Origin of the sequence: Cohnella sp. SGD-V74, from assembly GCF_003001675.1 — a bacterium.
Classification (GTDB): domain Bacteria; phylum Bacillota; class Bacilli; order Paenibacillales; family Paenibacillaceae; genus Cohnella.
Genome location: NZ_PVYW01000003.1, coordinates 461,071 through 517,783 on the forward strand (window position 1 = coordinate 461,071; position 56,713 = coordinate 517,783).

The 56,713-nt window shown below is 56.6% G+C and carries 55 protein-coding genes and 3 riboswitches (1 of these 58 cut by a window edge); of the genes, 8 read left to right on the plus strand and 47 right to left on the minus strand.

Annotated features, from left to right (window positions below):
• From ccsA to B0G52_RS07135, 29 genes are all read right to left on the minus strand, one after another.
• On the minus strand, positions 1-744 hold the 5' portion of the coding sequence (gene ccsA / locus B0G52_RS06995) for a cytochrome c biogenesis protein CcsA (protein WP_094042801.1). The gene continues 519 nt to the left of window position 1, outside the view; the window shows 744 of its 1,263 coding nt (coding positions 1-744); it begins with the start codon at positions 742-744; its stop codon lies beyond the left edge, outside the window.
• Positions 741-2,450: a cytochrome c biogenesis protein ResB gene (resB, locus tag B0G52_RS07000; RefSeq protein ID WP_094042802.1), complete on the minus strand. Its 1,710-nt coding sequence runs from the start codon at positions 2,448-2,450 to the stop codon at positions 741-743. The genes ccsA and resB overlap by 4 nt, the downstream gene beginning before the upstream one ends.
• A gap of 23 nt (positions 2,451-2,473) precedes the next feature.
• Positions 2,474-3,007: a redoxin domain-containing protein gene (locus B0G52_RS07005; RefSeq protein ID WP_094042803.1), complete on the minus strand. Its 534-nt coding sequence runs from the start codon at positions 3,005-3,007 to the stop codon at positions 2,474-2,476.
• A gap of 227 nt (positions 3,008-3,234) precedes the next feature.
• Positions 3,235-3,969, minus strand: coding sequence for a pseudouridine synthase (locus B0G52_RS07010; RefSeq protein WP_094042804.1), 735 nt, complete (start codon positions 3,967-3,969; stop codon positions 3,235-3,237).
• A gap of 19 nt (positions 3,970-3,988) precedes the next feature.
• On the minus strand, positions 3,989-4,528 hold the full coding sequence (locus B0G52_RS07015; RefSeq protein ID WP_094042805.1) for a spore maturation protein: 540 nt from the start codon (positions 4,526-4,528) through the stop codon (positions 3,989-3,991).
• 5 nt (positions 4,529-4,533) lie between these two features.
• Positions 4,534-5,202, minus strand: coding sequence for a nucleoside recognition domain-containing protein (locus B0G52_RS07020; RefSeq protein ID WP_094042806.1), 669 nt, complete (start codon positions 5,200-5,202; stop codon positions 4,534-4,536).
• A gap of 3 nt (positions 5,203-5,205) precedes the next feature.
• Positions 5,206-6,414 carry a D-alanyl-D-alanine carboxypeptidase family protein gene (locus B0G52_RS07025; protein ID WP_094042807.1) on the minus strand — a complete coding sequence of 403 codons (1,209 nt, stop codon included), beginning with the start codon at positions 6,412-6,414 and terminating at the stop codon, positions 5,206-5,208.
• Between the two features lie 481 nt (positions 6,415-6,895).
• Positions 6,896-7,390, minus strand: coding sequence for a GerW family sporulation protein (gene ytfJ, locus B0G52_RS07030; RefSeq protein WP_094042808.1), 495 nt, complete (start codon positions 7,388-7,390; stop codon positions 6,896-6,898).
• Positions 7,391-7,477: 87 nt separating this feature from the next.
• Positions 7,478-8,170, minus strand: coding sequence for a DUF2953 domain-containing protein (locus tag B0G52_RS07035; protein ID WP_158223614.1), 693 nt, complete (start codon positions 8,168-8,170; stop codon positions 7,478-7,480).
• A 65-nt stretch (positions 8,171-8,235) separates the two neighbouring features.
• Positions 8,236-8,853, minus strand: coding sequence for an SMC-Scp complex subunit ScpB (gene scpB / locus B0G52_RS07040; RefSeq protein WP_094042810.1), 618 nt, complete (start codon positions 8,851-8,853; stop codon positions 8,236-8,238).
• A complete protein-coding gene (locus B0G52_RS07045; RefSeq protein WP_094042811.1) occupies positions 8,822-9,613 on the minus strand; it encodes a segregation and condensation protein A in 792 nt (263 codons plus the stop codon). Before B0G52_RS07045 ends, scpB begins: the two co-directional genes overlap by 32 nt.
• Before the next feature lie 58 nt (positions 9,614-9,671).
• Positions 9,672-10,142: a 6,7-dimethyl-8-ribityllumazine synthase gene (gene ribH, locus B0G52_RS07050; protein ID WP_094042812.1), complete on the minus strand. Its 471-nt coding sequence runs from the start codon at positions 10,140-10,142 to the stop codon at positions 9,672-9,674.
• Between the two features lie 14 nt (positions 10,143-10,156).
• A complete protein-coding gene (locus tag B0G52_RS07055) occupies positions 10,157-11,386 on the minus strand; it encodes a bifunctional 3,4-dihydroxy-2-butanone-4-phosphate synthase/GTP cyclohydrolase II (RefSeq protein ID WP_094042813.1) in 1,230 nt (409 codons plus the stop codon).
• Positions 11,387-11,400: 14 nt separating this feature from the next.
• The gene (ribE, locus tag B0G52_RS07060; RefSeq protein ID WP_094042814.1) at positions 11,401-12,069 is read right to left on the minus strand and encodes a riboflavin synthase; all 669 of its coding nucleotides are present in this window, start codon (positions 12,067-12,069) and stop codon (positions 11,401-11,403) included.
• A 2-nt stretch (positions 12,070-12,071) separates the two neighbouring features.
• Positions 12,072-13,220, minus strand: a complete 1,149-nt coding sequence (ribD, locus tag B0G52_RS07065) for a bifunctional diaminohydroxyphosphoribosylaminopyrimidine deaminase/5-amino-6-(5-phosphoribosylamino)uracil reductase RibD (protein ID WP_094042815.1) — start codon at positions 13,218-13,220, stop codon at positions 12,072-12,074.
• A 269-nt stretch (positions 13,221-13,489) separates the two neighbouring features.
• Positions 13,490-13,688, minus strand: a riboswitch (FMN riboswitch).
• A 65-nt stretch (positions 13,689-13,753) separates the two neighbouring features.
• Positions 13,754-14,179, minus strand: coding sequence for a peptidylprolyl isomerase (locus B0G52_RS07070; protein WP_094042816.1), 426 nt, complete (start codon positions 14,177-14,179; stop codon positions 13,754-13,756).
• Positions 14,180-14,369: 190 nt separating this feature from the next.
• Entirely contained in the window at positions 14,370-15,701 is a 1,332-nt protein-coding gene (gene lysA / locus B0G52_RS07075; RefSeq protein WP_094042817.1) for a diaminopimelate decarboxylase, read from the minus strand.
• A gap of 234 nt (positions 15,702-15,935) precedes the next feature.
• The gene (locus tag B0G52_RS07080) at positions 15,936-17,711 is read right to left on the minus strand and encodes a spore germination protein (RefSeq protein ID WP_483296160.1); all 1,776 of its coding nucleotides are present in this window, start codon (positions 17,709-17,711) and stop codon (positions 15,936-15,938) included.
• Positions 17,712-17,725: 14 nt separating this feature from the next.
• Complete coding sequence (locus tag B0G52_RS07085; protein ID WP_094042818.1) at positions 17,726-18,154, minus strand: stage V sporulation protein AB; 429 nt, start codon at positions 18,152-18,154, stop codon at positions 17,726-17,728.
• Positions 18,144-18,794 carry a stage V sporulation protein AA gene (locus B0G52_RS07090; RefSeq protein WP_094042819.1) on the minus strand — a complete coding sequence of 217 codons (651 nt, stop codon included), beginning with the start codon at positions 18,792-18,794 and terminating at the stop codon, positions 18,144-18,146. The genes B0G52_RS07085 and B0G52_RS07090 overlap by 11 nt, the downstream gene beginning before the upstream one ends.
• A 139-nt stretch (positions 18,795-18,933) precedes the next feature.
• The gene (sigF, locus tag B0G52_RS07095; RefSeq protein WP_094042820.1) at positions 18,934-19,692 is read right to left on the minus strand and encodes an RNA polymerase sporulation sigma factor SigF; all 759 of its coding nucleotides are present in this window, start codon (positions 19,690-19,692) and stop codon (positions 18,934-18,936) included.
• 25 nt (positions 19,693-19,717) lie between these two features.
• Positions 19,718-20,164 carry an anti-sigma F factor gene (gene spoIIAB, locus B0G52_RS07100; RefSeq protein ID WP_094042821.1) on the minus strand — a complete coding sequence of 149 codons (447 nt, stop codon included), beginning with the start codon at positions 20,162-20,164 and terminating at the stop codon, positions 19,718-19,720.
• Positions 20,161-20,514, minus strand: coding sequence for an anti-sigma F factor antagonist (gene spoIIAA, locus B0G52_RS07105; RefSeq protein WP_094042887.1), 354 nt, complete (start codon positions 20,512-20,514; stop codon positions 20,161-20,163). Before spoIIAA ends, spoIIAB begins: the two co-directional genes overlap by 4 nt.
• Before the next feature lie 161 nt (positions 20,515-20,675).
• A complete protein-coding gene (locus B0G52_RS07110; RefSeq protein ID WP_369827020.1) occupies positions 20,676-21,893 on the minus strand; it encodes a D-alanyl-D-alanine carboxypeptidase family protein in 1,218 nt (405 codons plus the stop codon).
• 151 nt (positions 21,894-22,044) lie between these two features.
• Positions 22,045-23,157 carry a glycosyl hydrolase family 18 protein gene (locus B0G52_RS07115; RefSeq protein WP_094042823.1) on the minus strand — a complete coding sequence of 371 codons (1,113 nt, stop codon included), beginning with the start codon at positions 23,155-23,157 and terminating at the stop codon, positions 22,045-22,047.
• Positions 23,158-23,185: 28 nt separating this feature from the next.
• On the minus strand, positions 23,186-24,922 hold the full coding sequence (locus B0G52_RS07120) for a polysaccharide deacetylase family protein (protein WP_094042824.1): 1,737 nt from the start codon (positions 24,920-24,922) through the stop codon (positions 23,186-23,188).
• 38 nt (positions 24,923-24,960) lie between these two features.
• Positions 24,961-26,829, minus strand: a complete 1,869-nt coding sequence (locus B0G52_RS07125; protein WP_233162440.1) for a glycosyltransferase family 2 protein — start codon at positions 26,827-26,829, stop codon at positions 24,961-24,963.
• Between the two features lie 30 nt (positions 26,830-26,859).
• On the minus strand, positions 26,860-28,179 hold the full coding sequence (locus B0G52_RS07130; RefSeq protein WP_094042888.1) for a nucleotide sugar dehydrogenase: 1,320 nt from the start codon (positions 28,177-28,179) through the stop codon (positions 26,860-26,862).
• 22 nt (positions 28,180-28,201) lie between these two features.
• Positions 28,202-29,629, minus strand: coding sequence for a polysaccharide deacetylase family protein (locus B0G52_RS07135; protein ID WP_369827021.1), 1,428 nt, complete (start codon positions 29,627-29,629; stop codon positions 28,202-28,204).
• A gap of 262 nt (positions 29,630-29,891) precedes the next feature.
• On the opposite strand from B0G52_RS07135, the gene B0G52_RS07140 reads away from it, so the two are divergent.
• Positions 29,892-30,584 (plus strand): class D sortase, encoded by a 693-nt coding sequence (locus B0G52_RS07140; RefSeq protein WP_094042827.1) that lies wholly within the window; start codon positions 29,892-29,894, stop codon positions 30,582-30,584.
• An 87-nt stretch (positions 30,585-30,671) separates the two neighbouring features.
• Here B0G52_RS07140 and B0G52_RS07145 read toward each other — a convergent pair whose 3' ends face one another.
• Both B0G52_RS07145 and B0G52_RS07150 read right to left on the minus strand, forming a co-directional pair.
• Complete coding sequence (locus B0G52_RS07145; protein WP_094042828.1) at positions 30,672-31,487, minus strand: transglutaminase-like domain-containing protein; 816 nt, start codon at positions 31,485-31,487, stop codon at positions 30,672-30,674.
• A 14-nt stretch (positions 31,488-31,501) separates the two neighbouring features.
• Positions 31,502-31,587: riboswitch (cyclic di-GMP riboswitch) on the minus strand.
• A 34-nt stretch (positions 31,588-31,621) separates the two neighbouring features.
• Positions 31,622-31,709, minus strand: a riboswitch (cyclic di-GMP riboswitch).
• Between the two features lie 96 nt (positions 31,710-31,805).
• Positions 31,806-36,344: a SpaA isopeptide-forming pilin-related protein gene (locus tag B0G52_RS07150; RefSeq protein WP_094042829.1), complete on the minus strand. Its 4,539-nt coding sequence runs from the start codon at positions 36,342-36,344 to the stop codon at positions 31,806-31,808.
• A 236-nt stretch (positions 36,345-36,580) separates the two neighbouring features.
• Between B0G52_RS07150 and B0G52_RS07155 the strand changes: the two genes are divergently transcribed.
• Entirely contained in the window at positions 36,581-36,964 is a 384-nt protein-coding gene (locus B0G52_RS07155; RefSeq protein ID WP_094042830.1) for a hypothetical protein, read from the plus strand.
• 61 nt (positions 36,965-37,025) lie between these two features.
• On the opposite strand, the gene B0G52_RS07160 is transcribed toward B0G52_RS07155, so the two are convergent.
• From B0G52_RS07160 to ald, 5 genes are all read right to left on the minus strand, one after another.
• Complete coding sequence (locus B0G52_RS07160) at positions 37,026-37,850, minus strand: purine-nucleoside phosphorylase (protein WP_094042831.1); 825 nt, start codon at positions 37,848-37,850, stop codon at positions 37,026-37,028.
• 29 nt (positions 37,851-37,879) lie between these two features.
• On the minus strand, positions 37,880-39,055 hold the full coding sequence (locus B0G52_RS07165) for a phosphopentomutase (RefSeq protein WP_094042832.1): 1,176 nt from the start codon (positions 39,053-39,055) through the stop codon (positions 37,880-37,882).
• A gap of 35 nt (positions 39,056-39,090) precedes the next feature.
• Positions 39,091-39,999 (minus strand): tyrosine recombinase, encoded by a 909-nt coding sequence (locus tag B0G52_RS07170; protein ID WP_158223615.1) that lies wholly within the window; start codon positions 39,997-39,999, stop codon positions 39,091-39,093.
• A 90-nt stretch (positions 40,000-40,089) separates the two neighbouring features.
• Positions 40,090-40,323, minus strand: coding sequence for a DUF4227 family protein (locus B0G52_RS07175; protein ID WP_094042834.1), 234 nt, complete (start codon positions 40,321-40,323; stop codon positions 40,090-40,092).
• 67 nt (positions 40,324-40,390) lie between these two features.
• The gene (ald, locus tag B0G52_RS07180; RefSeq protein WP_094042835.1) at positions 40,391-41,506 is read right to left on the minus strand and encodes an alanine dehydrogenase; all 1,116 of its coding nucleotides are present in this window, start codon (positions 41,504-41,506) and stop codon (positions 40,391-40,393) included.
• Positions 41,507-41,672: 166 nt separating this feature from the next.
• Here ald and B0G52_RS07185 point away from each other — a divergent pair, with 166 nt between their 5' ends.
• Together B0G52_RS07185 and B0G52_RS07190 are read left to right on the plus strand one after the other, a co-directional pair.
• Positions 41,673-42,791: a S8 family peptidase gene (locus tag B0G52_RS07185; protein WP_094042836.1), complete on the plus strand. Its 1,119-nt coding sequence runs from the start codon at positions 41,673-41,675 to the stop codon at positions 42,789-42,791.
• 107 nt (positions 42,792-42,898) lie between these two features.
• Positions 42,899-44,011 carry a response regulator gene (locus B0G52_RS07190; protein ID WP_094042837.1) on the plus strand — a complete coding sequence of 371 codons (1,113 nt, stop codon included), beginning with the start codon at positions 42,899-42,901 and terminating at the stop codon, positions 44,009-44,011.
• 70 nt (positions 44,012-44,081) lie between these two features.
• Here B0G52_RS07190 and B0G52_RS07195 read toward each other — a convergent pair whose 3' ends face one another.
• A complete protein-coding gene (locus tag B0G52_RS07195) occupies positions 44,082-44,537 on the minus strand; it encodes a MarR family winged helix-turn-helix transcriptional regulator (RefSeq protein WP_094042838.1) in 456 nt (151 codons plus the stop codon).
• Positions 44,538-44,654: 117 nt separating this feature from the next.
• On the opposite strand from B0G52_RS07195, the gene B0G52_RS07200 reads away from it, so the two are divergent.
• Positions 44,655-45,131: a glutathione peroxidase gene (locus B0G52_RS07200; RefSeq protein WP_094042839.1), complete on the plus strand. Its 477-nt coding sequence runs from the start codon at positions 44,655-44,657 to the stop codon at positions 45,129-45,131.
• Positions 45,132-45,205: 74 nt separating this feature from the next.
• Here the strand turns inward: B0G52_RS07200 and fur are convergent, their stop codons facing one another.
• From fur to B0G52_RS07220, 4 genes are all read right to left on the minus strand, one after another.
• Entirely contained in the window at positions 45,206-45,661 is a 456-nt protein-coding gene (fur, locus tag B0G52_RS07205; protein WP_094042840.1) for a ferric iron uptake transcriptional regulator, read from the minus strand.
• Positions 45,662-45,733: 72 nt separating this feature from the next.
• Positions 45,734-46,393, minus strand: a complete 660-nt coding sequence (gene spoIIM / locus B0G52_RS07210) for a stage II sporulation protein M (protein ID WP_094042841.1) — start codon at positions 46,391-46,393, stop codon at positions 45,734-45,736.
• Positions 46,394-46,462: 69 nt separating this feature from the next.
• On the minus strand, positions 46,463-47,677 hold the full coding sequence (locus tag B0G52_RS07215) for an endonuclease Q family protein (RefSeq protein ID WP_094042842.1): 1,215 nt from the start codon (positions 47,675-47,677) through the stop codon (positions 46,463-46,465).
• Positions 47,678-47,680: 3 nt separating this feature from the next.
• Positions 47,681-48,250 (minus strand): NUDIX hydrolase, encoded by a 570-nt coding sequence (locus B0G52_RS07220; protein ID WP_094042843.1) that lies wholly within the window; start codon positions 48,248-48,250, stop codon positions 47,681-47,683.
• A gap of 107 nt (positions 48,251-48,357) precedes the next feature.
• Here B0G52_RS07220 and mciZ point away from each other — a divergent pair, with 107 nt between their 5' ends.
• A complete protein-coding gene (gene mciZ / locus B0G52_RS07225) occupies positions 48,358-48,513 on the plus strand; it encodes a Z-ring formation inhibitor MciZ (protein ID WP_094042844.1) in 156 nt (51 codons plus the stop codon).
• A gap of 88 nt (positions 48,514-48,601) precedes the next feature.
• Here the strand turns inward: mciZ and B0G52_RS07230 are convergent, their stop codons facing one another.
• Entirely contained in the window at positions 48,602-49,732 is a 1,131-nt protein-coding gene (locus B0G52_RS07230) for a M20/M25/M40 family metallo-hydrolase (protein WP_094042845.1), read from the minus strand.
• A gap of 76 nt (positions 49,733-49,808) precedes the next feature.
• Between B0G52_RS07230 and prli42 the strand changes: the two genes are divergently transcribed.
• Entirely contained in the window at positions 49,809-49,901 is a 93-nt protein-coding gene (gene prli42, locus B0G52_RS36585; RefSeq protein ID WP_106359396.1) for a stressosome-associated protein Prli42, read from the plus strand.
• Here the strand turns inward: prli42 and lipB are convergent.
• The 5 genes from lipB to lpdA form a co-directional block, all read right to left on the minus strand.
• Positions 49,864-50,565, minus strand: coding sequence for a lipoyl(octanoyl) transferase LipB (lipB, locus tag B0G52_RS07240; RefSeq protein ID WP_094042846.1), 702 nt, complete (start codon positions 50,563-50,565; stop codon positions 49,864-49,866). The genes prli42 and lipB overlap by 38 nt on opposite strands.
• A gap of 197 nt (positions 50,566-50,762) precedes the next feature.
• The gene (locus B0G52_RS07245; RefSeq protein WP_094042847.1) at positions 50,763-52,145 is read right to left on the minus strand and encodes a dihydrolipoamide acetyltransferase family protein; all 1,383 of its coding nucleotides are present in this window, start codon (positions 52,143-52,145) and stop codon (positions 50,763-50,765) included.
• 36 nt (positions 52,146-52,181) lie between these two features.
• On the minus strand, positions 52,182-53,168 hold the full coding sequence (locus tag B0G52_RS07250; RefSeq protein ID WP_094042848.1) for an alpha-ketoacid dehydrogenase subunit beta: 987 nt from the start codon (positions 53,166-53,168) through the stop codon (positions 52,182-52,184).
• Positions 53,159-54,196, minus strand: a complete 1,038-nt coding sequence (locus B0G52_RS07255) for a thiamine pyrophosphate-dependent dehydrogenase E1 component subunit alpha (protein WP_094042849.1) — start codon at positions 54,194-54,196, stop codon at positions 53,159-53,161. The genes B0G52_RS07250 and B0G52_RS07255 overlap by 10 nt, the downstream gene beginning before the upstream one ends.
• Before the next feature lie 193 nt (positions 54,197-54,389).
• The gene (gene lpdA, locus B0G52_RS07260) at positions 54,390-55,823 is read right to left on the minus strand and encodes a dihydrolipoyl dehydrogenase (protein ID WP_094042850.1); all 1,434 of its coding nucleotides are present in this window, start codon (positions 55,821-55,823) and stop codon (positions 54,390-54,392) included.
• A gap of 450 nt (positions 55,824-56,273) precedes the next feature.
• Between lpdA and B0G52_RS07265 the strand changes: the two genes are divergently transcribed.
• Positions 56,274-56,713 (plus strand): transposase (locus tag B0G52_RS07265; RefSeq protein ID WP_143762531.1); only part of this gene is annotated, 440 nt, incomplete at its 3' end.

Genomic DNA, 56,713 nt, shown 5'->3' on the forward strand with positions numbered 1-56,713 from the left:
GTTATAAGGCGCAACAAGCGGAGGCAAGGTGTATTTCACTTCGCCGACGCTGGTAAGCGCATTGCCGGCATCGTCGATCGTAACCGTCTCTTGCGTGAACTTCGCTTCATAACCTGCGCCGCGGAATGCGAACACCGCCACGATAAAGCCGACGAGCACGATGATGACGTACAAGGAAAACTCCGTCCAGAACTGCGCCCGGCGGCCCGCCTTGTCCGTCCGCGTAAAGTCGACGACGCGGATCAGCTGCACGAGCGCCGCCGCGAAGCCGATCGCGAAGAACGCTTCCCCTGCCGCGGCCATCGTGACGTGAATTTTCAGCCAGATGCTCTGCAGCGGCGGAATGAGCGGCTGCACCTCGGACGGGAACACCGACGCGTAAGCGATAATGATGATGACGAGCGGCAGCGTGAACGCGCCAAGCATCATGTTGCGGTAGATCGCGTAGATGACGATGAACGCGAACATGATGGCCATGCCGAGGAACGTCATGAACTCGTACATGTTGCTGGTCGGAATGTGGCCGCCGCCATACCAGCGGGTAAAGAAGAACGTCAGATGGGCCAGCCAGCCGATCGCCGCGAGCACGAAGGCGATTTTGCCCCAGCGCGCCGCGTGTTCCGCCGGCTTGCGATTGCTCCATTTCTTCCCGCCTACCGCGATCGCGTAGCTGATGAAGGACGCGCAGTACAGAAAAAAGGCTACGATAAATGCGTCACTGCTGAAATCCAACCACCACTTCAACGTTCATTCCTCCTGTTATCGAGCGTCTTAGGGTCCACTTCGATCCTGGTTTTGCCCAGCGCTCCGGCAACGTCGGCCCTTAAGCCGTAAGTATTTTTATTCGTATGTCCTCCGAGCGCCAGCTTGTCGCCGTCGATCCGGATCCAAATCCGCCTGTGCTGCCAGTAGAAGCCCATGATCAGGCCGATCATGGAGATAGCCGCGCCGACCCAGACGTACGGCATCGCTCTGTCCATGCGAATGTTCAAATACGTCGTGAAGGCGGAATATTCGATATTGTTCATCTGGCCGTCGACGATCGGATTGTCCACTTGAATGGAGAAGCGTCCGGAGTTGTCCCCGCGCTGCTTGAAGCTCTCGTTCAGAATCGTCTCGTAATACTTGCTCTTCTCGCTCGGCATTGGGAAGTAGACGTACACTTCTCCCCGGTCCTGAATGCCGGGGCCGGCAATCCGGAAGACGAACGCCGGATTGTTCGGATCGCGCGACTTGGTCATCGGCCTCGTCTGCTCGTCCAAGCCGAAATCCGGGTAATAGTCGATCAGCCTGAGCGTGTACTCCCCGAGCTTGTACTCCTCCTCCGGCTGGTTCATCTTCAAGTCGAAGCTGCCGATATCGGTTCCGTTAACCTTGTCTTTCAGCGTTGCATGCACGGATATAAAACGGACTTTCTCCTGGAAGCTGTTCTGATAGACTTTCAGTCCCTTGTAGGCAAGGGCGCTGTTCACGCGAATGTCGTGCTGCTTGACCTCGGTCAGAACGGGCTCGCGGGTCGGATCGTCGCAGGCGTCCGTGCATTCGTACAGGCGCGCTTTCGTCTCGTACAGCTTAACAACCTTCGTTCCCTTCTGATTGCTGGCCAGCTCTTCGTCCGAATAGTAGTCGAGCGTGAATTTGTCGTTCTTCAAATAATAATTCGTTCCCGGAATTTGCCGCGTCTCTCCCTCGTAGAGAGTCAGGTACTGGTCCATGTGCCAGGCGGGAATGCTCCGTCCGAGCACCGCCAGCAAGAAGACGATGAGACCGATATGGTTGATGTACGGTCCCCAGCGGCTGAACCGGTTCTTCTCCGCCAGCAGCGCCCCGTCCTCCCTCCAGACGCGGTAGCGCTTGCGTTTCAGCTCCTTCGCGAAGCGATCGAGCCATTCCTGCTTGTCCTGCGTCAGCTCGCCCGAGTAGACGACGTGCTGGCGGTTGATGAACTGCAGATGCTTGCGAATCTGCTGCTTGGAGAGCGCCCGGTAGAGCGGCAGCACCCGATCGAGACTGCAGACGACGAGCGACGTGCCGATCATGACGAGAAGTCCGATAAACCACCACGATTCGTACGTTCTCGACAGTCCGAGCGCATGATAAATGACGCCGAACGTGCCGTGCTGCTCCTTGTAGTAAGCGGCGAATTCGGAACGCTCCGTCAGGTTGATGATCGTGCTCTCCTGCTGAAGAATCGTTCCGAAAGCGGCTCCAATCAGCGTAATGACGATTAAGTATACCGCGATTTTGACCGAAGAGAAGAAGTTCCATATCCGGTCGACGAAATGTGGATTCGCTTTCTGCGATCTGCGCGCCACGCCGTCGTACCTCATCTCCAGCAGCGCGTTCTCGTCCTTGAGCAGCGCTTCGTCGAGAGGTTTGCCGCAGGACTCGCACAACACCGTTCCTACGGGATTTTGATGGCCGCACTCGCACTTGGTGTTCTGAAACAACGGTTAATCCTCCCTGACTGACGTCACGACTTCGTCTGAATGAGCCGTTCGATCCTCTTGTCGATCTCTTCTTCCGTCAGCACCCCGCCGATGACGACCTCCTGGATTTCTCCGGTGGGGGCGATGAAGAACGTCGTCGGGTACTGCTTAAGCCCGTATTTCCTTTCCGTCTTCTTGTCCTTGTCCAGCAAAATCGGGAAATCGACGCCGATCTGGCGAATGAAGCTCTCCGCCGTCAGCTTGTCCTCGCTCAGGTTGATGCCGATCAGCTCCAGCCCCTGGCCCTTCCACTTGTCGTACTGATGCTGCAAGGCCGGCATCTCGTTGCGGCACGGCGGACAGAAGGTCCCCCAGAAATTGATGATGAGCGGCTTGCCCTCGTAGTCTTCCATATCGTGAACCACGTTGTTAAGATCGGCCAGACGGAAGCCCGGCGGCTTGTCGCCCTTCGTAAGCACGACGCTTTTGGAAAACAACGAATTGCCGATCGCGTATCCTCCGATGAGAAGCACGACGGCTAAAATGATATATTGAACCGGTTTCCGATAACGTCCCATAATCGTGTTAACACCACCCGCGCTTCGCTTAGTTCCATTGTATCGAAATGTTGGTCCTGCATCAATCGACCCCTTCCAGTATACGTTGATTTTACGGGCATTTCAGAAATTAGTTTGTCTAAATTAGTACAGTTTCGCGAGGATGTCGGGGTTAAAACAGGAGTCAATATCCAATGAAAATCAAAGAGAAGGCGCCTCTATCGCGCCTTCTCTCTCGTCGTTCCTTTTTATTCTTGGACCGAATCGGCAATCTCGCGAAGCTTCTCCAGCTCTTCCGCAGTCAGCTTCCGATGCTTGCCTCGCTGCAGATTGTTCAGGAACAGCCCTCCGAAAGAAACGCGCTTCAGTCTCGTCACCGGGTGGCGGATCGCCTCGAACATCCGGCGGACTTGCCGATTGCGTCCTTCGTGGATCGTGATGGCGATCGTGGCGTACTTGCCGTCGGGATCGATATCCTGGTATTCGACTTCCGCCGGGGCGGTCATGCCGTCGTCCAGCTTGATTCCCTTCGCCAGCTTCTCCAGCGCGTTGCCGTGCGGCACTCTCTCGACCGTGGCATGATACGTCTTCGGCACGTGATGGCTCGGATGCGTAAGCTTGTGGGCCAAGTCGCCGTCGTTCGTCAGCAGCAGCAACCCTTCCGAATCGTAATCTAGCCGGCCGACCGGATACAGCCGTTCCTTGATCTCTTTCATGTAATCGGTCACGACGCTCCGCCCTTTCGGATCGGATACGCTCGTAATAACGCCCTTGGGCTTATTGAACATCACGTAAATCTTCGCTTCTTTCTTGATCGGCTTGCCGGACACCGTGATCGTGTCCACGGCCGGATCGGCTTTGGCGCCGAGCTCGGTCACGACTTTCCCGTTGACCGTCACCTTGCCCGCCGATATCAGCTCCTCGCACTTGCGTCTGGAAGCGACGCCCGCGTTCGCGAGAACCTTCTGCAATCTTTCCTCCACGACTTTCACCTCTAACCCATCATACCAAGCCGAACAGCAACCAGCAAGCGGCGACGGCGGCGAAAAATCCGACGAGGTCGGAGAACAGCCCGACCTTGAGCGCGTAGCGGGCGTTGCGAATGCCGACGGCTCCGAAGTAGACGGTCAGAACGTACAGTGTCGTATCGGTGCTGCCCTGAATCGTCGACGCCACTCTGGAGGCGAAGGAATCCGGCCCCTGCTCCTTGATCAGATCGGAGACGAACGCGAGCGAGCCGGCCCCGGTAATCGGCCGCAGCAGCGCCAGTGGAAGCACGTCGCTCGGAATGCCGATCAGTTCCAGCGCCGGCCGGATTACGCCGACGAGGGCGTCCATCGCTCCCGAGGCCCGGAACATGCCGATCGCCGTCATCATGCCGACGAGATGCGGAATGATGCCGATCGCGGTCCCGAAGCCGTCCTTGGCCCCGTCCACGAACGTCTCGTAGACGGGCACTTTGCGCAGCGAAGCATATAGAGGAATAAAGGCGATAAGTACGGGAATCGTCCAAGTCGAGACGATCTGAATGATCGAGATCAACGCGATCAGCCTCCTCCGGCGGACGCGGGAGGCGGACTGACGGCGGCGCCCGGATTAACGCTGCCGGCGTTCCTGTTCGCGTTGAAGGCGGGCGGGAGCCTGTTGCGGCGGCGATACCACCTGTCCGCCAGAATGGCCGCGCCGGTCGAGATCAGAGTGGCTAGCAGCGTCGGCGCCACGATGTCCGCGGGATGAACAGCGCCGAAGTTCATCCGGATGGCGATGATCGTCGTAGGCACGAGCGTGATGCTGGCCGTATTGAGCGCCAGCAGCGTACACATCGCCGGCGTGGCGACGGTCGGCTCGGGGTTCAGCTTCTGAAGCTCCTGCATTGCCTTGATGCCCATCGGAGTGGCCGCGTTGCCCAAGCCGAGCAGATTGGCGCTCATATTCGACAGAATGTATCCCATCGCCGGATGGTCTCCGGGTACGTCCGGAAACAGCTTGCGGACGACGGGAGCCATGAGCAGGGACAGCTTGCGGACGAGCCCGGCCTCTTCGGCGATTCTCATCAGCCCCATCCAGAATACGAGGATGCTGATCAGCCCGAGGCAGACGGTGACGCCGGTCTGCGCTCCGCCGAACGCCGCCTCCGCCACCTGCTCCATCTTGCCGTTGGCGGCTCCGTAGATGACGCTGAACACGATCATGCCCATCCATATCCAGTTCACCATAGGCTAATCTCCTCCTTGCAGTAGCAAAGCTCTAAGCGCCGTCTTGAACGCCGTTCCGAACCCGCCTTGCGAGCCGGCCGCAGCAGACGACGGACGGTCGCCGCCCGGCCGCGTCTCCTGGGCGGCCTGTCGTTCCCGTTCGGCGTCGGCGACGAGCGGAACCGTCCCGACCTGGCGGCCGTCCAGCATAAACCTGAGTTCGCCGCGGTAACCGAGACGGTAATGAACCGTCTCCGGCTTAAGCGGGGCGAGTCGGATTTCCAGCCGCTCGCGTTCTCCGTCGGCGAACGGATAAGCGAAGTCGGCCGCCGTCTCGTATGGATAATTCTTGAGCGGCTCTCCGGCCTTCACAACGGAAGCGAGCGGGAAGCCGGCGAAGCCGTAGTCGAGCAGCTTGGCGTGATCGTTCCAATCGTCCCGGTCGTTAAGCGTAACCGCAACGAGCTGCTGCCCGCCCCGGGTCGCGGAGCTGACAAGCGTACGCAGCGCCTGCTTCGTATAGCCCGTCTTGACGCCGTCCGCCCCTTCGTACAACCTCAGCATCTTATTTTTGTTCACCCACTTGTAATCCCAAGAGTCGTTGGGGTTGGGCGCGGTTCGTACCTGCGTGCCGACGATTTTCTTAAACTCCGGGTTGCGAAGCGCGTAGACGGTCAGCTTGGCCAAGTCGTTGGCGGAAGAATAGTGGCCGGGCTCGTCCAGTCCGTGCGGATTCATGAAATGGCTGTTGGCCAGCCCGAGCTCCTCGGCCTTCCGGTTCATCAGGAACGCGAAGCCTTCGACCGAGCCTCCGACGTGTTCGGCGATCGCCGTCGCGGCGTCGTTGCCTGAGCGCAGCATCAGGCCGTACAGCGCGTTGCGCAGCGAGATTTTCTCTCCGACCTTCAAATATAGCGAGGAGCCTTCCTTGCCGGCGGCCCGCTTGCTCACCTTCAAGGCGTCGTCCAGCTTGCCGTGCTCGATCGCGACGATGGCCGTCATGATCTTCGTCAGGCTGGCGATCTTCATCGGCTCGTCCCCGCGCTGGCTGTATAGAATCCTCCCCGACGCGACGTCGGCGAGCGCGGCCGCCCTCGCCTGGTTCGCAGGCGGCCCGGACGGCTTGGCCGCTCCGGCGGCGGCCGCGGCAATCGCCAGCGCGGGCAGAGAGCAGAGCGTCAAGACGATCCCGAGCAGACGAATATTTCTGAAGCAGCGAGCTTTGTTAATCATGCCTGTCCTCCTTGGGCGGTCGGTTCCGAAGACGGGATCGCCCTTCGCGAAAAAGTTCCTGCCACCATTTTATGTATGCGTGTCCCAAAGTATGTGTCTGCCGTAATGGAGTCTCGGTTCCGCTCGACATTGCAGCTCCAACCCGACTCAGCACGGTTACAGCGACTCAACTTGCTCATTCGCAGCTCCAACCCGACCCAACGCGGTTACAGCGACTCAACCTGCTCATTCGCAGCTCCAACCCGACTCTGCGCGGTTACAGCGACTCAACCTGCTCATTCGTAGCTCCAACCCGACTCTGCGCGGTTACAGCGACTCAACTCGCTCATTCGCAGCTCCAACCCGACTCAGCAGAATCACTCGGACTGGAGCTCTGCCAGCCTCCGTTCGCTCGCTCTAAGCCGACGCAGTCAGACAAAAAGAGCCGTCCCAAGTCATCTAACGATGACTTTGGAACGGCCTCTTTGGCGTCCACCCCGGGTTACATAAGCGAGGAATCGGTGGACGTTTTCGTCTCGACCGTGCGGATCGTCTCCGTCGCGTTCGGACTGCGCATGAAGGCGTTCTTCAGCTTGTCGACCCATTCCGGAGCGGCGTCGATCAACCGCTCGAGCAGATGCGTCTGGTTGTCCAGCGGCACGACTTTGACGCCTTGCGAGCCGACGACGAGGAAGGCGATCGGGGTAATCGATACGCCTCCCCCGCTGCCTCCCCCGAACGGAAGCGCGACCGATGCATTATGGCCGTCCTGGCCGTGCGAATGATGATGCCCGGAATCCCCGGACGCGTCGTCCATCGCCGTAAATTCGCTGCCCCCCGCCGCGAAGCCGAAGCCGACTTTCGAGATCGGCATAATGACGCTGCCGTCGGGAGTTTGCACCGGTTCGCCGACGATCGTGTTGACGTCCACCATGTCCTTGATGTTTTCCATGGCGGTTTGCATTAAGCCGTTAATCGGATGCTGATGCTGAGACATCTTCAACTCCTCCTTTCGTGTACCTAATTTGCCCGAATTCCCGCTGCCTTTATGCGTCTCATTCCGGGTCTCTCGTTGGCAGAAAGATCAGCTTAAGCCTTCGCTCGGCGGCGTCAGCCAGCTGCGCCAAGCCCGAATCGCCCGGCCGATGCGAACGGTGCTTATTCCCAGCTTGAAGAACGCCGCGACGGCAGTTCCCAGGCGAATGCGAAAGTCCGCCTCCCAGACGACGGTGAATTCGGGCGACGAATAATTCGGCGTCACTTCCCCGTGCGGCGACGCGCGCAAGGAAATCAGCCGGTCCGCAACGCCCGTCGCGCAGCCGGATACGGCCCACAGCAGTCCCGTCAGCACCGCCGTCGACGCCGCGTCTCCCGTGCCCACGCGAAAATCGAGCCGCCAGCGGGTGCACTCGACCTTTTTCAGCGTCGTTCTCGCCCAACGCTTGAACTGCTTCGTGGACACGAGCACCGTCCGATAAGCCCTTATGTAGCGTCGCACCGTTCTTCTGCCCAGCATCCGCTTCGCCTTCGCATCCTTCTCCTTGCCAGGCAAGCCGCCTTCCCGCTGCTCGCGGTATACGACGTTCCAGCCGCGGATCACGATGGAAGGCAGCAAAATTTGATAGCGAAAAAGGCCGAACAACGCCTGAACGATAACGACCAGCTGATCCAGCTTGCCGCTGCGCGAGTAACGCACTCGCACCTTGATCTGCGAAAACATTGCCGCGACGATTGCCGCCGCTGCGACCGCCAAGGCGATCCAAAGCCAAAAGGCCATACCTCCCCCGCCTTTCCTAGGGGTAGTATGACCTTCTGGCTTCCATTCCATGTTTGCGCCAAAGATTAGTCCGTATCGAGCTCGCGATCCAGATCTTCCAAGGACAGCTGACGTCCTTCGATCCGATCGAACAGCATCTTCGTTCTTTCTTCCAATTCGTCGTCCCCGTCCGCGATCGTCGGCTCCGGCAGGCTCTGAATGCTCGGCAAGCCGAAATAGTCGAGGAACGACTTCGTCGTGCCGTACAGGATCGGCCTGCCGATCGCGTCGGCTCTGCCCTTCTCCTCGATCAGATCCTTGTTCACCAGATGGTGAATCGGACGATCGGCTTTCACGCCGCGAATCTCCTCGATCTCGATCCGGGTAATCGGCTGCCTGTAAGCGATGATCGCGAGCGTCTCCAGCGCGGCTTGCGACAGCGAAGAACGGGAAGGAGAGTACGCCAATTTCTCGAAATAAGGCGCGTGTTCGATGACGGTCGTCAGACGATATCCTCCGGCGACTTCGGCGATGCGGATGCCTCGGTTCTTCTTGACGAATTCCTTCTGAAGATCCTTGAATACGTCCGTGACGACTTCCACGTCCGTCTCCACCACTTCCGCCGCCGTCTTGGCGCTGATTCCTTCGTCTCCGGATACGAACAGCAAGCCTTCAAGTACCGATTTCAATGTCGAGTAATTCATCGTTCTCTTCTCTCCCCGTCCACGACAACACGATTTCATCGAACAGCGCGTTCTGATGGCACGAAACCCATCTTCGCTTCATTAACTCCAGAATCGCCAGGAAGGTGACCACGATCTCCTCGCGATCGTCCGCTTCCCTCAGCAGCTGCGAAAACAACAGCTTCCCTTCGGTCGAACGGTTCTTGAGCGTATGAACGATGTCGCGAATCCGGTCCTTGACCGAAATCTCGTCCTTGCGAATGGAAGATACCCGGTTTCTTCCGGCCAGACGCCTCATCGCTTTCTGAAAAGCGCTCACCAGATCGTTCACGTGCAAGCCTTCGACCGGATTCGTCTTGATCGCCTTCTCGTACGGAGTGAGATCCGCGGGCTCGCGCGTGTACACTTGGCTGCGGTCCCATTCCTTCTCCCGAAGCTGTCCGGCTACCGACTTGAACTTGCGGTACTCGATCAGCTTGCGGATCAGTTCCTCCCGCGGATCGAGCTCATCGTCTTCGTCGACCGTCAGCCACGGCTCTTCCGTTACGGGAGGCTTCGGCAGCAGCTGCCTGCTCTTCATCGAGAGCAGCGTCGCCGCCATAACGAGAAACTCGCTGGTAATGTCAAGCTCGAGCTCCTGCATAGCCGCCAAATATTCCATATATTGATCGGTAATGTCGCTGATCGATATATCCTGAATATCGATTTCCGCCTTGTCGATAAGATGGAGCAGCAAATCGAGCGGACCTTCGAACGTCTCCAGCTTGTACAGCATTGCCACGCGGGTTTCTCCTCCTGCCTCTGCGCACGATCCTGTCTATCCCTAAAATAAGATCTTATCAGCCGGAGATCGCCCGCGTCAAATTCGCCATCTCGATCGCCGTCGCAGCGGCGTCCCAACCTTTGTTGCCCGCTTTCGTTCCCGCGCGTTCCACGGCCTGCTCGATGCTGTCCGTCGTCAGCACGCCGAAGATCGTCGGCACGCCCGTCTTCAGCGAAATCGCGGCAACGCCCTTCGCTACTTCGTTGCAGACGTAGTCGAAATGCGGCGTGGAGCCGCGGATGACCGCGCCGAGCGTAATGACCGCGTCGTATTTGCCGCTCTCGGCCAGCTTCTGGGCGATCAGCGGAATTTCGAACGCTCCCGGAACCCATGCGATCTCGATCTCGTCCTCTTGCGCCCCGTGGCGCTTAAGCGCGTCAAGCGCTCCGCCGAGCAGCTTGGACGAAATAAACTCGTTGAATCTTCCGACGACGACCGCGTATTTTAACCCTTTGGATACTAAGTGACCTTCATATACGATAGACATATTCGTTCATCCTCTCAAATGTTGTAGTCGGGCTCGCCTTGGAACGACAGCAGATGGCCCAGCTTCGCTTTTTTGGTATGCAAATATCCGGTATTGTCTTCGTTCTCCTGCATCTGGATCGCAACGCGCTCGACGACGTTTAAGCCGTACCCTTCCAGACCCTTGATCTTGCGCGGATTGTTCGTCAGCAGCCGAATGTCGCGAATGCCGAGATCTTTCAAAATTTGCGCCCCGATGCCGTAATCGCGCAAGTCGGGCGCGAATCCCAACTTGATATTCGCGTCGACCGTATCCAATCCCTGCTCCTGCAGCTCGTAGGCCCGCAATTTGTTGATCAGGCCGATGCCGCGTCCTTCCTGCCGCATGTAGAGCAGCACGCCGCTGCCCGCTTCGTCGATCTGCCTGAGCGCGGCTTCCAATTGGGGACCGCAATCGCAGCGATGGGAATGGAACACGTCGCCGGTCAAGCACTCGGAATGCACGCGCACGAGCACCGGCCTGGAACCGTCGATCTCTCCCTTAACGAAGGCGACATGCTCCTTGCGGTCGACTTCGTTCGAATAGGCGATCGCCTGGAACGTTCCGAAGTCCGTCGGCAGGCGTACGGCGACTTCCCGCTTGACGAGCTTCTCCTTCTCGTTGCGGTAATGAATCAGATCCTTGATCGTGATCAGCTTCAGTCCGTGCTCCCGGGCGAAAATCTGCAGATCCGGCAATCTCGCCATCGTTCCGTCTTCCTTGATGACTTCGCAGATAACGGCCGCCGGCGCGGAATCGCTCATTCTCGCCAGATCGATCGCCGCTTCCGTATGGCCCGCCCGTCTGAGCACGCCTCCGTTCTTGGCGATCAGCGGGAAAATGTGGCCCGGCCTGCGGAAGTCGCCCGGCCTAGCCTCCGGATCGATCATCGCCTGCACCGTCAGCGAACGCTCGTGAGCGGAAATTCCCGTCGTCGTGGACACGTGATCGACCGAAACGGTAAACGCCGTGCCGTGATAATCCGTATTGTGATTGACCATCGGCGGCAAGTCAAGAGCTTCCGCGCGTTCCTGGGTAATCGGAACGCAGAGCAGCCCGCGGGCCTCCTTGATCATGAAGTTGATCACTTCCGGCGTCGCCTTATCGGCCAGCGCGATCAGATCCCCTTCGTTCTCCCTGTCTTCGTCGTCGACGACGATGATGATCTTCCCTTGCTTCAAATCCTCGATCGCGTCGTCAATCCGGTCAAACTGATGCTCTTCCATGTTGGCCTCTCCTTTCACATAAATCCGTTGTCGCGCAATATCGACTCTGTCAATCCTCCGGCCTTGCGAGCGGAAGGAGCTTGATCCCGCCAGTTCAGCAGATGGTCGACGTATTTGCCGAGAATATCGCATTCGATATTAAGCGTGTCGCCCGGGTGCTTGTGCTGCAGCACCGTTTCGCGAAGCGTGTGGGGAATGATCGATACCGTGAACGCGCCGGCATCCGGGTCGGTCGAGACGACCGTCAAGCTGATTCCGTCCAGCGTAATCGAGCCTTGCTGCACGACGTGGCGCAGCATGGACCGATCGTCGGGCTCGATCGCGAAGACGACGGCGTTGGCTTCGGCCGTTCGACCTCTGATCGTCCCCGTGCCGTCCACATGTCCTTGCACGAGATGTCCGCCGAACCGGGCTCCGGCCTGCATCGCCCGCTCCAGGTTCAGCGGAGCGCCCGGTTTGAGCGCGCTCAGGTTCGTGTGACGGTAAGTTTCCGGCATCACGTCCACCGCGAAGCTCGTTCTATCGAACTCGACGACGGTCAGGCATACTCCGTTGACCGCGATGCTGTCGCCGAGCTTGACGTCCTCCAATACCTTGGAAGCCGCGATGCCGAGGATCATCGCCTCTCCCCTTCGCTGCACCGAGCGCAGCACGCCCATTTCTTCAATAAGTCCCGTAAACATGGTTAGTCTTCCTCCTTGCCTGCACGCTCAAGCGGTTCCGCCCCGGGTGGGGCAAGCCGGTTGTCGGGATACCCGGTCACGCACCAATCGTCTCCGTAGCTTTGCATCGTTACTCTCGCGAGACGAAGCGCCGCGGACATTTCGTTAGGGCCGACATAGGAGAATGCGGACGGAGCCCCTTCTCCTCCGACGATAATCGGAGCGTAGAACAGCATCGCCTTATCGATGAGGCCCGCTTCCAGCATAGCGCCATTGAGCACGCCGCCGCCTTCCAGCAGCACCGAGCTGATCCCTCGTTCCCCCAGCGCCTTCATCGCCGAAGCCAGATCGACGCGCTCGCCGTCTCCGTGACGCAGCACCTCCGCGCCAAGCTCTCTGAGCCGCTCAGCTCTCCCCTCGTCCGCTTGAAGCGTAGTCAGAACGATCGTCGGGGCGGCGTCGTTCAGCACTCTTGCGGTCGAAGGGACGTTCAGCTTGGAATCGACGACGATGCGCGTCGGGTTCAGCGCAGGCACGCCGAGGCGGGTCGTCAGCTCGGGATCGTCGGCCAGCACCGTCTGCACGCCGACCATAATCCCGCTGTGGCGATGCCGCAGCGTGTGAACGGCTTCCCGGGCCGCGGCGCCCGTAATCCAGCGGCTGTGGCCCGTATGCGTGGCGATGCGCCCGTCCAGGCTTAGCGCCGTCTTCAGCGTAACGAAAGGCAGTCCGGTACGAATGAACTTGTTGAACGCCTCGTTCTGAGCAGACGCTTCCGCCTCCAGCACGCCGGTCAGCACCTCGATGCCCGCTTCGCGCAGTCTGGCGATCCCCCGACCGGCGACGAGCGGATTCGGATCGACCGCGGCGACGACGACGCGAGACACGCCTTCTTCGATCAGCCGCTCGCAGCAAGGCGGCGTCTGTCCGTAGTGACTGCAAGGCTCAAGCGTGACATATGCGGTCGCCCCGCGGGCCTGAGCGCCGGCCATATTCAGCGCATGCACTTCCGCATGGCCTTCGCCCCGCTTCAGATGGGCGCCCAAGCCGACGATTCGCCCTTCCTTCACGACGACGCAGCCGACGACGGGATTAACGCCGGTCTGTCCGGAAGCCCCGTCCGCCAAATTAAGCGCCAACCGCATGTAATATTCGTCATTCAGTATGTCCATCTGTCTCCTCCTCTCCTGCCGTCGGTCAGACAAAAAGCCCCCGGGAGCGAATCATCCCGGGGGCGTTAAATGCACAGCGATAAACAGGCCTTCAGGTCGTGTCCCGAAAAGCAAGGGGAAACAGCAGCTTAGAATCGAATCGACAAGCATACTGAAACAACCCGTCGCAACGCAGGTTTGTGAAAAAAGGAACAATCAAGTCCGACACATGCCGGATTCCCCGTTACCCGCGAGTCGACGCTTTCCAATTTGACACGGCATGGCCGCTGTGCTTCCTTCTCCCATCCAGACTGTTACTGTCGGTCCCGGATTCTCACCAGGTCCACCGCAAAGCGTCCGCCGGATCAACCGGAAGAAGCGATGACGGGTCACGGACTGACGGCGGCGAAATCGGCTTCGATGCGATCGATGGCCGAAGTGCTGCCGATCACCGTCGGTGGGGAATTGCGCCCCGCCCCGAAGGATAAGCAACTATTGTATGTCAGTGTATCACTCCGCCTGCCAAATTGCAAGCGGTCAGGTTGGAATTATTGTCAGCTGACGCGGACGGATTCCATCTTGTCCTGCCCTTTGAACGCGTCCACATGCTCCATGCCGGACGTTACTTTGCCGAATACGGTATGTACGCCGTCCAGGTGAGGCTGCGGTTGGAAGCAAATATAGAACTGGCTGCCCCCGGTATTCGGTCCGCGGTGAGCCATCGCCAGACTTCCGCGCTCGTGCCTGTTCTTGTTGTGCTCGCAGTTAATCGTGTAGCCTGGTCCGCCGGTTCCATTGCCGTTCGGGCAGCCGCCTTGCGCGACGAAGTTCGGAATGACACGGTGGAACGGAATGCCGTCGTAGAAGCCTTCGTTAGCCAGCTTCTCGAAGTTCGCGACCGTGCCCGGCGCGTCCTGGTCGAACAGTTCAAGGACGACTTCGTTGCCGTCCGCCATTTTGATAATTGCTTGTTTAGCCAATGGTGTATCCTCCTCAAGTTCGGTTCACCCTATTTTACAACATTTCCTTGCCGTCGCACCACCTGTCCATGTCGACAAGCCGCTGTAACGCCGCTCTGGCAGCGCTGCCAGATTCTCGGACGGACGCGATGCACCCCCGCTAAAATGAACGCCGCGCCCCTGTGCAGGGACGCGGCGCTCAGTGCCATGCTTATTTCGCGACCGCTTGTTTCTGCAGGCGCTGCGGGATGACGTCGTTGCCGACGATGTTCTCGTACGTCTCGCGGGCGACGACGAGATCCGCCTGGCCGTCTCTCACGAAGACGACGGCAGGCCGGCGAATGCGGTTGTAGTTGCTCGCCATCGCGTAGTTGTACGCTCCCGTGCAGAACACGGCGAGCAGATCGCCGGATTGTACGGCAGGCAGGTTCAAATCCCAGATAAGCATATCGCCGCTCTCGCAGCATTTGCCCGCGACGGAGACGACCTCTGCCGCGGAGTCGTTGGCGCGGTTCGCCAGAACCGCCTCGTATTTGGACTCATACAGAGCCGGACGCGGGTTGTCGGTCATGCCGCCGTCCACCGCGATATATTTGCGCACGCCCGGAATGTCTTTGCTCGTTCCGACCGTGTACAGCGTCGTGCCGGCATCGCCGACGATGCTGCGGCCCGGTTCGATCCAAATTTCCGGAAGCGGGAAGTTCGCGTTCTCGCAAGTCGTGCGAACGGCGTCCGCGATCGCTTGTACGTAAGTGCCGAGCGGCAGCGGCTGATCGCCTTCCACGTAACGAATTCCGAATCCGCCGCCGAGGTTCAGTACCGTGAACGTATGGTTCAGCTTGTCGCGGATGTCCACCGCGAAGGCGGACACTTTTTCGACCGCCATCCGGAAGCCTTCGACTTCGAAAATTTGCGAGCCGATATGGGAATGGACGCCGAGCACTTTCAGATTCGGCAAGGAGATCGCCGTCTCGATCGCTTTGAACGCCGTGCCGTTGCCCAGGTCGAAACCGAACTTCGAGTCCTGTTGACCCGTGGAGATGTAATCGTGCGTATGGGCTTCGACCCCCGGCGTGATGCGCAGAAGCACGTTCACGCGCTTGCCTTGTTCGCCTGCCAGGGCGTTCAGAAGGTGCAGCTCGTTGAAGTTGTCGACGACGAAGCAGCCGATGTTCGCTTCCAGCGCCATCAGAATTTCTTCGGGAGTTTTATTGTTGCCGTGGAAATGAATGCGCTCGGCCGGGAAACCCGCCTGAAGCGCCGTATACAGCTCGCCGTCGGACACGACGTCGAGACTCATGCCTTCTTCTTCGGCCACGCGGCACATCGCCATGACGCAAAACGCCTTGGAGGCGTAAGCGACTTGATGGCGCATGCCCGTCGCGCGGAAAGCTTCCATGAATTCGCGGGCGCGCACGCGCACCAGCTCCTCGTCCACGATGTACAGCGGAGTGCCGAACTGCTTCGCCAAATCCGTAACGTCGCATCCTCCGATTTCCAGATGACCTTTGCTATTTATTTTGCTCGTACCATGCAAGAACATAACTTCTTTCCCCTTTGGCGAATATTTCCGGAATCGGGCCGTCGTGCGGCTTTCCGGTGTTTGCACTTTAACACTCAGTATAACGGAAAACCGGCCAAGGGGATATGGAGGATTTGCCACAACATTTGCATTAACCTTCAAGAGGTTGTTCAAAAAGTTCGCTTTTGATCACGAAGACTCGCCGGCGGGTTCGCCCATCTCAAGCCCAAACGGCGAAGGTCGCGATATTGTCCGTTAAACCGGTTGCTTGCGATTTTTTTTGGTCCGGTAAATGGAAAGTCTCTTCTTGTTGGTCGACAGCGGCATTCTGAACAGAATGTTGCGGAAAGCGACGGCGTTAAAAGGCAAGAACGGCCACAGGTATGGCGCGTTAAACGACCTCTTGAACGTCAAATACAGCAGCGTGGCGGTAGCGAGCAGGACAAAACCGATTTCCTGGAAGAAAAAGACGGACAGCAGCAAGCCCAGTCGAATGATTCGGTTGGCCAGTCCCAGCTCGTAGCTCGGCGTCGCGAACATCCCGATCGCGGATACGGCCATGTACAGGATGACCTCGTTGACGAACAGTCCGGTCTTGACCGCAATGTCCCCGATCAAGATCGCCGAGAGCAGCGTCATCGCAGTGACGAGCGGCGCAGGCGTATGAACGGCGGCAAGCCGCAGCAGATCGACGCCAATCTCCGCAATGACGAACTGGAGAATAAGCGGGATCTGACCCGCCTTGTCGGTTCCGACGAACCACAGCCAATCGGGACGGATGCCGGGATTCGCGTTGAACAGAAACCACAGCGGCATCAGGACAAGCGACGCGATAATGCCCAAGTACCGCACCCACCTCATATAGGAGCCCATGAACGGATTTTGCCGATTCTCTTCCGCATGCTGCACCAGGTCGAAGTAAGTGGTCGGGAGCAAAATCGCGCTGGGCGACGTATCGACGAGAACGGTCACGCTGCCGTCGAGCAATTGCGCCGCGACGACGTCCGGCCTTTCCGTGTAGCGCACCATGGGAAACGGGCTCCAGCTGCTGCTGACCGTCATCTCTTCCAGCTGCTTGTCCGCGAGCGGAAGGCCGTCGATATCGATGGCGCGGATTTTGTCCCGGATCGATTCCACCAGCTCCGTATTCGCGATATCGTCGATGTATCCGATGCAGACGTCGGTCTGGGTGCGTCTGCCGACCTTCATGATCTCGAAGCGCAAATTCGGATCGCGAAGCCGGCGCCGGACGAGCGCGACGTTCGTCAGCAGCGTCTCGGTAAAGCCGTCCTGGCTGCCTCTGACGACCTTCTCCAGCGAAGGCTGCTCCGGGCTTCGCGCCGGAAACGACTTCGCGTCGATCATGAGAGCGGCCGGCTGCCCGTCCACGTAGAACGCCGTGTTGCCCATCAGAACTTCGTCGATCATCTGCGGGAACGATTCCGTCTTCTTGATCTGGACCGCGGGCACGTAACATTCGAGAAAAGCGTGCAGCGCATCGGAATCGAGCGAGCTGTCGGGATCCAGATAGGTCAGTCTTTTGATAATTTCCGTCAGCGACGCGTCCTTGGCGAACACGCTAAGGAACAGCATCGCCACCTTCCTGCCGCCGAACGTCATCTCGCGCACTTGGACTTCGAAGCTCTTGTCGAGACCGATCGTCTCGGTCAGCAGCTCCTTCCACCGCTCAAGATCAGAGGGAATTCGCTCCTGGGACTTGCGGGCCGTCTCCGAGGCCGAGGGCATCGGCTCCTCTTCTTTGTCTTGCTTTCCGCCTTCCCCTTCATCCCGCTTCCGAGAGTCCTCCCCCCGAGCATGCGAGCCTTCTTCCCGATCTTGCGAGCCTCCCCGGGCATGCGAGCCCTCTTCGCGGTCTTGCGAGTCTTCTTCGTCTCTCCGGCCCGACCTTCTTCGTCCCGACGGCCCTCTATCGTCCTCGTGCCGTCCGCTCTCTTCGCCCAATTCCTTGGGGAATTTCATCGGACGGCCGGCGTTCTTCAAATCCATGCTTCCGTGTTCGGTCGTTTCCATCATGTTCACGCTCCTTAAGGCTGCAGCCACAGCCAATCGACGAGGGATCCCGTCACCTTGCCGAATACCAAGGCCATCAGCAACGGCAATAAGTAAGGTTTAAGCTTTAATCTTTTAGAGACGATAGGGATGACGTTCAGCACTTCCGTTAATGCAGCCGCGAACATGCCGACGAACAGCCCTTGAAACGCCGCCGGAATGAGCAGATAGCGGGCCGACAGCCGGAACGTCCAGTCGAACAGATCGGCGCAAATCCAGTACAGCGAGCCGATCAGGATGGCGGATTCGAATACGGCGGACCGTCGATACGCCCTTGTCAATTGCACCAGCCTCGGAATCAGATCGAGCACGATCAACAGCGCCACGAAGGCGCTCCCGACGGCAAAGCCGCCCGCCAGGCTCACGACGGCGAGCAGCAAGCCACGCAGCGCTTCAGCCACCATCTCTTCCCGTCCTGTCTTCGTGTTTTTTGCGATATTCCTCGGTAATGACGTAGTGGTTCACGTTTTCCTGATACATGAACATCTCCACCTCCAGCGGATTAGGCTCGTCGTTCAGCCGCTTGCGCAAGAGCCGGTTGAAAAACAGCAGCATGCCCATTCCGACCCCGATCGAATACGGAATTTGAAACAGCCACGGATGCTTGCTCCCCTTCCCGGTGATCAGCTCGGTTATCCGCAGCTGCACCGCGGGCATGTTGACGTCGGCATGGAAATTCATCATCGCCATCCCGGAGCCGAAGAACAGCAGGAGCCAGGCGAGCACGAGCACGACTTTGCGCGGTTTGACTTCCCCGGCAGGCGATATTTCCAGCAGCACGTGCGGCTCTCCGAACGTCTCGATGACCAAGCCCGGCTCCGCTTCGCGAATGGCTTTGACCACCTGCAGCATGTCGATCAGCACCAGATTTCCGTCAGCGGCGGTCACTTTGTGCAGCGGAAGCTTCTCCAGCCGCTTCTGCAGCGCCGTCTCCGTCACCAGTCTCGCGACGTCTCCCAGGTAGACGACCGCTCCCGGCCGAACAACGGCTCGCCTGCGCATGCGGACGTAGACGACTGTGGAATCCTCTTCGGAACGGCCCATGCTACCCCCTCCCCATTCGGCATTTCGCTTAGTATGGAATGGAAGCGGTCATCGTAACCGCGAATTGGGAAAAAAAGAAGAGGCGGCCGCCGGTTTCCCGGCAGTCCGCCTCCCTCGATCGCGCCTTACAGGCTTCGGCCTACTGCGCGATCTGGTCTTTGATATTTTGCAGGATCTTCTTCTCCAGCCGGCTCACTTGAACCTGCGAGATGCCCAGCCGGCCGGCCACCTCGGACTGCGTCTGATCGCGGAAATAGCGCAAATAGATGATCAGCCTCTCCCTGTCGCTCAGTCCCTGGATCGCCTCCGTCAGCGCCAGCTTGTCGAACCAACGCTCCTGCGACTCGTCGGCGATCTGATCCATGAGCGTAATCGGGTCGCCGTCGTTCTCGAACACCGTCTCATGAATCGATGTCGGCGGCTTGTTCGCTTCTTGGGCGAACACGATTTCCTCCGGCGTCACGCCGAGCTCCTCGGCCACTTCGCCGATCGTCGGCGCGCGGCCGAGCCGCTTGGACAGCTCATCCTTCGTCTTGCGGACGCGGTTGGCCATTTCCTTCAGGGAGCGGCTCACCTTCAGCGTGCCGTCGTCCCTGAGGAATCTCTGGATTTCCCCGATGATCATCGGAACGGCGTAGGTCGAAAATTTCACGTCGTAAGAAAGATCGAACTTGTCCACCGACTTCAGCAAGCCGATGCAGCCGATCTGGAACAGGTCGTCGCTGTCGTAGCCGCGATTGGCGAACCTCTGGACAACGGACCATACCAGGCGAATATTGCTATTAACGAGCGTGTCTCGCGCGGTCGTATCCCCGGATTGACTAAGCGCGATGAGGCGCTTCACTTCGCTGTCATCCAAGTATGCCGGCGGAGACGATCGTTTCCATTCTGCTTCCATGCCTCCAACCCCTGCCGCACGGTTTTTAGTTAAACAACGCTTTTTTCGACTCGATCCGTTTTTTCATCCGAAGAGATGTGCCCCCTGCTTCCGAACTGACGACGTCGAATTCGTCCATGAAATTTTCCATGATCGTGAAGCCCATTCCCGAACGCTCCAGCTCCGGACGGGAGGTGTACAGCGGCTGTCTGGCCAAGTCCAGATCTTCGATCCCTCTGCCCTGGTCGCTTACGGACAGGCTGATCGTATCTCCGTCGATTTCCGCTTCCACGGTGACGATGCCGTCCGTTCTTCCGTCGTATCCGTGAATAATCGCGTTGGTGACCGCCTCGGATACGACCGTCTTAATCTCGTCCAGCTGCTCCAGCGTAGGATCGAGCTGGGAGACGAACGCGGCGACGGAGACTCTGGCGAACGACTCGTTCTCGGAACGGCTTGCGAATGAGAGCTTCATATGATTATGTCCGCTCATGATACGACCTCCAGACCGGCGACTGCCGAACGCTCCGAATCGTAGAACGATAGAATCTTGAACAGCCCCGACAGTTCGAACAACCTCTTGACGCTCGGCTGCGTGTCGCACACGACCATTTTGCCGCCGCGACCCTTGATCAGCTTGTAGCGCCCGAGAATGACGCCGAGTCCCGAGCTGTCCATGAATTGCAAATCTTTCAGACTAAGAACGACGTGATCGCATCGGCCGCGCAGGATCGCGTCCTCCATCTTGTAACGGACGATGTCCGCGGTGTGATGGTCCAGTTCCCCTCTCAGGCGGACGATCAAAACGTTGCGTTGCTGCTCCAGCTCGACCTGTAAGCTCATCTTCATTTCCCCTTCCCCATAACCTGCTTGCTCGTCACCAATTCTACGAAACGCTCTCCCATTCCTGCCCTCCGACAAAACTAGAAGCTGGCCCTCCCGATTCGACAAAACGCGCGAAAGAGGCGGCGACGTTCTGTTCGTCGTGCCGCCATATCGCCGAATTAATCCGAATCCGAGAAGAACAAGTGTCCAGTTGTGCGGCGCAGCAGCGACCACCATCCCGCTCGTTCGACCGCCACCGGCGATTCCACCGGAAACTCGGTCAGGACGTCGTTGCCGCGGTAGACGATCAGCTTGCCGATCGGCTGTCCGATCGCGACCGGCGCCTTAACGTTAGGCTCCAGCACGAGCTCATGGCGTATCCCCTTGCCCGCGTCGCCCTTCTTCAGGAGGACGCTGTACGAATGCTTGGCCGTCAGCGGAATTTTGGCGACTTTGCCCTTCTCCACCGGCAGCGTTCCGATCGGGTCGCCCTTCTTGTAGATCGGGACGTTCGTGTATTGAGCGAACGCATAATCGAACAAATGCGAGACTTCCGCATTGCGCGTCTTCGTGTTCGGCTCGCCCATCACGACGGCGATCAGACGCAGGTTGTCCCGGCGCGCCGTCGCCGACAAGCAGAACTTCGCTTCGCTCGTAAAACCGGTCTTCAAGCCGTCAGCTCCGCTGTAGAAGCGAACGAGCTTGTTCGTATTCACGAGCCAGAACGGCTTGGGGCTGCCTTTGCGCAAGTAATCCTGATACAGTCCCGTGTATTTCGTAATGCCTTCGTATTTCAGCAGTTCCCTGGACATGATGGCGATGTCGCGGGCGGAGGATACATGTCCTTCCGCGGGCAGACCGTTGCAGTTGACGAACTTCGTGTTGGCCATGCCAAGCTCGGCCGCTTTCTCGTTCATCATCGCCACGAACTGCTGCTCGCTTCCGCCCAGCTTCTCCGCGAGCGCTACGGAAGCGTCGTTGCCGGAAGCGAGGGCGACGCCCTTAAGCATATCCTCGACGGTCATCTCCTCTCCGGGCTCCAGGAAGATCTGGGAACCGCCCATCGACGAGGCGTATTCGCTCGCCGTCACCTTGTCGGTCAGCTTCAGTCGGCCTTCGTCGATCGCTTCCATCACCAGCAGCATCGTCATGATTTTCGTGATGCTGGCGGGAGGCAGAGCCAACGTGCTGTTCTTCTCATAGATGACCGTTCCGCTGTCCGCATCCATCAGAATCGCGGATTTGGCGTTGGAGGCCAAGTCCGTGACCGGCTGCTTCACCGCCGGCTCCTTGGCATAGGCCGCGGACGGCGCGATCAGCGCAGCCGTCAATAGCCCGGCAAGCAGCCAGGCGTAAGGGCGTTTGTCGGATGGTTTTCGTGTCTCTTTACAAGCCAAAAGTGGCTCCCCCTCCTGAAGGCCGAGTGTCGGCCAATGATTTCTTCCCTTTAGTCTGTCCTTCGGTGATGAAATATATTCCATCCGACGCGTATGATTGTAAACGAAAAAACGCCAAGAAGAGAGTTACTCTTCTTGGCGGACGTCTATTTTATTCGATTAGATTGGAACCGGAGCTTCGAAGCTGCTCGAGAGACTCCGCTCCAAGCTCGTCGAGTCTCCACACGGCGATATTATAAATACCTTTGGACTTGGCGGCTTGAATCCATTGGGACAACGTCGCCCCGTCGGCATACCAGACTTTATGCTTGGCGCCGCCCGAATCCGTATACTCGAAGTTCAGCGCGCCGCTAGCCTTATCCCGTACGGGAGCAGCCGCTGCGCTGCGCGCAAGCTCAGCCGCCTGCCGCTCGGTAATTCCGGTTGCCTTGCCCGTTCCTCCGTGCCAATCGAAGCCTCCCGACGACAACGCGATATAAGACTTGGCCGATACGTCTTTCATCTGCGCGGCCAGCTTGCGCACGAACGCATCGTCAGCCTTCGGTCCCGGCCCGCTATGACTGCCGTACAAGTTATACGCCATCATGACGTATACCGGGCCTTCGGGCAGGTCCAGCCGCTCTAACGGCGCGCGCGGCTCGAACACGACTCTGAGCTCTTTGCCTTTCGCGCTCATCCGGGCATGCAGCTCGCGAATCAACTGCACGAAGTTAGGCCAGTCCCGATCCCCTATTCTCTCGTAATCAAGCTCCGCGCCGGATAACCCGTACGTCTCGAGGACAGCAATGATTTCGTTAATATGCCGGTTGCGGCTCGAATAATCTTTAACCAGTCTCGAGACTAAGTCGGCGTCCTTCTGCACGTCGCTTCCGCTCTCATACTTGATGTCGTTTACCAGGGTCAAAAAAAGCCTGTCCATGCCGTTGCGTTCAGCTTCCTGCTTGATCTTGGGCAGCGCCTCTCGGAATTCTTCCGTGAACAGCAGCCGATCGGATTCGTCGAAATAGGCGGCAAACACTTGCAGGCTGGTCAATCCACCCGCGACGCCCCCCAATTGCTCCATGCCGGCTTCCCAACGCCAATCCGCCAGCCAAGCAGATCTCTCCGTTTTATATTCCGTTATTTGGGGCTTGGTTGCCGCTCCGAACACGTCTTGTTTAAAACAATAGAGCAGACCAGCGGAGAGAGCGAACAGCCCTGCGAATACATAGAGGACGACGGTGCGATTGCGGCGATTGCGTTTGCGCGAACGAGTCCTGTTCAAGTATCGCACTCCTTTCTGTATCGGCCGATCAGAACGTCTCAATCATCCAATCGACGGTTGTATGAAAATATCTTTCTATTTTCCCGACCCATTTTTTTATTCCGGTATCTTTATTGCTGTATAAACCCTTGATCTGAACATCGTCGAAAACGCCGTCGTAAATGTCGTCCCGTTCGTTCTGTACGTTGTATTCCGATTCGAGCGCAACTGCCCCCGACGATATTCCATCGTCTACTTGGGCGTCCAGCGTTCTGACTTCTCCATCTACCGTCACGCGAAGCTCGCTGCCGTGCAACGATACGACAAGTTTCCTCTTGCCTGCGATATTGACCGGGTACTGAGTCTCTTCCGTCAAGTCGATCTCGGATGTCTGAGCCTTCGAATAGATAGTCGCCTTGTTGAGGGCTAGTTCCGTTTCCTTCCAATCGATCTCGTCCAGTTCCGATTGTACCAGCTTCTCGATCTCTTGTCCGGCTTTCTTCTGCTCAATCGTCAGAACATTATTATCCAACGATATCCGGACGAACGAATCCCGCTCCCTGTCGTACCTGACATAGATCGACTGCCGACCGACGACGTTGCCCGCCAAAGTCGCCTCAAGCTCCAGATCTCGATAATCTCGGCTGCCGTTAAGCACAAGAGTTCCGGGCGAAGACGGCTCCGAGGTCAAAGCAATGCGATTGTCGATAAACTCGGCGGCTCCGCTTACCAGCGTCCAATCTTTCGCGCGTTCCGCATCTCCGGTCAGAAACTTCATCTCCTGACCGGTATCCTTGCTTATTTTCATAAGCAGATGGTTGGTATACCAATAAGAAGCCGGCTGCACACGCGTCAAATTGTACGGTTCGTCGTCCTTCCCGTTAAAGGAAACGCCCTCTCGGTTAAAATGCATCTTAAAAATCCGCTGGATTTCGGCATTGTTGGCATCCGTTACGAGACGGTTCATCCCTGCTCCCAACGCGTTCGCATGCATGATCATATATACGTTCGGAACGAAGCCTAGCTGATCTGTATAGATCTCTTCCATCAACCGATAGTCTTCAGAGATCCGCGCTTCCATCTCGCTTCGCGTCTCGATCGGAATCATGTCGACGTCTCTCAAGAAATCCATCAGATAATGGTTGTAATAATCGATTTTCATTTTATTCCGCAGTTCGTTCTCGTCTTTCACGCCGATGAAGTTTCCTTCGCTGTCGAAAATGTTGATGTAGGTTAGCCGGTACCCGTTGCTGCCAAGCTCCCAGTAACCGTTCTTGATCATTTTCTTCATATCCTTCGGCTGAAGGAACTTGCGATCTCCGTTGCCCATCTTGTTCGCATACGAAAGGAATGTCGCCTTGAAATTATACTTCTCAAGCAGCGGCTGGGCGAACAGCGAGGAATCGTTGCGCCCGTCCTCGAAGGACAAAAACAGCGCCTTGTCCGGAAGCTTCTTGCCCTCCCGGTAATAGTCGAGCACGTCCTGTTGAGATATAGCGATAAAACCCTGATCCTTAAGCGCCTTAAGATGCTTGTTCAGTTCCTCCTTCGAGATCAGCTTCGGCGTTCCTGAACGGCTGACTCCGAAGTAGGATAGAGCGACAAAACCTTTATCCGAAGTCCATTCGCTGCGATCCGGCTCCGCGAACTTCTCGACGTCGACAAGCGCGTGAAACAGAATATAACCAACAACGATCAGCACCGCAAGCTGAATCACGGTCTTGATCCATTTGCTCCGATCTTTTTTCCGAATGTCGAGGAAGGGATCGCGATACTTATTCCTCATCTTTGCTTCTCCTTACTGAAACGGAATGTCTCTTCTGGTTAGAACGGCAGTCCGGGTTTCCGCATGTTTCTTTTTTGCTTGCGGGCCTCCTTCTTGTTCCTGGCCTCGATATCCTGGGGAGTTTCTCTCGTTCCCCACGTCGACTTCCAGAATGTGACCCAAGCTACCGGCATCTGCCAGAGCAGCACGAATTCATAGAACAAGCAAAACACGATTCCGAAAATCCACAGCTTGCTCTTACGGAAGAACAGATGCGCCAAACTCATAAACATCGCCATCATCAGCAATCCCATAAGAAATGTCCCCGGGAACACGCGATGGAATAATGGAACATAGATCAAGTTGTACACAACGATCACAGGAGCGGCAATCGGCACGATCAGACCTACGAGGAAGAAAAGCGCCATGAACGGTTCCTTGCGCCAAATAAACGCACATGCGCGAAGAGACTCCCTCAGCCACGAACGTTTCCACCTCATCTGCTGCTTCAAAAATACTCCCATGTCGGAAGGAACGACCGTCGAGCAGATGGCCTTGTCCTGGTAGGTTGTACGATGAGTCCGCAAAATGAAGTTGGTCATGCTTCGGTCGTCGCCGAACGTGGCCGGCTGTCCGAGAAACTTCTGGTTCAACCATGCATCGGAATGCTTCATCACCAGTTCCTTGCGGTAGCAAGACAGCGGACCGGACAGACAGGTCACGCTATCGAACCAGGACTCGGCCGCTTTCATGATCCGGAAAGCGATGTAGTACCGGACGGTCTGAAGCTTGGTAATAGAGTTGGTAAATTTATTTTCTACATCCGTTCTCCCGGCCACGCCACCAACCTTCCGATCTTGGAAAGGTTGAACGAGATGCCGAATCGCGGTCGGCTCAAGAAAGCTGTCGGAATCTACGAAAACGACCAGATTATGCTTCGCCATCTCAACGCCTTTGACTAGCGCTACCCGCTTGCCCCCGTTCTCTTCAAGCAGGAGCATCTTCACTCTGTCTCTAGTCCCGAAGCGTTCGGCTTCGTTGTGGATCAACTCGATCGTATCGCGAATACGCTGTGGCGAATTGTCGGTCGAACGATCGTCCACCACGATGACCTCCAGCTTGTGGGCCGGATAGTCCTGATTCACGCAGCTCAGAATGGTGCGATGGATCCACTGCTCTTCGTTAAAGCAAGGGATAATGATCGTAACGCCAGGCGTGTAGGAGGGGTTGATGGGAACGTCCCGATACAGCGAACCGAACAAGTATCTGGACAGCAGGAAAGCGGCGGCAATGATACTGTACGTGTAAAGCAGCGAGTTGTATTTGAAATAGATCAAGCTTTCCGCGCGCATGAGCATAACGAACAAAGCCGTACAGAGTAGAAGGCTGCTGGCCATATAGACGGAATATCCCCAGCGTTTCTTCTGAAAATACTCGGTCAACGGTTTGTCGAATTCGAAAGCGACCATCGTCCGCTCTTGTCCATCCTGCTCCCTGACGAACGTTCTTACGGCTGTCGCCTGCGTGTTGACGTTCGATTCAAAACCTTCCGGCATCGCTCCGGGAGGAATGCGGAAGCGAATGTTGACGCTGCTTCCCACTTTGATTCTATCCTCGGGCAAGTCGACCGCAACCAAAATCCCCGTTGAAGAAATATCTACGGAAATCCCCTTGATGCCCCTATTTTTCCGCTTTCTGGCCGGAACGATCAGCACTTCGAATTCCGCAACATAACGAAGGCTGAGCATGCGCAGCTTCTCGTGAATGTTCCCCTCCGTCGCCGCTCCGCCCTCTTCGACTTTGAGACCTCTGCGATCGGTCGATACGCGGAGTTTATCGGGGTCCGGCACGTAAGCTAACGTCCGCCTGTCCCCTTTTGGTACGGTCAATATTTCTTCGACGTTTTTCTTCGGTTTCTTTTTAAACACTTTTGCCGTCTCCAATCCGCGAGACTAATGCTACAGACTCCAATAATGGAATCCGTTTCTCTCAAAATCCGCTTTGTCGAACGCTCCTTTAATGTCGATCATTACTTTCGGTTTGTTCCCGTCCGACGCGAACATAGCTTTGAAATCGCCTGCGGTCATCGAGGCCAGGCCGCTATGCGGCACGGCAACGACCACAACGTCTAGCTGCTGTAAATCTCCCAAGTCGGACAGTTCAATCCCGTATTCCTCATACACCTGATGCCGATCGACTACCGGGTCCGCTATGAGCGGCGCTACTCCGTAATCTTGCAGTTCACGAATAACATCGATCACTTTCGTATTGCGAATGTCTGAACAATCTTCCTTATATGCAAATCCTATAAACCCGATTCGGGCACTGGAGACATCGACCTTCAACCTCGCCAGCGTCTTGACGATGCTCTGGGCAATGAAGCTTCCCATTCCTTCGTTGATATGTCGGCCGGCAAGAATAATGCGGGAACGATAACCCGTGTCTTCAGCTTTGTAAGTCAAATAATAAGGATCGATGCCGATGCAGTGTCCTCCGACCAACCCCGGCTTAAAAGGCATAAAGTTCCACTTGGTCGCGGCTGCCTCCAGCACGGCTTTAGTCGGAATGTCCATTTGCTTAAACAGCATTGCCAGTTCGTTCATGAAGGCAATATTAATATCGCGCTGCGCATTTTCTATCACTTTGGCGGCTTCCGCCACTTTAATGCTCTCAGCTCGATACACCCCGGCTTCGATGATAAGCCCGTACACTTGGGCAATCGTCTCGAGCGTCTCCTCGTCCATTCCCGATACGATTTTCACGATATTTTCCAAGCGATGAACCTTATCCCCCGGGTTGATTCGCTCGGGTGAATAGCCGACTTTGAAATCCTCCCCGCAGCGCAGACCGGATTCCGCCTCCAGAATCGGAACGCATACCTCTTCGGTTACCCCTGGATATACAGTGGATTCGAAGACGACGATCGCTCCCTTACTAAGCCTCTGCCCGACAATCCGGCTAGCATTCTCGACGTAAGTCAAGTCGGGAATGTTGCCGCTGCGAATCGGCGTCGGTACGGACACGATATAGAACCGCACGTCGTCAAGCTTTGAAGTATCCGAGGTAAACGACACCTCGCTGTTTCTGACCGCCGCGTTGCCAACATCGCCAGTCGCGTCTATTCCGTTCCGGTATCCTTCAATCTTTTTCTCGTTTACGTCGAATCCGATCACATTCACTTTTTTCGCAAAAGCGAGAGCAAGCGGCAAACCAACATAGCCCAGTCCGATTACCGCAATGGGTTCGAGCCTTTCCAATAGTCTTTCATATATCCCCATGAAGTTCTCTCCCATACTCCTTCTACTCCTGCAACCCGATTAAATCCGCCATTTTGACAAAGGTGAAGCCCGATTTCTGCAGACGTTCGATAGCGACGGGAAGCGCCTCGACCGTGTGAATGTCGTCAAGCATATGAAGCAGAATGACGCTTCCGTTCTCCGTTTTCTCCATAATCTTGTTCACGATATCTTCCGCGCTATTCCTTATATCCCAATCGAATGTCGTTACGTCGTAGAGAGCGATCTCCGGATAACCGATAGCGGAGACGATTTTCGCGCTCTTGTCGTCAATCTCTCCGGTAGGAGGACGGAACAGCATCGTCGGTTTCTGCTGGATCGCTTCCGTAATCACTTGGTGGGCTTTGACGACATCCTCCTGCAATTGCTCGGGCGTCAGCGTCGTGATGACCGGATGAGTATACGTATGGTTGGCGACGTCATGCCCTTCCTCTACCATCGCCCTTGCCAGGTTCGGATTGGCTTCCGTGCCTTTCGCCCGCAAGAAAAACGTCGCTTTAACATCGTACTGGGCCAAAATGTCCAATATTTTAGTAACCGTATAATCGGTTCCCCAATCGTCGAAGGTCAGAGCGATTTTTTTCTCGTCCGTGACTACGTCGTATATCAAATTATATTTTGCGTCCTCGTAATTCGGATTAATCCGAACCGCGTCATAGCCCTCGATTTGCTCAAGCGGTTTTCGTTCCCCGCCGTGCTCGATCATCCGTCCCAGCGGTATGAAGTCGTAGCCGACCTCCTTCGCGGCATGCGCCACGATCGCTATGTCCTCTACGAGATCCGTATTTTCTTCCGTGTCTATAGAGATAATCCCGCCTCGGGTAATGTACTTCCTGATGTACAGGTCTCTCTGCTCGCCGCTCTCTTTTTGCCAGTTATGCAGAAATAAGCTGTAGACGACAACGGATTCCATTCCGTTGTGGGCCGCTGCCAATCTGACATCGTCGGTATAATCGCCCGATCGCGTACGGACATAACGCGGAGCAATCCCCGTCTCTCTCTCGATAATCTCGTTGCTGAGACGGATTTCCTTATACACCTGCTCGTAACTGAGCTTGGACATATCCAGACGATTCAAAGTATTACTTTCTACTTCATGTCCTCTGGCAACGATCAACTTGGCAATATCCGGTTCCTCGGCCACGCGTATCCCCGGCAGAAAAAAGGTCGCTTTGATTCCGTACTTGTCCAGCTCATCCAGCAGCTTTCCCATCGTAACGCCATCGCTCATCCCGTTGAACGTAAGGGACAGCTCCTTTTTCGCCGTGTACACGTAAGGCACAACCTTGCTCATCGGCCCGTTATACCGCTCAATCGGCGGCGTTGCGGATGCAGATTTTCCCTCGTTCCGTCCGCCGCCGAATATCCCGCAACCTGCCAGCAGAGAGACGGTTATCGCAATCAGCAATGCTTTCGCAGGTAATCCGCTCACTTTACGTTCTGCATATTTCTCCATATAACCAAACCTTTCATAGAACAGCTTCCACGCATAGATCAAAATACCCAGTTTTAGGGATAAAGAACTACTTTTCTGTCTTTTGCTATTCTATCATGTTTGACTGAACATTTTCTAAACTTTTTCAGCTTTTTGATTAAGAACAATTCAAACTCGTTGTACAGTTTTTGTTCAGACCAATAGTTTATTATTTCATGGTTGAAAGAATCATGTATAGATAAAGGAAGTTGGTAAATCTATGAAACCGCAGGGAAAGCTGTCCGTCAAAATCGCTTCCTATGCTTTGATAGCCGCAGGGCTGATTCTGCTGGTCTTTCCTTTCGTTCGCGAACACGTCCACGACCGGGAACAGCAAAAGCTTTTGAACGAGCTTGAGCAGTCTCTATCGCCCGTCGATCCGGCCAGCTCCTACTCTCTTCAATCGGAATACGTCCGGCTCTCCGAACTCCTCGACGCCGGTCTCGAACGGGCGGGGACGGAAGCGTCCCCTATCGCCGCTTCCGAGCAATCGCAGGAGCCTATGGACGACAAAACGATCGCCATCATTCAGATCGACAAGATCGATCTGAAGCTGCCGATTCTCGAAGGAGCAACTGCGAAAAACATGAAGGTCGGAGCCGCCCATATGACGGAGACGGCGCCGCTTGGCGAGATCGGCAACGCGGCCGTGGCCGCCCATCGGGCTCGTACGAAGGGCCGGATGTTCAATCGTCTTGACGAGATGGAGATCGGCGACAGGATCGACGTCCGAATGAGAAACAGCAGCGTCTCCTACCGGGTAACGGACATTAAAGTCGTCCTTCCAACCGATCTATCCGTGCTGAAGAGCGATGGAGACAAAGCCGTTCTTACTTTGATCACCTGTGATCCGTTGGTGAATCCGACTCACCGGCTTATCGTTCATGCCGAGAAAATCGAGGATCAGGGATGAAATCCCGCCTTTCGCGCAAGCTGTTATAGCTGTAAATACGAAAAACGGCCAGAATCGTGAATAGATTCTGGCCGTTTCGATATCCGATTAATAGTATTTGACTGCCGAATAATCGCTTGCCTTCTTGCCGAACGCCACCTTCTTATCGCCCTTGCTTAATCCCGCGTCCACAGTCGTGTCCACGATGACCCATTTTCCGTTCAAGTATACCTCGTTCCAAGCATGGTACTCGTCGACCAAGTTCGTCGTGCCCATCGCCAGCTTGGCCGGAATACCTGCGCTTCTCAGCATGGCCGCATAGAGCGTAGCGTAGCCGTAGCAGATCGCCTTGCCCGAAGCCAAAGTGCCGTCAATGTCGGGAACGTAATCCGAAGTCACCTTGCGGGCCAACTCTTTATCATAGCTTACGTTGCGAATAATATATTCGTAGATTGCTTTCGCCTTCTGTTCGTCGGTCGCAGCGCCCGCCGTCAACTCCTTGGCCTTGGCCAGCGCCTTGTCGGCGTCCTGCCATGCGATGCCTTGCGTGGAGTTCAAGAAAACGTCTGACGTCTTCGTTACGGTTACGTTGACCTTCTCCGCCAGATTCACACGATACTTATTCCCGGTGACATGCTCGAGCACCGCGATCTCATATTGCCCGTTCCCCATCTGCAACGGCAGCCATACTGTCTGCCCGTCGGTTGATGCCTTCAACGTATAAGTATAGCTGGAACTGCCCTTCGATATTTTCGCCTTCATGTCCACTGTCGTCTTGTTCGCCAGGCGAATGCCGATCACGCCTTTGTCCAGTCCGGACGTATCCAGCGCAGCTTTGCCCGCTCCCGTGCTTGCCGATGCAATAGCCGGAATCGAAGCGAAGAGAACAAGAAGCGCCAACAACAATCTAGCTGATTTAAGCATAGTCCTAAACTCCTTTCGGTAGCTGGCTGCCATTCCTCGCAGAAGAGAAGGCCCTCTAGCTTTGCGTCGCTGCCTTTCGGCAGGTTTGCCTTTATCGTGAAGCTTGTCCGAATAAAACAAAAAAAGCCTAGTCCTTCGGTAGCTGGCTGTCATCCTTCCGACGGAAGGGAAGACCCTCTAGCTTTGCGTCGCTGTCTTTCGACAGGTTTGCCGTTATCGAGCTTGCTTTTATAGGTAAATTATAGCGGTTTCTCGTCGAAAAAGCAAGGAAAAACCTGCCGGAAAACCGGCAGGTTTAGTAGATATTATCTCTATTATCTATTTTTTCTTTATAAGGGAGATTCTATTGCGATTCAGGAACAGCACACCAGCGACAATGAGCGCCAAGCCTGCAAGCTGAAGCGGCAGTGGGCTGTTTTCCCCGGTTTTCGGCAATGTTTTGCCCGGAGTTTGGCCTCCGGCGTCTACCCCGCCGCGCGGAACGTCGTCCACGTCGATCTCGACGAGAATTTCCTGTTCATTGCCTTCCGGATCGGTCACGATGATGGTGAAGGAGTCTTTGCCTTTATAGTCTTTGTCAGGCGTATACTTCCATTTGCCATCCGGCGTGATCGTCACCGTACCATGCTCCGGCTCTTCTCCGATTCTGACTTTGCCGCCTTCGGGAACTTCCGTTTTTCCTTCCACCGGCTTGTCATTCGTCGTTTTCTCTTCTACCTTCTCTCCCGGCTTGCTCGGCTCAGGAGTCTCGGAAGGTTCCGGCGTCTCCGACGGCTCCGGATCTATCGTTGGTTCAGGCTCGGTAGGTTTCGGCTCTTCTGTAGGCTTAGGCGTCTCCGACGGTCCCGGATCAGGCGTCCAACCTCCGCCCGAGCTTGGGATTCTCTGATTTGTTTTTTCTACGAGAACGGTAGCCGTTTGAGTCGTCGTAATCTCGAATTCTACCGGATCGGTGTTCAGATAATAGTCGTAAGGCGCCTTGACTTCGATTAACCGATATTTATTAGGATCGAGATTATCCAAGAACAATTCCCCGTTGACGTCAGTCGTCAGCAGAGCCGGAGCGATTCCCGTAACGCGTTCATAGATTTCATTGCCTTGAAGATCGAAGCTTCCCGTAAAGCGCCACAGATCGAACACCGCTCCACTAAGCAACAAGGATTTGCTCGCATTGAACTTCGTCAGTTTGACCGAGCGAATGTGTTCCTTGTTTTCGATGATAATCGAAGTATTCGACTGATGGATGGATACGTTCGTATTCGGATGTTCGATGACGAATCCGTCCGCTTTCGTTTCCACCAGCGTATACAAGCCGTAAGGCAAGTTTGTAAACTCGACAACTCCGTTCACGTCCGTCGTCTTCGTAGCCACAAGGACGTTATCGTCGTTCCACAATTCGAATTCTACGCCTTCAAGCTTCAGATTATCCGGATCCTTGGCATTCACTTTCGTGACGGTCAACGCTCCGCCCGCTCCTCTTACGTTAGGATGAGCAAGCTGAACGATTTGAGTCTGATTGGCGACAATCGTAATTGGAATCGGCGTCGGATCGAGCGTGTAGAACAACGGCGCTTCTGTCTCGATCAGCGTGTAGCTGCCCGCGGGAAGATTGCCTTTGCCTAGTCTTCCATCCGTTCCCGAAACCAAGTTGTCGTCAATGACCGTGTTGCTCGAATCCCTCAATTCGAACTTGGCTCCCGAGAGCTTCTCACCCGTAACCGAGTCTTCCTTCACAAGCTCGAAGCCTTGGCGAATGACCTCGTTAACGATCTGGATCGGTTCGGACGGACCTTTGAAATGAATGGTTTGTCCGCTAGGCGTGCCGTATGCCGGATCTACGAGATAACCGCTTGGAGCCGATACTTCCTTCAGAATGTACGGAATTCCGGACGTCCCGTTGAAGCGGTACTTCCGAAGCGTTTCGACTTCTCCGTTCACACTCGTCGTCAGTTCCTCCAGCAATTGGGTGCCGGCGGCGTTCCAGAGCTCGAATTCGACGCCCGCGAGCGGTTTGTTCTCGTCGTCGACTTTAACAATTTTCAGTTTCCCGATGTCTGTAGCCGCTCCGCCGCCCGCGTCGGCAAGCTTCACGACAAAGCCTTCCTGATTGTCTTCTTTAACCGCCACCGATTGCCCCATATAATGCGCGTCATTGCCGATCCGGTCATTGTGATCCGCATTGATATACGACTCGTACTCGACGATGTACGCGGTATCCAGAGCCTCATGGAATGTAACGGTGAACGTGTTTTCCGTCACGGCCACGGCATACTTCGAAGTTTCCAGAGGATCGCCCTTCGGAATGTTGCCCGAGTTGTCCGTCGGAAGATTCGTCTTGTACACCTTGATCGTATCGCCGAACAGAATTTGATTATCGGTCAAGGTGTCTTCGAGCACGGAATTCGCCGCGATGTAGGATTGGCTCGGATTCACGATGACCGTCCAAATCGCTTTATCGGTCTGTCCGACTTGTCTGCCGGACTTGTGCAGATAGTCACCGCCGTGTTTCGGCGTTACCGTCGCCGACCGGTTAAAGATAATCGGCCCCGTATCGCTGTCCTGAAGCGTCGCTTGGTTCGAGTAGGTGCCCGTTACCGGATACTGACCGCCAACGCTCGTCTCGTACTGAACACGATAGGCTTGTTTGCCGATAGGGCCAAGGTTCAGCACGAAGCCTTTGCCGTCGCCGTTAAGGGAAAATTGATCGGGCAACAGCGTTTCAGCCGTTGGACTGACGGTATACGTATTGTTAGCCGTGTTCAGGTTCAGTTTGAAAACCTTAAGCGATCCCGCGACGAATTCCAAGTTCGCTTGAGGCGAATTCGCCTGGAAGTTATCTTTGATTATCGCTTCTTGGATATCGAAGAGATTGTAGTTAACGTCGATCGTCCAACGAATCGTTTTGTCTTTGGCGTTATAGGCACCTGTCTTATTTCCATTATTTACAGTGTTCTCTTGGGCTGTGACTTGTGCGGTTTTCGTAATCGGAGTTTGCGGCGTCACTTGACCCGGTTCGCTCCAATCGATCTTGGCCGTATTCAGGTACTGATTGTCGTCAGGCATGCCCGCCGTAGGATCGAAACTCGTCGTGAATGTGAATTCGTAACGATCGGTAATCGTCACGCCCGGCTTAAGCCGGATAATGAAGCCTTTCTTGTAATCACCAGGATTGTCGGCTACGGCAACAACCGGGTTCTCCTCGACCAGCTCGAACTCGGCGCTGTCGGCAATGTCAACAACGGCATCAGAGTTTTTCTTCACCTTGACCGTTTGGGCATCCAACTCCATATGGCGGTTCAGATACGTATCCAAGATGACAATGTCGGTCATCGGTTTCTTGTCATGGTTAACGACAAGTCTCCATTGGATTTTCTTTTGATTGAAATCCTCTTGGGCTACGGATTTGGCGAAAATAACTTCCTGATAGCTTGCAGTGCCTTCCTTGAACATATTGTCGTAGATGGTTACCTTGTTTTTGACCGTCTTGTTCGTAGCGGGATAGACACGCTGTTCGGCCTTGGTTTTGTAGACGATGTCGTACGCCTTATCTACATCACCGTTAAACTGTAACCGGAAGCCGCCCTTGTAATCGGTGCCTACGGAAGTCACCGTATAAAGACTCGAATCGATCGGCGTAGCGCTGGGAGTGCCGTTGCCGTTGCTGTCGATCGTCACCTCGTAAACTTTAAGATCGGTATGAACGACGCTCTGCTGAATTCCGTTGGCCGGATCGAACTCGTCCAGGATGACCGCATCGACCTGTGCAATCGTCTGCTGGTTGTAGTTGTATTCGATTTTCCATGTGATCGTTTGGTTCGCGGAATCGTAGCCGTTATTGACGGCTCTCTTGTTCAAAGGTTCGTTAAAACGAATCGTCACCGTCTTGGTATCCGTTTTCGTCGTGATATCGTTTCCCGTCAACTCCACCAAATTGGTAAACGATCTGGTGAACGGCGCGACGATCGGAGCTTCGACACTCGTCTTGTACTCGACCTGGTAAGCCTTGTCAGTAGTTCCCAGATTGATCGGGAATGCGGCAAACGTTTGCGGCGTCCCCGGGTTCACTTTGACGATTGAACCGTCCGGTTGGACTTTAAGCTCGTAAACCTCGATATCGCCCAGAAGGGTCAAGCCGCTTGTCGAGCCTCCCAGCGTATCGTTGAGCGTGGCGTTCGTAATCGTGTTTTTCTGCTGATTGAACTCTACAACCCAGTCGATAACGTCGGAATTGAATCCGCCTTTGTTGGCAGTACCGGTCTTTACCAATTTGTCCTCAGTGGTATTGGCGAACGTCACCGGTATGGTGGCTTGTCCGACTGCGCTGAAGTCAATATTGTATTCGAGGCCGTCATTTAGCTGCCCCTCATCAAATTTCAGCCAGACGTAGAAGCTGCCTTCATAGCCTTGACCGCCATTAATACTCTCGCCGCTATTGCCGAAAGTAAATGTAACCGTGCGGTCCGTATTCACGACAAAGGTACCCACATTGCCGGACAACGTTCCAGGGATCGGACTGGGAACCGTAAAAATGCTAGGCAGCGAAAAAGTGTAGGTTGCTCCGTCGCTGTAGGAATGACCCATCGGTAATTCCCAATCCAAAATGATGGCAACGCTATTGTTGACATCGTGCTCCACGCTCTGAATCGGATTACCCTGCGGAATTGCCATTCCGTCTTCGCCAATCAAAGGAACTTGATCGTAAACTTGGGCACTCTCGATCAGATTGCCCGAGATGACTTCCCCCGCCGCATGCGAAGATGGAGCCACGAACAACTGCGTCGCCAACTGAAGAACCAAAGCGAGCGCAACGAAGATCGCCAGCTTCTGCTTGGCTTGTCGAGCTCTTGCTTTGCTCACTCTTACTCTGCTAACTCTCACAAAATCCTTCCTCTCTATAATAAGTGTTGCAATTGCATCCGGACTCCTCTGTCGCTCAAAATGACTCGGTCTCCCCCGGTTTTCCGCATGCAAAAAAAGCGCATAGCTGAATATTAGCAATGTCGCCTGAACAACTTCTGAAAAAGTTCTCGAATCTTGACATCCGAACACATGTTTGCTAATATTAGTAAATCAATTGCGAGAGGGGTCTACTAATGTCCGAAGAACGTCTGGCTAGGCTCGAGGATATGATGGGGCAGCTAATCGGCATGGTGGGGAAGGTTCTGAGCGAACAGCATGAGATGCGCAAGGATATGGCTGAGATGAAGCTGGAGCTCACCGGTACAAAACAAGAGGTGAGCGGATTACAGCAAGAGATGAACGGTGTAAAGAAGGAAGTTAGTGGACTGAAGCAAGAAATACGCGAAGTGAAGCAAGAAGTACACGAAGTGAAGCAAGAGATGACTAGAGTGAACGACCGTCTAGAAAGAATAGAAACCGGGCACTCTCACTTCAACGACTCCATCCTCTATCTCATGGACAAGTCGACCCAGCACGACCACGATATCCACGTACTCAAGAGGCATATTCTTAAATAATCCCTTCACATAACGAAGGAGCCGCCCCCCGAGGGGCGGGCTCCTTTTTGGTTTGCCGTTATTACATTTTCGGAAGGACCGACAGAACGAGCGATAAGAACTGTTCCTTCACCCGCTCGGTCGTCTCCATAACCTCTTCGTGCGAGAGCGGCTGATCCAGGATGCCCGCCGCCGCGTTGCTGATGCACGAAATGCCGAGCACTTCGATGCCGGAATGCCGGGCGACGATCACTTCGGATACGGTGGACATGCCCACGGCGTCTGCTCCTAGCGTACGCAGCATGCGGATCTCGGCCGGCGTCTCGTAGTTCGGGCCGAGCAATCCGACGTATACGCCCTCTTTAAGTTCGAAGCCAAGCTCCTTGGCCGTCTCTTGAGCGATGCCGCGCAGTCTTCTGCTGTACGCTTCGGACATGTCCGGGAACCGGACGCCGAGCGCGTTGTCGTTCGGACCGATCAACGGATTTTTGCCCGTCAAGTTAATGTGGTCGGAGATGAGCATCAAATTGCCCGCCGCGAAATCCAGATTGATGCCCCCGGCCGCGTTCGTCACGAGCAGCTTCTGCACGCCCAGCGCCTTCATGACCCGGACGGGCAACGCCGTACGCTCCGGCTCGTAGCCTTCGTACATATGGAATCGACCGCGCATCAGCATGACGTTGCAGCCCTGCAGCTTGCCGATCAGCAATTCTCCCGCATGGCCTTCTACCGTCGAGACCGGGAAATGAGGAATATCCTCGTACGGAATCGTAACCGCATCTTCCAACTCGTCCCCAAGAACCCCTAAACCTGAGCCGAGAATCAAGCCAATTTCCGGGCGCACGTCCGTCGTTCTGCGGATGAACGCCGCCGCTTCTTCGATCATCGTTTTCGTTATCGCTTGCATAGCATTAACCTCTCCTCTATATCCATCGGTTACTTCAACAGCGGAAGAAAGCTGGAACCGTGCGTCTTGAATTCGATCCCGAAGTTGTCCGCGACGGTGGCTGCGACATCGGCGAACGTGGCCCGATCCGCCAGTTGTCCCGCTCCGGTCAAGCTCGGGCTCCATGCCAGCAGCGGCACGTATTCCCGGGTATGATCCGTACCGGCATGAATGGGATCATTGCCGTGATCGGCCGTGATCAGCAGCAAATCGCTGTCCTTCATCGCCGCCATAATATCCGGGAGCGCGCGATCGAACTCCTCAAGCGCCCGCCCGTAACCTTCCGGATCGCGCCGGTGCCCGTACAGCGAATCGAAATCGACCAGATTGGTAAAAACGAAGCCGCCGAATTCTTTCTTAAGCTCCTGGATCGTCACTTCGATGCCGTGCGCGTTGCTCTTTGTCGACGTCGCTCTCGCGATGCCTTCGCCGCTGAAAATATCGTTGATTTTTCCGACGGACACCACATCCACTCCCCCGGCTTTCAGGGCGTTAAGCACCGTCGGATGCGGAGGCTTCACCGCGTAATCGTGGCGGTTGGATGTCCGCTTGAACGCTCCAGGTCCGCCTAGGTAAGGCCGGGCAATGACTCTGCCGACCGAAAATTCATCCTTCATCGTCAGCCTGCGCGCCACCCGGCATGCGTTGTACAGCTCTTCCAAAGGGATGACGTCTTCGTGAGCCGCCAGTTGGAAGACGCTGTCCGCCGAGGTATAGACGATCCAGGAGCCGCTTCTCATCTGCTCGGCGCCCAGCTCGTCGAGAATCTCCGTGCCCGACGCCGGCTTGTTGCCGATGACGGACCTGCCCGTCTCGTCCTCGAATTGGCGGATCAGAGCGGCGGGAAAGCCGTCGGGAAACGTGCGGAACGGTTTGTCGATGCGCAGTCCCGCCAGCTCCCAATGACCGGTCATCGTATCCTTGCCGACCGAAACCTCGGCCATCTTGCCGAAGTATCCGCTCGGCGCGGATTCCGGCTGCCAAGTTCCTAGCGTAGCGATGTTGCCGAGTCCCAGCTTGCGCAGGTTCGGAAGTTCCAGCTCTGGCACTCTCTCGATAATGTGACCGAGCGTATGCGCCCCCGTATCTCCGTATTGCGCGGCATCCGGCAGCTCTCCGATGCCTACGCTGTCCAGTACAATAACCGTAATCCGTTTAAAAGTCATGCCTCGATTCCTCTTTTCCCAAACAAATATCGCCTTCAAACTCCGGGCTTCGTCCCCGCGCGGGGATGATTGCGTTCATACACCTCGGTAAGTCTCGGCTTAGCAGCGGACAAGTAAGGCTGCAGCGCAGCCGCGCTCGATACTCCCAGCATCTCTTGCACCGCTCGCAGATCGGCGCCATTCTCCAGCAGATGCGAAGCGAACGAGCCGCGAAGCGCCTGCGGAGACGCATCCATCCCTATCTTGCCGGCGTAGTTCTTCAATATTTTCCAGATTCCCTGGCGGGTCAAGCGCGATCCCTGCTGATTAAGAAACAGCGCATCCTCGCTCCTGCCCGGCTCAAGCAAATTCGGCCTAACCTCTAGTACGTATTTCGACACCCAGTGGTTTCCGCTCGCTCCCACCGGCACCATTCTTTCCCGGCCGCCCGATCCTAAGCATAGCAAAAATCCCATGTCCAGTCTAACGTGCTCCGCATCCAAAGACGCAAGCTCCGACACCCGCAAGCCGGTCGCGTACAGCAGCTCCAGCATCGCCTTGTCCCGAATTCCCAAAGGCTGGCTGACATCCGGCAGTTCCAGCAGCTTGTCCAATTCTCCGGATCGAATCGTTTTCGGCGCTTTCTTCTCCGCCTTGGGCGCTTCCAGTTGCATCGCCGGATCGATATCGACGATACGCTTAAGCACGAGATACTTGCAAAAAGAGCGAAGCGCGGCAATGCGGCGGGCGATCGTGGCCGATGATCTGCCTTTGGCGCGCATTTCATTCACGTATGCGGTCAGATGGGCCGCTCTTAATTCGGCCGCGAGACCCGCGCGCTGTCTGTCCAGAAAGTTCAGGAAGTCGGACAGATCGCCAAGATAGCTTTGTTCCGTTCCGCGGGAGACGCCCCGCTCCTCCTTCAAGTACACGAGATAAGCGTTCAGCAGGCTCCTTAATTCCATGACGAATTCCTTTCTCTTGCTCTGGACCTCGTCCGTCAACATCCGGACTTCATTTACATTCCACGCGCGACCGCGCATTTCCTTCCGAACCTATTCCCCCAACCAATAAAACAATCGCAGTCGATCTCCCGGGGAAACGTCCGGGTCGCTTCCTTCGCCCGTCATGAATACTTTGAACGCCTTGCCCTCGGGGATCTTATATGGATCATCCGGATCGAGCCAGCCGTGAAACCATCCGAAGAAACCGTGAACGACCACCGCAAGCGCGAGAAAAAGGAGCGTAAACTGCAATCGCTCCCACCATCTCTCCAATGGACCTTTCATTCCTCATCTCCCCTTCTTGTCCTTGCCCATACTCAACCGTATGAAGAAGGGGAGACGTTCATGCCTGTCACCACAAGCTTTCCAGCTTCGTATAAGGAAGCCCCACGGCTTCCGCCACCTGCGGATGTGTGATCGCCCCGCGGTACGCATTCACTCCGAGCGCCAGCATCGGGTTGCTCTTCACCGTATCTTCGAACCCTCTGTGCGTCAGCTGCAGAACGTAATCGATCGTAACGTTCGTAAGCGCCAGCGTCGAAGTTCGGGGAACGGCCCCGGGCATGTTCGCGACCGCATAATGAATAACGCCGTGTTTTTCGTAGATCGGGTCTTGGTGCGTCGTCGCCCGGTCGATCGTCGCGATCGATCCCCCTTGATCGACGGCTACGTCGACGATGACGGCGCCCTTTTTCATCGTCTTCACCATTTCCTCCGTGACGAGCCGCGGCGCCCTTGCGCCAGGTACAAGCACGGCTCCGATCAGAAGATCGGCTTTGCGAACCGCATTGGCGATATTATAAGGGTTGCTCGTAAGCGTGCGCAGCCGTCCTTGGAACACGTCGTCCAGATAACGCATCCGATCTGCGCTTTTCTCCAGGACGACGACTTCGGCTCCGAGGCCGAGCGCCATCTTGGCCGCATTCGTCCCGACGATGCCCCCGCCGATGATAATGACCTCAGCGGGAGGCACACCCGGTACTCCGCCGAGCAGCACGCCCCGGCCGCCCTGGAACGCCTCCAAATATTTCGCGCCTTCCTGAACCGACATCCGCCCGGCCACTTCGCTCATCGGCGTGAGCAGCGGGAGACTTCCGTTCGGCGCTTGAATCGTCTCGTACGCGATCGCAGTTACCTTCCGATCCGCGAGCGCATGGGCCAGATCCGGCGCGGCGGCCAGATGCAAATAAGTAAACACAATTTGATCTTCACGAAAGAAGGCGAATTCTTCCGGCAACGGCTCCTTGACCTTCACGATCAGATCCGCGGCCGACCATACCTCCTGCGCGCTTCCGACCAGCCGCGCCCCGGCCGCCGCATATTCGGAATCGGCAAAGCCGCTTCCTTCGCCCGCTTGCTGCTGAACGACGACTCCGTGACCCTGCTTCACGACCATCTCGCAGCCGGCAGGCGTAAGCGCAACGCGATATTCCTGCTTCTTGATCTCTTTGGGCAATCCGACAATCATGCTCGTTCCTCCCCGCACGCAGTCTCGTCCTTCCCTTTTACAATCTCCCCGCCCTTAGAAAATATGTGCGCGAGGCCCAATGCACCTCCTGTGCGAATCTTCCATACCCTACTACAGAATACGATCATGAGTACGGTTATGATCCGCCCAGGAGGAAGGACATCCGATGAAGCCATTGGCCAAGCAACTCAGCCAGACGGTGAAGCGCACACCGACATCCCGCACGGAACGGAGGAACATCGTGTTCCGCCGGTCGCAGGACTATCACAGCTGCCTCAAGCATCTCTCCGCGGCGGGCATTCGGCCGGTGAAAAAGGTCGACTCGATGCGGATGATCTGCTGCCATGGCGACAAGGGCGCCGATTGGAAACAGCTGCGAAGCCATCCCCGCATCGCCCTCGTCGAGCGGGATCGCAAAGTCAAAGCCCATGGCCTGGGCAGCCCCAAGCTGCCGGGCCTGTCGGCCGTCGTCAAGAGCCGCATCCCCTGGAACGTCAATCGCGTCAAAGCTCCGCCGGTATGGCCCGCTTCGAATTCCGGCGCCTCGATCAAGATCGCGATTCTCGATACCGGAATCGCTCGCCATCCCGATCTCGCCATCGCCGGCGGCGTGAATACGATAACGGGCAAATCTTACGCCGACGACAACGGCCACGGCACCCACGTAGCCGGAATTGCGGCTGCGACCGGCCGAAGAAGAATTTACGGAGTCGCGCCCAGAGTCGAGCTGTACGCCGTCAAAGTGCTTGACGAGAACGGTTCCGGCTTTATCTCGGACATCATTGAAGGAATCGAATGGTGCCTGGCGAGGGGCATTCGAATTTTGAATATGAGCTTCGGTCTGGCCGCCGATAGCGCCTTGCTCAGAAACGCGATCCGGCAAGCCCGGCGCCGCGGCGCGGTCATCGTCGCTTCCGCGGGCAACAGCGGCACCGCCTTCCCGCAGATCGACGCGCCGGCCCGCTATCCGGAGACGATCGCGGTAGCCGCCACCACGCGCGCCAATCGCGCGGCCAGCTTCTCCAGCCGGGGACGCGGCATCGACATATCCGCTCCGGGGGTCAGCATTCTGTCCACATGGCTGCACGGCACATACCGCAGGGAGTCGGGAACTTCGATGTCCGCTCCGCACGTAACCGGAGCCGCCGCCCTCCTCCGAGGCGTTCGTCCCAAGCTCACCGCCACCGAAGTCGCCCGTAGACTGAAGCAAGCGGCGCTGCGAATTCCGGGCGGCAAAAACGCGGTCGGCTGCGGACTTTTGCAAATCGAGCCAGCAGCTCGCTAATCGACTTATTTTCGCGCGCCCAAATGCCGATATAATAGAAATAGGCCGGACGAACCCTATCGGCGGCTTATTACCGACGCATACCGATTAGGAGATTATGGTGCCTTATGAAAGCAATTCTTGTAGATGATGAAGGACTGGCGCTGAAAGACCTGGAGAGACAGTTGGAGAAAATCGGCGGCATCGAGATCGCAGGCAAGTTCCAGAACGCGGCGGACGCTCTGCGGCGGATCGGGGAGCTGCGTCCCGATGTCGCTTTCCTCGATATCGACATGCCCGAGATTTCCGGTCTGGAAGCCGCCGAGCGGATTCATAAGATCAGCGACGAGATCGAGATTGTATTCGTGACCGCTTACCACGAATACGCAATCAAGGCGTTCGAGCTTGCCGCTCTGGATTACGTCCTTAAGCCGATTAACGCCGGCAGACTAGCCCATACGATCAGTCGGTTGAAGCAAAGAACTCCGTCCCGCGCGCGCGAGAACGAGGCCCCCGTTGCCACGGTCAGCTGCTTTAGCAGATTAAACATCGAATACGGCAAGGCGGAACCGTTCTCGTGGCGCACCGTCCGTGCGCAAGAGCTGTTCGCCTATATGGTGTACAAGCGCAACCAGCCGGTTCGCAAAGATATTTTGCTGGACCTGCTCTGGCCGGACACGGAGTACAAGAAGGCGTTCACGCAGCTGTACACGACGGTGTACCAGATCCGCAAATCCATCGAGGCCGCAGGTCTCACGATTCGGCTGACGAACAGCGGAAGCGACTACTATCTCGATCTGGGCAACAACCGGTACGACGTTCAGGAATGGGAGAACAGCCGTCTGTCGCTGCCCGAGCTCTCCCCCGAGACGGCGGCCGAGCACCTCTCCTGGCTGCAGAGCTACGAAGGAGATTATTTGTCGGAGACGGATTACGCATGGGCCGAGAACGAGAGGAAAAGGCTGCGCGATATTTGGTACAAGCATGCCCACGCGGTAAGCGAAATGTGGCGTACGTTGGGCTATCGCAGAGAAACGTTGGAAACTTACGAGATGATGGAACAGAAGTTCCCTTTCTCGGAAGAGCTGTATTTCATGATTATGCAATTCCATGCGGATAACGGCGACCTGGGTATGGCCAAGCTGAAGTACGATCAGCTCCGTTCCATGCTCAAGGAGGAGTACGATATCGCTCCGTCGCTCGCCGTTCGCCAGTGGGCGGATGTCGCGTTTCGTCACTGAACAGCATAAGGCATGCTTCTTACCGCAGCAATTGCGGAAGAGGCATGCCTTTTTTTGCAAAGTCGTTCGGTTATGGAGCCGGAGACGACGTCATTCCCTGAACTTTGGCGAGCGTCGCGACGATCTGCTCGCGCAGTGCGTCCGCCTCCTCGCGGGCAACTCCTGCCTGGCAGAACAGCTGCTGCGGGATGTCGCGGGCCTTCTCCTTCAGGGCGGCGCCTTTCTCGGTCAACCCGACGATCACGCTTCGTTCGTCCTGAGGATCCCGCGTTCTCGTGATCAACCCCATTTGTTCCAGCTTCTTGAGCAGAGGCGTTAACGTGCCGGAGTCAAGATACAGCCGCTTTCCCAATTGTTTGACCGTTGCCCGGCGATCCTCCCACAACACGAGAAGCGTAATGTACTGCGTGTATGTCAGCCCCAACTGCTTAAGGAGCGGGTGATACAGCTTCGTAATTTCCCTGGCGCAGGCATATACGGCAAAGCATAGCTGGTTGTCCAGGTTAAGCGCGGATTCGTTGTCCATTTTCGTTCTCCTTCTCTATTTTTCCGGCAAAGGATTGACTTTTTTAATTGATTGTATACAATTTAATTTATAGCAATATATATGCCTGTCGTCAATATAACCAAGGAGGTTTCTCTTATGTCCCTATACGATATTCCCGTCAAATCCGGAAAAGGCGAAGAAACTACGCTGGCCGAGCACCAAGGAAAGGTTATGCTGATCGTGAATACGGCGAGCAAGTGCGGCTTCGCTCCTCAGTTCGGCGGTCTGCAGAAGCTGCACGAAACCTACGCGGACCAAGGCCTTGCCGTCGTAGGGTTTCCCAGCAATCAGTTCGCCAACCAGGAGCCTTTGGAGGGAGATTCCCTGGCCCAGCATTGCCAGATCAACCACGGAGTCACCTTCCCGCTGTATGCCAAGATCGACGTCAAAGGAGCCGGCATACACCCGCTGTACCGCCACCTCACCCGAACGGCCCCGGGTTTTCTCGGGCTTAAGAACATCAAGTGGAACTTCACCAAGTTTCTGGTCGACCGCAACGGCAAAGTCGTCAAGCGTTTCGCTCCGACCGTTACTCCCGAGCGCATAGAGGAGCATATTCGCAAGCTGCTATAGGAACGAAGGGACGAAAATAAGCATGGAAAAAGAGGCTCTCCCGAACGAGATTCGGGGAGCCTCTTGCTGTCGCGTCACTCTTCGGCGGTTTCCTTCGCTTGGCACTTGGCGCAGACGCCTTGGAAATCCAAACGGTGGTCCAGCACGGAAAAGCGATATTCCTTCTCCAGTCGTTCTTCAAGCGGTCCCAGCCAGTCTTCCATAATTTCTGACATGGATCCGCATTTCACGCAGATCAGATGGTGGTGGTGGTGCTTGTTGCTGTCCGTACGCAGATCGTAACGGGCCACACCGTCGCCGAAGTTCATTTTCTCCACGACGTGCATCTCGCTCAGCAGCTCAAGCGTCCGGTAGACGGTCGCCAGGCCGATTTCGGGCGCCTTATCCTTGACGAGCATAAAGACGTCCTCCGCGCTGAGATGGTCTTCTTCGTTCTCGAGAAGCACCCGAACCGTCGCTTCCCGTTGCGGAGTCAGCTTGTAGCCCTGGGACTGCAACTGTTGTTTAATTTTTTCAATGCGGGCTTCCATGGTTTCCCCTCCGGTAGCTGGTGCACTTCTTTCCATTATAGGAGAAGCCTATTCATTTAGTCAAACCTCGCATCAAAATTTAGAAGATAAGGCGGAAATTTCTTGACTGACGACGGATGGCGCGATGCGATCCAGCAAATTCGGCGACACGAACGCCTCGTACAGGGAGGCGACGCACAGCACGAGCAGCATCGCCGCGGCGACGGCCGTATGCGCCAGAAACGGAGGCAGCAGCTGTCCCTTGCGGCGGAACAGACGCTCCCGAACGACGAAATACGCGAACCTCGCGGCCGATAAGCTGGCGATCATGAGCGCGGGTACGACCAGCGCATTGCGCGGTCCCGTCGCGAGCAGGAAAAACAGCACGCCGTTCCAGGCGAATTGCTGGGCCAGCACCGCCGCGGCAAACCCGATCAGGACTCCCTTGAGAAAATCGAGCACGAACACGAGGGGCAAGCCGATGACCGACAGTCCGAGAAACCAGATGAGCAGCATCCATTTTCCGTAAAACAGAAAGCTCTCGCGAAACGTCGCAGCGGGCGAAGCGTTGCCCGGATTGTCGACTTTGGCAAGATACACGCCGAGCGCGTCGGTCAGCTCCTGCTGCTGATCCAGGGTGAGCGCGTTGACGAGCATCGCCCCGAAGATCGCCCCGACCAGCACGAGCACTCCCAAAAACACGTATAGATTCAAATTGTCGCGAGCCGACAAATTCCATAAGCGGAAGTTCACGGCGGCCAACCTCCTTGTCCATCCTTAGCGGCATGTCCCGTGCCTCATTGTATGATGGACAAGATCCGTTTATGATTGCCGGATGCTTCCGTAGCTTCCGCCGCTTCCCGACGTAAACGCAATCTTGCCTCCCCTCGCGCGGACGATCATTTGTGCGATTTTCTCCCCCGTTACGGCGGCGATCGCTTCCGCGGGAATGCGATGGAGCACGTCCATCTCCGTGCCGACCTCAGCGAAGAGCTTCTCTCGCTTGGCCGGCCCGACGCCCGGGAAGAAAGACAACGGAACCTGCGGCCGATAGGGCGGCCTTCCCTCCGGATGCACGGGGCGCTCCCGGTCCGCCAGCCGGCGAACGCGTCCGGATACGCCTCGGGTAAGCCGCGAGCTCCCGCAGTAAGGACAGACGGCGACCTCCCCCTCCGTCTCGGGAACGGAGCGGCGGCATGCCGCGCACGAGGTTTCGTGATATTTGCCAAGCTCCGGGTGCAGTCCGTAGTTGGCGAGAATGCGGCGGCCTTCCTCTCCTCTGAGCGCTTTCGCGAACTCCGCGAAGGATGGGGTCGCCAGCGACAGCTCATTGCACTCCCTGCCGATCATGCCGGGAGAATGCGCGTCGGAATTGGTCAGGAACGGATAGCGGTCAAGCTCGGACAGCAGCCCCGCCATATCCGAATCCGCGCTCAGACCAAGCTCAACAGCCGCGATGCCGCCGGGGTCGAGCCGATCCGCCAGCCGATCGGCCGAGCAGCCCAGCAAGCCTCTGTGCGGCGTGAACACATGAGCCGGGATGAGGAGCCCTCCGCGGGCGATCAGCTCGGCTTGCAGCTCCGCGGCAGAGACGCGAATCCGCTGCGTGCTTAAGCGGATGTTGACGACGCGGGGCCTCATCCACTCGGTCCATTCCTGCATCGCCCGCAGCGTCGGCAAAAAAACGAGCAAGTGAAACGGGCCGCCCCCCTCTTCCTTGACCTCCATCTCCGCTCCGAGCAGCAAAGTCGTATTGCGGTACCGGATACCCCCGCCGGGCACCTCCTCCATTTCCCCCGAATGCAAGCAATCGAGAATGTCCTTCTGGACGGCCGGCGAGTGGCAATCGATGATACCGACCAGCTCGATGCCCTTGCGTTCGGACGCTTCCTCGGCGATCTGACGGAAAGTCAGATTCCGGCTCCCGCTTATCTTAACGGGCTGTCCGTCCTGGGACCGGCCGATGTGCACGTGAAGATCGGCGAAATAGGGCGACAGCCTCTCTTCCGGCACCGCTTGCGCTTGCGAATCGCCCATCGATCAGAACGCTCCCGTTAATGCGTACATGCGCCAGGCGTAGACCGCGAGCAGCGTTTTGGCGTCGCAAATCCGTCCCTCCGCGATATAAGCCTGCGCCTGCTCCAGCGTAATCGCCTCGCACGTCAGAAACTCCTCGTCGTCCAGATGCGCCTGCCCCGGCTCCAGGTCGTCGGTCACGTACAAGTGCACAATCTCCTCGGCAAAGCCGGGCGACGTGGAGAACGAGTGCAGATGGCGAATGCTTCTCGCCCGATAGCCCGTCTCCTCTTCCAGCTCGCGGAGCGCTGCCGCTTCCGGCTCCTCTCCCGCGTCCAGCTTGCCCGCCGGAATTTCCACCTGGACCTTCTCCAGCGGCTTGCGGAACTGCTCCACGACGAGCATTTTGCCGTCCAGGAGCGCCACGACCGCCACCGCTCCGGGATGGCGCACGATCTCCCTCGTGGCCGTCTCGCCGTTAGGCAGACTTACCGTATCCACCTGCAAGGAAATAATTCTGCCTTCGAAGATCGGCTTGCTCTCCAACGTCCGTTCATAGAACGGATGCGAGGAAATCTGTTTGTTTTCGCTCATTTGGCATCCCCCAGTCTAATCTCGTCCGCTCGCGCATACCTTCAACGTATAGGCAGCTCGTCCCATTAGCGTACGGATGACGCAGCCGATACGAGGAGGCTGCGCCCATGTTAAAAAAATATATTTCGTCGCAACGTTTGCAATTCGTCGGCAAAGCTTGGGAAATCCGCCATGCGCTTCGCCAAGAGAATAAGCTCCACGGAGGGCGCACGCCTCTCGTCGCGCTGCTCTCGGCCAAGCAGCCGCCCCGGAGCGGCTCTTGAGGCTTGCAAGCTTATCCTGCTCCGTGAATGGACAAGGGCAGCGTCCGTAGCCGACAAGCCGGGGGCGCTGCCCTTATGCGCGCTTGGCTTACCGCTTCAGCGTCTCGTTCACGATCGCCAGAACAAGCTCGGCGGCTTTCGCGAGATCGTCCGCCTTAATTTGCTCCTTCGTCGTATGGATGTGCTCGTAGCCTACCGCTAGGTTAACGGTCGGAACGCCGTTGCCGTTAAACATGTTCGCATCGCTTCCGCCTCCGGAGGAGAACGTTCGCGGCGTCAGCCCGATCGCCTCGATGGCCGCTTTGGCGACTTGGACGACCTCCGTGCTGTCGTCGTGCGAATACGCCGGATAGATCGTCACCGTTTCGAAGTCGAACTTGGCTCCGCACTCGCCCGCCGCGCTGGCGACCGCTTCCCGCATCGACTCGACCTGCGCATCCATCTTCTCCTGCACCTGGCTGCGGGCTTCGGCGTAAATTTTGATCGTGTCGACGACGATATTCACTTCGCCGCCGCCCTCGAAACGCCCGATATTCGCCGTCGTCTCGCTGTCGATGCGGCCGAGCTTCATCCGGGATACCGCTTTGGACGCCACCTGGATGGCGCTGATGCCGTCTTCCGGATTTACGCCCGCGTGGGCGGCTTTGCCCTGGATCGTGATATATTGGCGGGAATTCGTCGGCGCGGACACCGCGATCGCCCCGATCTCGCCGTTAGAATCGAGCGCGTACCCGAACTTGGCGCGCAGTCGGGAGCCGTCCATCGCGCGGGAACCGATCAGCCCGGATTCCTCTCCGGTCGTGATGACGAACTGAATGCCGCCGTGCGGCAGCTGCTGTTCGCCGATCACTCGCAGCGCTTCGAACATCGCTGCCAGTCCCGCCTTGTCGTCCGCCCCCAGAATCGTCGTGCCGTCGCTGCGGATGTAGCCGTCGTCGGCGAGGCGGGGCTTAATCCCTTTGCCCGGGGAGACGGTATCCATATGGGACGTGAACAGAATCGCCGGAACGGACTCCTGCCCCCCCGTCGGCGGCAGCCAAGCGAACAGATTGCCCGCTCCATGTCCGATCTTCTCGGCCACGTCGTCTTCGGTCACTTCCAGTCCGAACGCCTCGAACTTCGTTTTCAGCACTTTGCTGATCTCGGCCTCGTGTCTCGTCTCGCTATCGATTTGCACCAATTCCATAAACTCGGCCACCAGTCTATCCTTTTGAACCATGATCTTTCCTCCTGAAGTCGTATTCGTTACAATAGGGGTATGGATAAGCCTTAATCTGAAAGGATGTGCAGCCCCCATGAATCGCCGCTGGTTTAAAATCGTCATCTACGTCACTCTGTTCGCGCTGGTCGCTACGACCTTGTTAATGGGAGTATCCCTTCTCCAGTAACGGAAGAATAGCCGAACACTTCGGCGAAGTGCGGAACGATTCGTCTTCCGATTTCTTCCACCTGAAGCTCGGTACCGGTTAACGTCTCCAGGGAGGTTACTCCGTATTCTGCAATACCGCACGGAATAATACCCTGGAAGCCGTCCTCTTCCACGTTCCTCTTCACGTTAAAAGCAAAGCCATGGCTCGTGACGAATCCCCGCCTCGTCCGGGCTTTGTTGAATTTGACCCCGATCGCGGCGATCTTCCGATCTCCTACCCATACGCCGGTATACTCCGGCTTCCTTCCGCCTTCAACGCCGAATTCGGCCAGCAGCTTAATGATCGCCTCTTCCAAATTCCTTAAGTATTGATGCAGGTCGAGCCCCGCGGCATCCAAGTAAAGCAACGGATAACCGACAAGCTGTCCGGGGCCGTGATAAGTAATGTCTCCTCCGCGATCGATCTCGAACACTTCGATTCCGCGCCGGCCCAGCTCTTCCTTGCTGTACAGCAAGTGCTCGGGATGGCGATCGGTGCCGAGCGTATATGTCGGCGAGTGCTCGAGCAGCAGCAAGGAATCTCTGCGTTCGCTGCGGTCGATCTCCTTGACGAGCTGCTTCTGCAGCTCCCAAGCCTCTCCGTACTTCAGCCGGGATAACCATTCGACGTTCAGTTCCTTCATGCCGCGCAACCTCCTGCCCGAACTCCTACCTTATTGTAGCTTATCTGAACGATCAAGCAAACCGCCTTCGGCGTCCTCTGGACGATGAATGCGGTTTGTCGGAGACGATTCAGACAAGGATAGCGGATTTTATCCTTTCTGACTCGTCAAGAAAACCCGACGCGCCGCGCTTGAGCGCGACGAGCCGGGCAATCGCCTTAATACACTTTCGTCTCCAGATTGTAGCCCTCCAGATTTTCCTTCACCCGCTGCAGGAACCGCCCGCAGATGACGCCGTCCAAAATCCGGTGGTCGAGCGACAGACACAGATTCACCATCGAACGAACGCCGATCATGTCGTTGATGACGACGGGACGCTTAACGATCGATTCGAACGTGATGATCGCGGCCTGAGGGTAGTTGATGATCGGTTGAGTCAAAATCGAGCCGAACGACCCCGTATTGTTCACCGTGAACGTGCCGCCGTTAACGTCGTCCAGCTTGAGCTTCTTCTCGCGCGTGCGTCTTGCCAGATCGTCGATCTCGTGGGCGAGCCCAGAGATGTTCTTCTGATCCGCGTGGCGGATGACCGGCGTGACGACCGAATCTTCCGTCCCTACGGACAGCGAGATGTTGATGTCGCGCTTGACGATGATTTTGTCCACGGCCCATACCGAGTTCATGATCGGGTAGTCCTTGATCGCGTTCACGACCGCCTTGATCATGAACGGCATGTAGGTCAGGTTGATGCCCTCGCGCTTGCGGAACTCGTCCTTGAGCTTGTTGCGCAGCAGCACGAGATTCGTTACGTCGACCTCGATCATCATCCAGCCGTGCGGAATTTCGCTGACGCTCTGACGCATCCGGGTCGCAATCGTATTGCGGATCGGCGTTACGTCGATAAAATATTCCCCGCGGCCGGGCAGTTCCTGCCCCTCCACTTCGATCGAAGGGATTCGCGGAGATTCGGACAGATGGATGCCCGATGAACGCACCGGAATTTTCGGATCCATCGGTGCGAGCGAAGCCGCGCTCGGAGCGGGCGCTGACGACGGTGCAGGAGTCGGGGCGGCCGGCGACGTTTCGATTGCCGCGTTCCCGGAAGCCACCGCCTCCAGCACGTCCTTGCGGGTAATTCGTCCGCCTTCTCCGGTCCCCGGAACCCGGTTCAGGTCGATGCTGTGCTCCGCAGCCAGCCGCTGAACGGCCGGAGAGTAACGATGGCGCATCGGAGCGTTGGCGTCGAACCCTGCGGCCGGCAATACTGCCGCCGCAGGCCGGGACGCCGGAGCCTCCCCCGACGAAGATGCCGGAGAATCGGAGCTTTGCGGCTCAGCGGACGCCTCGGCCTCCGCTTCCACCTCCACCAGACAGATGGCGGCTCCTACTTCCACCGTTTCTCCCGCGCCTATAAGATGCTTGACGAGCTTTCCTCTAACCGTAGAGGGCAGCTCCGCGTTGACTTTATCGGTAATGAGTTCGCAGATCGGCTCGTACATGTCCAGCATATCTCCCGGCTGCTTGAGCCACCGGTCGACCGTCGCGGATACGAGAGATTCCGCGAGCTGGGGCATCGCTACTTCCACAATCTTCTTAGCCATTTGATCCAATTCCCCTCTCCAAATCCGGCAACCGGCTTAGTAGCGCGCAAGCTCCAGCATCGCCGTCTTCAGCTTCTCTTTGTTCAGCATAAAATGCTTCTCGCCGGGAGCATGAAACGTGGTAGCCGGCACGTCGGGGCCGCACAACCGGCGGATCGGCGCGTCAAGATCGTACAGGAGCTCCTCCGCGATGATCGCGCCGACTTCCGCGCCGACGCCTCCGGTCTTATTGTCCTCGTGCACGATCAGAACCTTGCCCGTCTTGGCCGCGGCTTCGAGAATGGCGTCACGGTCGAGCGGCTGGATCGTACGCAAATCGAGAATGTGAGCTTCAATCCCCAGCTCGCTGGACAGCTCTTCGGCGGCTTGCATCGCGAAGTGGAGAGGCATGCTGTAGCCGATCACCGTCAAGTCGGTTCCTTCGCGCATCACTTTCGCCTTTCCGATTGGAACGATGTAATCCTCTTCAGGCACCTCATCGGAAATGAGCCTGTAGCATTTTTTGTTTTCGAAAAAGAGAACCGGGTCCGGATCGCGAATGGCCGCCTTTAGCAAGCCCTTCGCGTCATATGCGGTGGCAGGGGCGACGATTTTAAGACCCGGCGTTCCGAAAAAGACGGATTCCGGACATTGGGAATGGTAGAGTCCGCCGAACACGCCTGCCCCGATCGGAGCGCGAATGACGACGGGGCAATCCCAGTCGTTGTTTGAACGGTATCGGATTTTGGCCGCTTCGCTGAGAATCTGATTGGTCGCGGGGAACATGAAATCCGAGTACTGCATCTCGGCGACCGGCTTCATCCCCGCCATCGCCGCTCCGATCGCCACCCCGGCGATCGCCGATTCCGCGAGAGGCGCGTCCAGAGCGCGAAGCTCTCCGAATTGTTGCTGCAGCCCTTTGGTGGTCCCGAACACCCCGCCTTTGAGGCCGACGTCTTCGCCCAACACGAACACGTCGTTATCCCGTTCCATTTCTTCCTTCATCGCGAGCCTGATGGCTTCGATATACTCGATTACCGGCATGCTTCGCCCTCCCCGTTCTCCTCCGCGTATACATACCGGAAGGCTTCTTCCGTCGATTGAAACGGAGCCTTTTCCGCATAGTCCGTCGCTTCGTCGATGATCGCGCGAATTTCGGCCTGCATCGCCGCTTCCTTCTCCTCCGACCACAGGCCGGTTTCCGTCAAGTATTGCTTGAACATCGGCAACCCGTCATTGCCCCTATGCGAATCGACCTCATCTTTGGTTCGATAGGTCATGTCGTTATCGGTATTCGAATGCCCCGTAAGCCGATAGGTCAGGATCTCAATCAACGTCGGCCCCTCGCCCTTAACCGCACGCTCGCGGGCTTCTTTAAAGACGCGGTAAACTTCCAAGGGATCTTTCCCATCCACCTGGATCCCAGGAAATCCGTAGCCGAGAGCGCGGTCGCTGATGCGTCCCCTCGTTTGCTTGGATATCGGCGTCGAGATCGCATATTGATTGTTCTGGCACACGAAAATAACCGGAAGCTGGTGAACGCCCGCGAAATTGCATCCTTCGTGAAAATCGCCCTGGTTGCTCGAACCCTCGCCGAAAGACACGATCGCAACGGAAGGCTCCTTCCGCATTTTGGCCGCCAGAGCGAACCCTGCGGCGTGAGGAACTTGCGTAGTGACCGGGCTTGAACCCGTTACGATTCTCAGCCGCTTGCTTCCGAAGTGCCCGGGCAATTGCCGGCCCGCGCTGTTCGGATCTTCGGCTTTGGCAAACAGAGACAGCATCAATTCTTTGGCCGTCATGCCGACCGAAAGTACGAACGCGAAGTCCCGGTAATAAGGCAGGAACCAGTCATGCTCTCGATCCATCGCGAAACCCATCGCGACTTGAGAAGGTTCCTGGGTGATGCCGGAAATATGAAAATTAATTTTGCCTGCGCGCTGAAGCAATTGCCCCCGCTCGTCAAACCGCCGGGCAAGCATCATCGTCTTATACATGTCGACTACGCGATCGTCGGAAAGCCCTAATTCGGCGTGGCGATGCATTCGCTGGACGGAACCTGTATGTGTCATGGGCGCGTCCTCCTGCTTTGGTTTAGTTTTATAACCTGGTCTTAATACTTGGAGTTAATTCCTATTATACTCCCCTCGCAAGCAAAAAGAAACGCCCAACCCGTCGCGCCGAACAAATTCCCTTGACGGAACCGTTCTTCGACGCCTGAAGGATGCGAATCCCCCGGGTTGAGCCTGATGATGCCGATCGCGATCAGGCGTGCCCGGCGGCGCCCCCCAGCGCGAGCATCGTTTCCTGCATCGCTTCCGACATCGTCGGATGAGGGTGAATCGTCCGGCCGATCTCCCACGGAATCGCGTCCACCAGCTTCGCGAGCGAGGCTTCCGCGATCAATTCCGTCGCATGCGGTCCGACCAAGTGAACGCCCAGCAAATCCCCTGTCGCCGCGTCTGCGACCACCTTGGCGAAACCGTCGCTCTCCCCGTGCACAAGCGCCTTGCCCAGAATGCGCAAGGGCAGCTTGGCGGTTCGCACTTGGAAGCCTTCGGTTCTGGCGTTCTCCTCCGTCCAGCCGATAGCTGCCGCCTCCGGCCGGGAGTAGATACAGCGGGGAATATCCCGATCCGCCGCTCTGGAAGGTTTGTTTCCGGTCAGATGTTCAATCGCCGTCCCCGCCTCGTGCATAGCCGCGTGCGCCAGTTGAACGCCTCCGATGCAGTCTCCGATCGCGTAAATATGTGATTCCCCCGTCTGAAGCGTCGCGGGATTGATCTTAATGAAGCCTCTCTCCGTCTTGACGTCGGTGTTCTCGAGCCCCAGCGATTCCACGTTGCCGATTCTGCCTACGGATACGAGCATCCTCTCGGCCACAAGCGACACCGTATCCCCGCCTGCCGCGGTCGCTTGAATCTCGACGCCTTTATCCGACAAGCGGCAGCTCTCGGTTTGCACCGAAACTCCCGTGTGGATGACAACGCCTCTCTTTTTAAGCGACCTCGCGATTTCGGCTCCGATATCTTTGTCCTCCGTAGGCAGCAGCCTGTCCGCGGCCTCGACGATCGTCACCTGCGTTCCGAAGTCGCTGAGCATCGACGCCCACTCGACGCCTATTACCCCGCCTCCGACGATCAGAATGGAAGACGGACGGCTCGTCCAAGCCAGCGCCTCATCGCTCGTCGCGATGCGCTCCCCATCGTAGCTCAAGCCTTCGAGCTTGCGAGGTCGGGAGCCAGTCGCGATTACCACATTTTTGGGCACCACAGTCTCCGCTTCCCCATCCGCCAGTTCCACCGCGATCGCCCCGCTTTTGGGCGAGAAGATCGAAGGTCCGATAATCCGTCCGTTTCCGTTGACGACTTCGATTTTATGCTGCTTCATCAGAGCCTGCAGCCCCTTGTGAAGCTGCTCCACGATGCCATCCTTTCGCTTGAGCACCGCGCTCCAATCAACCGACGCTGCCCCTTCCGGCAATTGAATGCCGTACGAAGCGGCATCCCCGATCGTCGCGTATACTTCCGCGCTTCTAAGCAAAGACTTGCTTGGAATGCATCCCCTGTGCAGACATGTCCCGCCCAGTTTGTCCCTTTCAATCACGACGACGCTGAATCCGGCTTGCGCCGCCTTCACCGCGGCCGTATAGCCTCCCGGCCCTCCGCCCAATACGGCGACATCGACTTCGATTGGCATAGTTTCCCCTCCGTATGTAAACTCACCTTTCTCATTGTACCTTTTTTTCGCGAACGTAACAAAGTCGGCCCCCGCTCTCCCATTCTCCCCCCTTCCGCCAGTCAGCCAGTGCCCGTCTGCTCCCCCTTGTCCGCTACGTTCGACTTGCTTCAACCTGTCTCCGCCGCCTTGTTTATTTCGCCTTTTCGTCTCTTTTGTCGATATCCCCTTCCGTCAGTTCGTCTACTTCTTCTCTTTCCACTTTCCGCCCCTTTTGCCGCTATCCCTTTCAGTCAGTTCACGATCCCGCTACCATCCTCTATCTCCCCCTTTTGCCGATATCCCTTTGAGTCAGTTGGAAATCATGATGGTAAAAAGAAAAATTAACTAATTCTAACTTTAAATAAGAACAAACGTTTGGTATAATTGAATAGAGAACAAACGTTCGTTTTATGCGGAAGGGAGATTCGTATGAGCCTTAAAGAAGCCGCGGAGAAATTCCAAAAATTTTGTTCCGTCTATAAAGAGGAAGCGAATTGTTTCTCTGTTCTGTTCGAGTTGAAGTGGCCCGACGGCTTTCGCTGTCCGCGCTGCAACCACCCGCTTTTCTATCTCATTTCCACCCGTCGGATTCCGCTCTACGAATGTCGCTCCTGCCATACGCAAACTTCCCTGATCGCCGGCACCATTATGGAGGGCAGCCGTACGCCTCTTCATCGTTGGTTCCAGGCCATTTTTCTGCATGCCCAGCCCCGCTGCGTCAATGCCCGCCAGCTCTCCGAAGCGATCCATGTCACCTATAAAACGGCCTGGTTAATCTGTCACAAAATTCGCCGCGCCATGGCTGCGAGAGAATCGAATCGGCTGCTATCGGGCATTGTTCGCGTTTCGGATTCCGTCTATTGCAAACG

Coding starts and splice junctions, on each gene's coding strand:
- B0G52_RS07005 (WP_094042803.1), bottom strand. CDS start 3,007: ATGGGACGTTATCGGAAACCGGTTCAATATATCATTTTAGCCGTCGTG.
- B0G52_RS07020 (WP_094042806.1), bottom strand. CDS start 5,202: ATGGTGAACTGGATATGGATGGGCATGATCGTGTTCAGCGTCATCTAC.
- B0G52_RS07025 (WP_094042807.1), bottom strand. CDS start 6,414: ATGATTAACAAAGCTCGCTGCTTCAGAAATATTCGTCTGCTCGGGATC.
- ytfJ (WP_094042808.1), bottom strand. CDS start 7,390: ATGTCTCAGCATCAGCATCCGATTAACGGCTTAATGCAAACCGCCATG.
- B0G52_RS07035 (WP_158223614.1), bottom strand. CDS start 8,170: ATGGCCTTTTGGCTTTGGATCGCCTTGGCGGTCGCAGCGGCGGCAATC.
- scpB (WP_094042810.1), bottom strand. CDS start 8,853: ATGAATTACTCGACATTGAAATCGGTACTTGAAGGCTTGCTGTTCGTA.
- ribH (WP_094042812.1), bottom strand. CDS start 10,142: ATGTCTATCGTATATGAAGGTCACTTAGTATCCAAAGGGTTAAAATAC.
- B0G52_RS07055 (WP_094042813.1), bottom strand. CDS start 11,386: ATGGAAGAGCATCAGTTTGACCGGATTGACGACGCGATCGAGGATTTG.
- ribE (WP_094042814.1), bottom strand. CDS start 12,069: ATGTTTACGGGACTTATTGAAGAAATGGGCGTGCTGCGCTCGGTGCAG.
- ribD (WP_094042815.1), bottom strand. CDS start 13,220: ATGGACATACTGAATGACGAATATTACATGCGGTTGGCGCTTAATTTG.
- lysA (WP_094042817.1), bottom strand. CDS start 15,701: ATGTTCTTGCATGGTACGAGCAAAATAAATAGCAAAGGTCATCTGGAA.
- B0G52_RS07080 (WP_483296160.1), bottom strand. CDS start 17,711: ATGGAAACGACCGAACACGGAAGCATGGATTTGAAGAACGCCGGCCGT.
- B0G52_RS07085 (WP_094042818.1), bottom strand. CDS start 18,154: ATGGTGGCTGAAGCGCTGCGTGGCTTGCTGCTCGCCGTCGTGAGCCTG.
- B0G52_RS07090 (WP_094042819.1), bottom strand. CDS start 18,794: ATGGGCCGTTCCGAAGAGGATTCCACAGTCGTCTACGTCCGCATGCGC.
- sigF (WP_094042820.1), bottom strand. CDS start 19,692: ATGGAAGCAGAATGGAAACGATCGTCTCCGCCGGCATACTTGGATGAC.
- spoIIAB (WP_094042821.1), bottom strand. CDS start 20,164: ATGAGCGGACATAATCATATGAAGCTCTCATTCGCAAGCCGTTCCGAG.
- spoIIAA (WP_094042887.1), bottom strand. CDS start 20,514: ATGAGCTTACAGGTCGAGCTGGAGCAGCAACGCAACGTTTTGATCGTC.
- B0G52_RS07120 (WP_094042824.1), bottom strand. CDS start 24,922: ATGAGGAATAAGTATCGCGATCCCTTCCTCGACATTCGGAAAAAAGAT.
- B0G52_RS07130 (WP_094042888.1), bottom strand. CDS start 28,179: ATGGGGATATATGAAAGACTATTGGAAAGGCTCGAACCCATTGCGGTA.
- B0G52_RS07140 (WP_094042827.1), top strand. CDS start 29,892: ATGAAACCGCAGGGAAAGCTGTCCGTCAAAATCGCTTCCTATGCTTTG.
- B0G52_RS07145 (WP_094042828.1), bottom strand. CDS start 31,487: ATGCTTAAATCAGCTAGATTGTTGTTGGCGCTTCTTGTTCTCTTCGCT.
- B0G52_RS07155 (WP_094042830.1), top strand. CDS start 36,581: ATGTCCGAAGAACGTCTGGCTAGGCTCGAGGATATGATGGGGCAGCTA.
- B0G52_RS07160 (WP_094042831.1), bottom strand. CDS start 37,850: ATGCAAGCGATAACGAAAACGATGATCGAAGAAGCGGCGGCGTTCATC.
- B0G52_RS07165 (WP_094042832.1), bottom strand. CDS start 39,055: ATGACTTTTAAACGGATTACGGTTATTGTACTGGACAGCGTAGGCATC.
- B0G52_RS07170 (WP_158223615.1), bottom strand. CDS start 39,999: ATGGAATTAAGGAGCCTGCTGAACGCTTATCTCGTGTACTTGAAGGAG.
- B0G52_RS07175 (WP_094042834.1), bottom strand. CDS start 40,323: ATGAAAGGTCCATTGGAGAGATGGTGGGAGCGATTGCAGTTTACGCTC.
- ald (WP_094042835.1), bottom strand. CDS start 41,506: ATGATTGTCGGATTGCCCAAAGAGATCAAGAAGCAGGAATATCGCGTT.
- B0G52_RS07185 (WP_094042836.1), top strand. CDS start 41,673: ATGAAGCCATTGGCCAAGCAACTCAGCCAGACGGTGAAGCGCACACCG.
- B0G52_RS07190 (WP_094042837.1), top strand. CDS start 42,899: ATGAAAGCAATTCTTGTAGATGATGAAGGACTGGCGCTGAAAGACCTG.
- B0G52_RS07195 (WP_094042838.1), bottom strand. CDS start 44,537: ATGGACAACGAATCCGCGCTTAACCTGGACAACCAGCTATGCTTTGCC.
- B0G52_RS07200 (WP_094042839.1), top strand. CDS start 44,655: ATGTCCCTATACGATATTCCCGTCAAATCCGGAAAAGGCGAAGAAACT.
- fur (WP_094042840.1), bottom strand. CDS start 45,661: ATGGAAGCCCGCATTGAAAAAATTAAACAACAGTTGCAGTCCCAGGGC.
- B0G52_RS07215 (WP_094042842.1), bottom strand. CDS start 47,677: ATGGGCGATTCGCAAGCGCAAGCGGTGCCGGAAGAGAGGCTGTCGCCC.
- B0G52_RS07220 (WP_094042843.1), bottom strand. CDS start 48,250: ATGAGCGAAAACAAACAGATTTCCTCGCATCCGTTCTATGAACGGACG.
- mciZ (WP_094042844.1), top strand. CDS start 48,358: ATGTTAAAAAAATATATTTCGTCGCAACGTTTGCAATTCGTCGGCAAA.
- B0G52_RS07230 (WP_094042845.1), bottom strand. CDS start 49,732: ATGGTTCAAAAGGATAGACTGGTGGCCGAGTTTATGGAATTGGTGCAA.
- prli42 (WP_106359396.1), top strand. CDS start 49,809: ATGAATCGCCGCTGGTTTAAAATCGTCATCTACGTCACTCTGTTCGCG.
- lipB (WP_094042846.1), bottom strand. CDS start 50,565: ATGAAGGAACTGAACGTCGAATGGTTATCCCGGCTGAAGTACGGAGAG.
- B0G52_RS07245 (WP_094042847.1), bottom strand. CDS start 52,145: ATGGCTAAGAAGATTGTGGAAGTAGCGATGCCCCAGCTCGCGGAATCT.
- B0G52_RS07250 (WP_094042848.1), bottom strand. CDS start 53,168: ATGCCGGTAATCGAGTATATCGAAGCCATCAGGCTCGCGATGAAGGAA.
- B0G52_RS07255 (WP_094042849.1), bottom strand. CDS start 54,196: ATGACACATACAGGTTCCGTCCAGCGAATGCATCGCCACGCCGAATTA.
- lpdA (WP_094042850.1), bottom strand. CDS start 55,823: ATGCCAATCGAAGTCGATGTCGCCGTATTGGGCGGAGGGCCGGGAGGC.